The 55,931-nt window shown below is 70.7% G+C and carries 60 protein-coding genes and 2 pseudogenes (1 of these 62 cut by a window edge); 33 read left to right on the top strand and 29 right to left on the bottom strand.

Translation table 11 applies throughout. From position 1 onward, the window contains the following. From JMF97_RS23225 to JMF97_RS23195, 7 genes are all read right to left on the bottom strand, one after another. On the bottom strand, positions 1-461 hold the 5' end (the start) of the coding sequence (locus tag JMF97_RS23225; protein ID WP_203223435.1) for a low temperature requirement protein A. The gene continues 733 nt to the left of window position 1, outside the view; 461 of the gene's 1,194 nt are visible here — the first part of the coding sequence; its start codon is at positions 459-461; its stop codon lies off the left edge, out of view. 54 nt (positions 462-515) lie between these two features. Next, positions 516-815: an IS3 family transposase gene (locus JMF97_RS23220; protein WP_203223434.1), complete on the bottom strand. Its 300-nt coding sequence runs from the start codon at positions 813-815 to the stop codon at positions 516-518. A 19-nt stretch (positions 816-834) separates the two neighbouring features. Next, positions 835-2,003 (bottom strand): IS3 family transposase gene (locus JMF97_RS23215; protein ID WP_203223433.1). Its coding sequence is split into 2 segments (ribosomal slippage): positions 835-1,716 and positions 1,719-2,003, totalling 1,167 coding nucleotides; the frame shifts between segments, so codons are not numbered across the junction. 405 nt (positions 2,004-2,408) lie between these two features. Continuing rightward, a complete protein-coding gene (locus JMF97_RS23210; protein WP_203223432.1) occupies positions 2,409-2,912 on the bottom strand; it encodes a DUF892 family protein in 504 nt (167 codons plus the stop codon). A gap of 156 nt (positions 2,913-3,068) precedes the next feature. Further along, entirely contained in the window at positions 3,069-4,124 is a 1,056-nt protein-coding gene (locus JMF97_RS23205) for an IS110 family RNA-guided transposase (protein WP_203219664.1), read from the bottom strand. A gap of 54 nt (positions 4,125-4,178) precedes the next feature. Continuing rightward, positions 4,179-5,078 (bottom strand): IS3 family transposase, encoded by a 900-nt coding sequence (locus tag JMF97_RS23200; protein WP_203220148.1) that lies wholly within the window; start codon positions 5,076-5,078, stop codon positions 4,179-4,181. Further along, positions 5,075-5,377 carry a transposase gene (locus JMF97_RS23195; protein ID WP_158244936.1) on the bottom strand — a complete coding sequence of 101 codons (303 nt, stop codon included), beginning with the start codon at positions 5,375-5,377 and terminating at the stop codon, positions 5,075-5,077. The genes JMF97_RS23200 and JMF97_RS23195 overlap by 4 nt, the downstream gene beginning before the upstream one ends. A gap of 456 nt (positions 5,378-5,833) precedes the next feature. Here JMF97_RS23195 and JMF97_RS23190 point away from each other — a divergent pair, with 456 nt between their 5' ends. The 8 genes and pseudogenes from JMF97_RS23190 (at position 5,834) to JMF97_RS23160 (ending at position 13,274) form a co-directional block, all read left to right on the top strand. Continuing rightward, positions 5,834-6,133, top strand: coding sequence for a transposase (locus JMF97_RS23190; RefSeq protein ID WP_088981155.1), 300 nt, complete (start codon positions 5,834-5,836; stop codon positions 6,131-6,133). Further along, positions 6,106-6,720: pseudogene (locus JMF97_RS32065) on the top strand (IS3 family transposase); the annotation flags it as partial. The gene JMF97_RS23190 and the pseudogene JMF97_RS32065, both read left to right, overlap by 28 nt. Before the next feature lie 58 nt (positions 6,721-6,778). Then, positions 6,779-8,170 carry an IS30 family transposase gene (locus JMF97_RS23185; protein WP_203223431.1) on the top strand — a complete coding sequence of 464 codons (1,392 nt, stop codon included), beginning with the start codon at positions 6,779-6,781 and terminating at the stop codon, positions 8,168-8,170. After that, the gene (locus JMF97_RS23180; protein ID WP_203223430.1) at positions 8,151-8,507 is read left to right on the top strand and encodes an IS3 family transposase; all 357 of its coding nucleotides are present in this window, start codon (positions 8,151-8,153) and stop codon (positions 8,505-8,507) included. Before JMF97_RS23185 ends, JMF97_RS23180 begins: the two co-directional genes overlap by 20 nt. 363 nt (positions 8,508-8,870) lie before the next feature. Then, positions 8,871-9,926 carry an ETX/MTX2 family pore-forming toxin gene (locus tag JMF97_RS23175; protein ID WP_203223429.1) on the top strand — a complete coding sequence of 352 codons (1,056 nt, stop codon included), beginning with the start codon at positions 8,871-8,873 and terminating at the stop codon, positions 9,924-9,926. Between the two features lie 198 nt (positions 9,927-10,124). Further along, a complete protein-coding gene (locus JMF97_RS23170) occupies positions 10,125-10,592 on the top strand; it encodes a hypothetical protein (protein ID WP_203223428.1) in 468 nt (155 codons plus the stop codon). Between the two features lie 27 nt (positions 10,593-10,619). After that, positions 10,620-12,584 (top strand): sensor histidine kinase, encoded by a 1,965-nt coding sequence (locus tag JMF97_RS23165; RefSeq protein ID WP_307817061.1) that lies wholly within the window; start codon positions 10,620-10,622, stop codon positions 12,582-12,584. Positions 12,585-12,611: 27 nt separating this feature from the next. After that, positions 12,612-13,274 (top strand): response regulator, encoded by a 663-nt coding sequence (locus JMF97_RS23160; RefSeq protein WP_203223427.1) that lies wholly within the window; start codon positions 12,612-12,614, stop codon positions 13,272-13,274. 4 nt (positions 13,275-13,278) lie between these two features. Here the strand turns inward: JMF97_RS23160 and JMF97_RS23155 are convergent, their stop codons facing one another. Then, complete coding sequence (locus JMF97_RS23155; protein ID WP_203223480.1) at positions 13,279-15,945, bottom strand: HAD-IC family P-type ATPase; 2,667 nt, start codon at positions 15,943-15,945, stop codon at positions 13,279-13,281. A gap of 319 nt (positions 15,946-16,264) precedes the next feature. On the opposite strand from JMF97_RS23155, the gene JMF97_RS31490 reads away from it, so the two are divergent. Next, positions 16,265-17,137: a class I SAM-dependent methyltransferase gene (locus JMF97_RS31490; protein ID WP_307817059.1), complete on the top strand. Its 873-nt coding sequence runs from the start codon at positions 16,265-16,267 to the stop codon at positions 17,135-17,137. A gap of 286 nt (positions 17,138-17,423) precedes the next feature. Here the strand turns inward: JMF97_RS31490 and JMF97_RS23145 are convergent, their stop codons facing one another. Together JMF97_RS23145 and JMF97_RS31485 are read right to left on the bottom strand one after the other, a co-directional pair. After that, the gene (locus JMF97_RS23145) at positions 17,424-18,011 is read right to left on the bottom strand and encodes an ATP-dependent Clp protease proteolytic subunit (protein ID WP_203223426.1); all 588 of its coding nucleotides are present in this window, start codon (positions 18,009-18,011) and stop codon (positions 17,424-17,426) included. A 685-nt stretch (positions 18,012-18,696) separates the two neighbouring features. Next, positions 18,697-18,942 (bottom strand): annotated as a pseudogene (locus JMF97_RS31485) (helix-turn-helix domain-containing protein); the annotation flags it as partial. Between the two features lie 206 nt (positions 18,943-19,148). On the opposite strand from JMF97_RS31485, the gene JMF97_RS23135 reads away from it, so the two are divergent. Beyond that, positions 19,149-20,162 carry a potassium channel family protein gene (locus tag JMF97_RS23135; RefSeq protein WP_203223424.1) on the top strand — a complete coding sequence of 338 codons (1,014 nt, stop codon included), beginning with the start codon at positions 19,149-19,151 and terminating at the stop codon, positions 20,160-20,162. Between the two features lie 71 nt (positions 20,163-20,233). Here JMF97_RS23135 and JMF97_RS23130 read toward each other — a convergent pair whose 3' ends face one another. Continuing rightward, the gene (locus tag JMF97_RS23130) at positions 20,234-21,271 is read right to left on the bottom strand and encodes a 2-oxoacid:ferredoxin oxidoreductase subunit beta (protein ID WP_203223423.1); all 1,038 of its coding nucleotides are present in this window, start codon (positions 21,269-21,271) and stop codon (positions 20,234-20,236) included. Further along, on the bottom strand, positions 21,264-23,111 hold the full coding sequence (locus JMF97_RS23125) for a 2-oxoacid:acceptor oxidoreductase subunit alpha (RefSeq protein WP_203223422.1): 1,848 nt from the start codon (positions 23,109-23,111) through the stop codon (positions 21,264-21,266). The genes JMF97_RS23130 and JMF97_RS23125 overlap by 8 nt, the downstream gene beginning before the upstream one ends. 220 nt (positions 23,112-23,331) lie before the next feature. Between JMF97_RS23125 and ndhC the strand changes: the two genes are divergently transcribed. Next, positions 23,332-23,709: an NADH-quinone oxidoreductase subunit A gene (gene ndhC, locus JMF97_RS23120; protein WP_013731400.1), complete on the top strand. Its 378-nt coding sequence runs from the start codon at positions 23,332-23,334 to the stop codon at positions 23,707-23,709. A gap of 71 nt (positions 23,710-23,780) precedes the next feature. Here the strand turns inward: ndhC and folP are convergent, their stop codons facing one another. Further along, entirely contained in the window at positions 23,781-24,650 is an 870-nt protein-coding gene (gene folP / locus JMF97_RS23115) for a dihydropteroate synthase (RefSeq protein WP_203223421.1), read from the bottom strand. A gap of 141 nt (positions 24,651-24,791) precedes the next feature. On the opposite strand from folP, the gene JMF97_RS23110 reads away from it, so the two are divergent. The 4 genes from JMF97_RS23110 to JMF97_RS23095 all read left to right on the top strand — a co-directional run bounded on the left by JMF97_RS23110 (position 24,792) and on the right by JMF97_RS23095 (position 27,162). Continuing rightward, positions 24,792-25,373 (top strand): DivIVA domain-containing protein, encoded by a 582-nt coding sequence (locus JMF97_RS23110; protein ID WP_203223420.1) that lies wholly within the window; start codon positions 24,792-24,794, stop codon positions 25,371-25,373. Then, entirely contained in the window at positions 25,370-25,867 is a 498-nt protein-coding gene (locus tag JMF97_RS23105) for an SRPBCC family protein (protein WP_203223419.1), read from the top strand. The genes JMF97_RS23110 and JMF97_RS23105 overlap by 4 nt, the downstream gene beginning before the upstream one ends. Positions 25,868-25,943: 76 nt before the next feature. After that, a complete protein-coding gene (locus JMF97_RS23100; protein WP_203223418.1) occupies positions 25,944-26,531 on the top strand; it encodes a DNA-3-methyladenine glycosylase I in 588 nt (195 codons plus the stop codon). A gap of 4 nt (positions 26,532-26,535) precedes the next feature. After that, a complete protein-coding gene (locus JMF97_RS23095; protein ID WP_203223417.1) occupies positions 26,536-27,162 on the top strand; it encodes a hypothetical protein in 627 nt (208 codons plus the stop codon). 5 nt (positions 27,163-27,167) lie between these two features. Here JMF97_RS23095 and JMF97_RS23090 read toward each other — a convergent pair whose 3' ends face one another. Continuing rightward, complete coding sequence (locus JMF97_RS23090; RefSeq protein ID WP_203223416.1) at positions 27,168-27,956, bottom strand: enoyl-CoA hydratase-related protein; 789 nt, start codon at positions 27,954-27,956, stop codon at positions 27,168-27,170. Next, positions 27,953-28,777: a PaaX family transcriptional regulator gene (locus JMF97_RS23085; RefSeq protein ID WP_013731407.1), complete on the bottom strand. Its 825-nt coding sequence runs from the start codon at positions 28,775-28,777 to the stop codon at positions 27,953-27,955. The genes JMF97_RS23090 and JMF97_RS23085 overlap by 4 nt, the downstream gene beginning before the upstream one ends. A 190-nt stretch (positions 28,778-28,967) precedes the next feature. Between JMF97_RS23085 and JMF97_RS23080 the strand changes: the two genes are divergently transcribed. Together JMF97_RS23080 and JMF97_RS23075 are read left to right on the top strand one after the other, a co-directional pair. After that, on the top strand, positions 28,968-29,135 hold the full coding sequence (locus tag JMF97_RS23080; RefSeq protein WP_013283866.1) for a DUF3117 domain-containing protein: 168 nt from the start codon (positions 28,968-28,970) through the stop codon (positions 29,133-29,135). A gap of 172 nt (positions 29,136-29,307) precedes the next feature. Then, positions 29,308-30,774, top strand: coding sequence for a leucyl aminopeptidase family protein (locus tag JMF97_RS23075; RefSeq protein WP_203223479.1), 1,467 nt, complete (start codon positions 29,308-29,310; stop codon positions 30,772-30,774). Between the two features lie 38 nt (positions 30,775-30,812). Here the strand turns inward: JMF97_RS23075 and JMF97_RS23070 are convergent, their stop codons facing one another. Further along, positions 30,813-31,400, bottom strand: coding sequence for an O-methyltransferase (locus tag JMF97_RS23070; RefSeq protein ID WP_203223415.1), 588 nt, complete (start codon positions 31,398-31,400; stop codon positions 30,813-30,815). Between the two features lie 281 nt (positions 31,401-31,681). Here JMF97_RS23070 and JMF97_RS23065 point away from each other — a divergent pair, with 281 nt between their 5' ends. Together JMF97_RS23065 and JMF97_RS23060 are read left to right on the top strand one after the other, a co-directional pair. Next, the gene (locus JMF97_RS23065) at positions 31,682-33,004 is read left to right on the top strand and encodes a S1C family serine protease (RefSeq protein ID WP_203223414.1); all 1,323 of its coding nucleotides are present in this window, start codon (positions 31,682-31,684) and stop codon (positions 33,002-33,004) included. 72 nt (positions 33,005-33,076) lie between these two features. Further along, the gene (locus tag JMF97_RS23060; protein ID WP_203223413.1) at positions 33,077-33,499 is read left to right on the top strand and encodes a twin-arginine translocase TatA/TatE family subunit; all 423 of its coding nucleotides are present in this window, start codon (positions 33,077-33,079) and stop codon (positions 33,497-33,499) included. An 88-nt stretch (positions 33,500-33,587) separates the two neighbouring features. Here the strand turns inward: JMF97_RS23060 and JMF97_RS23055 are convergent, their stop codons facing one another. The 3 genes from JMF97_RS23055 to JMF97_RS23045 form a co-directional block, all read right to left on the bottom strand. After that, complete coding sequence (locus tag JMF97_RS23055; RefSeq protein WP_013731412.1) at positions 33,588-34,736, bottom strand: Mrp/NBP35 family ATP-binding protein; 1,149 nt, start codon at positions 34,734-34,736, stop codon at positions 33,588-33,590. Positions 34,737-34,802: 66 nt separating this feature from the next. Next, entirely contained in the window at positions 34,803-35,432 is a 630-nt protein-coding gene (locus JMF97_RS23050) for a DUF1003 domain-containing protein (protein WP_013731413.1), read from the bottom strand. Further along, positions 35,425-36,708: a magnesium transporter MgtE N-terminal domain-containing protein gene (locus JMF97_RS23045; RefSeq protein WP_043722887.1), complete on the bottom strand. Its 1,284-nt coding sequence runs from the start codon at positions 36,706-36,708 to the stop codon at positions 35,425-35,427. The genes JMF97_RS23050 and JMF97_RS23045 overlap by 8 nt, the downstream gene beginning before the upstream one ends. Before the next feature lie 33 nt (positions 36,709-36,741). Here JMF97_RS23045 and JMF97_RS23040 point away from each other — a divergent pair, with 33 nt between their 5' ends. Further along, positions 36,742-37,611, top strand: a complete 870-nt coding sequence (locus JMF97_RS23040) for a PhzF family phenazine biosynthesis protein (protein ID WP_203223412.1) — start codon at positions 36,742-36,744, stop codon at positions 37,609-37,611. Positions 37,612-37,694: 83 nt separating this feature from the next. Next, complete coding sequence (locus tag JMF97_RS23035) at positions 37,695-38,159, top strand: hypothetical protein (protein WP_203223478.1); 465 nt, start codon at positions 37,695-37,697, stop codon at positions 38,157-38,159. Between the two features lie 10 nt (positions 38,160-38,169). On the opposite strand, the gene JMF97_RS23030 is transcribed toward JMF97_RS23035, so the two are convergent. After that, positions 38,170-38,874: an HAD family hydrolase gene (locus tag JMF97_RS23030; RefSeq protein WP_203223411.1), complete on the bottom strand. Its 705-nt coding sequence runs from the start codon at positions 38,872-38,874 to the stop codon at positions 38,170-38,172. 107 nt (positions 38,875-38,981) lie between these two features. On the opposite strand from JMF97_RS23030, the gene JMF97_RS23025 reads away from it, so the two are divergent. After that, on the top strand, positions 38,982-39,944 hold the full coding sequence (locus tag JMF97_RS23025; RefSeq protein ID WP_013731418.1) for a DMT family transporter: 963 nt from the start codon (positions 38,982-38,984) through the stop codon (positions 39,942-39,944). Between the two features lie 4 nt (positions 39,945-39,948). On the opposite strand, the gene JMF97_RS23020 is transcribed toward JMF97_RS23025, so the two are convergent. The 3 genes from JMF97_RS23020 to JMF97_RS23010 form a co-directional block, all read right to left on the bottom strand. Beyond that, a complete protein-coding gene (locus tag JMF97_RS23020) occupies positions 39,949-40,650 on the bottom strand; it encodes a GNAT family N-acetyltransferase (protein ID WP_307817057.1) in 702 nt (233 codons plus the stop codon). Between the two features lie 98 nt (positions 40,651-40,748). Next, positions 40,749-41,591, bottom strand: a complete 843-nt coding sequence (locus JMF97_RS23015; RefSeq protein WP_438803775.1) for an SDR family NAD(P)-dependent oxidoreductase — start codon at positions 41,589-41,591, stop codon at positions 40,749-40,751. A 71-nt stretch (positions 41,592-41,662) separates the two neighbouring features. Beyond that, entirely contained in the window at positions 41,663-42,181 is a 519-nt protein-coding gene (locus JMF97_RS23010; RefSeq protein ID WP_203223409.1) for a DUF4190 domain-containing protein, read from the bottom strand. 119 nt (positions 42,182-42,300) lie between these two features. On the opposite strand from JMF97_RS23010, the gene JMF97_RS23005 reads away from it, so the two are divergent. After that, positions 42,301-43,206 carry an SDR family NAD(P)-dependent oxidoreductase gene (locus tag JMF97_RS23005; RefSeq protein ID WP_203223408.1) on the top strand — a complete coding sequence of 302 codons (906 nt, stop codon included), beginning with the start codon at positions 42,301-42,303 and terminating at the stop codon, positions 43,204-43,206. Between the two features lie 6 nt (positions 43,207-43,212). On the opposite strand, the gene JMF97_RS23000 is transcribed toward JMF97_RS23005, so the two are convergent. The 4 genes from JMF97_RS23000 to trxA form a co-directional block, all read right to left on the bottom strand. Beyond that, positions 43,213-43,722, bottom strand: coding sequence for a DUF4190 domain-containing protein (locus tag JMF97_RS23000; RefSeq protein WP_203223407.1), 510 nt, complete (start codon positions 43,720-43,722; stop codon positions 43,213-43,215). A 98-nt stretch (positions 43,723-43,820) separates the two neighbouring features. After that, positions 43,821-44,228, bottom strand: a complete 408-nt coding sequence (locus JMF97_RS22995) for a CoA-binding protein (RefSeq protein ID WP_126711802.1) — start codon at positions 44,226-44,228, stop codon at positions 43,821-43,823. Positions 44,229-44,347: 119 nt separating this feature from the next. Then, positions 44,348-45,391 (bottom strand): Rv2578c family radical SAM protein, encoded by a 1,044-nt coding sequence (locus JMF97_RS22990; protein ID WP_203223406.1) that lies wholly within the window; start codon positions 45,389-45,391, stop codon positions 44,348-44,350. A gap of 115 nt (positions 45,392-45,506) precedes the next feature. Then, positions 45,507-45,869, bottom strand: coding sequence for a thioredoxin (trxA, locus tag JMF97_RS22985; protein WP_013731426.1), 363 nt, complete (start codon positions 45,867-45,869; stop codon positions 45,507-45,509). 785 nt (positions 45,870-46,654) lie between these two features. Between trxA and JMF97_RS22980 the strand changes: the two genes are divergently transcribed. The 10 genes from JMF97_RS22980 (at position 46,655) to JMF97_RS22935 (ending at position 54,490) form a co-directional block, all read left to right on the top strand. Then, a complete protein-coding gene (locus JMF97_RS22980) occupies positions 46,655-47,167 on the top strand; it encodes a hypothetical protein (protein ID WP_203223405.1) in 513 nt (170 codons plus the stop codon). A 50-nt stretch (positions 47,168-47,217) separates the two neighbouring features. Next, positions 47,218-47,841, top strand: coding sequence for a TrmH family RNA methyltransferase (locus JMF97_RS22975; RefSeq protein WP_013731428.1), 624 nt, complete (start codon positions 47,218-47,220; stop codon positions 47,839-47,841). An 88-nt stretch (positions 47,842-47,929) separates the two neighbouring features. Then, positions 47,930-48,622 carry a DUF6758 family protein gene (locus tag JMF97_RS22970; RefSeq protein WP_307817055.1) on the top strand — a complete coding sequence of 231 codons (693 nt, stop codon included), beginning with the start codon at positions 47,930-47,932 and terminating at the stop codon, positions 48,620-48,622. Positions 48,623-48,738: 116 nt separating this feature from the next. Next, complete coding sequence (locus JMF97_RS22965; protein ID WP_007455302.1) at positions 48,739-48,897, top strand: hypothetical protein; 159 nt, start codon at positions 48,739-48,741, stop codon at positions 48,895-48,897. A gap of 6 nt (positions 48,898-48,903) precedes the next feature. Then, positions 48,904-49,791, top strand: coding sequence for a PH domain-containing protein (locus JMF97_RS22960; protein ID WP_013731430.1), 888 nt, complete (start codon positions 48,904-48,906; stop codon positions 49,789-49,791). A 103-nt stretch (positions 49,792-49,894) separates the two neighbouring features. Continuing rightward, positions 49,895-50,707 carry a SigE family RNA polymerase sigma factor gene (locus JMF97_RS31480; RefSeq protein ID WP_013731431.1) on the top strand — a complete coding sequence of 271 codons (813 nt, stop codon included), beginning with the start codon at positions 49,895-49,897 and terminating at the stop codon, positions 50,705-50,707. 50 nt (positions 50,708-50,757) lie between these two features. Further along, on the top strand, positions 50,758-51,972 hold the full coding sequence (locus JMF97_RS22950; protein ID WP_203223404.1) for a hypothetical protein: 1,215 nt from the start codon (positions 50,758-50,760) through the stop codon (positions 51,970-51,972). Positions 51,973-51,990: 18 nt separating this feature from the next. Further along, complete coding sequence (locus JMF97_RS22945; RefSeq protein WP_203223403.1) at positions 51,991-52,851, top strand: PHP domain-containing protein; 861 nt, start codon at positions 51,991-51,993, stop codon at positions 52,849-52,851. Positions 52,852-52,884: 33 nt separating this feature from the next. Beyond that, on the top strand, positions 52,885-53,499 hold the full coding sequence (locus JMF97_RS22940) for a MarC family protein (RefSeq protein ID WP_013731434.1): 615 nt from the start codon (positions 52,885-52,887) through the stop codon (positions 53,497-53,499). A gap of 148 nt (positions 53,500-53,647) precedes the next feature. Next, the gene (locus JMF97_RS22935) at positions 53,648-54,490 is read left to right on the top strand and encodes a RecB family exonuclease (protein ID WP_238359971.1); all 843 of its coding nucleotides are present in this window, start codon (positions 53,648-53,650) and stop codon (positions 54,488-54,490) included. A 34-nt stretch (positions 54,491-54,524) separates the two neighbouring features. Here the strand turns inward: JMF97_RS22935 and JMF97_RS22930 are convergent, their stop codons facing one another. Beyond that, complete coding sequence (locus JMF97_RS22930; RefSeq protein ID WP_013731436.1) at positions 54,525-55,388, bottom strand: oxygenase MpaB family protein; 864 nt, start codon at positions 55,386-55,388, stop codon at positions 54,525-54,527. A gap of 44 nt (positions 55,389-55,432) precedes the next feature. Then, a complete protein-coding gene (locus JMF97_RS22925) occupies positions 55,433-55,861 on the bottom strand; it encodes a Fur family transcriptional regulator (protein WP_013731437.1) in 429 nt (142 codons plus the stop codon). Between the last annotated feature and the right edge of the window lie 70 nt (positions 55,862-55,931).

Below are 55,931 nucleotides of genomic sequence, written 5' to 3'. Positions count from 1 at the left end.
CACGCCACGGCGGACACGCAGAACCAAACCAGGATTCCCCAATAGAGGCGCTGTAACCAATGTGACCGCAACGCCACAGCAACCACCAGCGCCCGGCCGGCCTGGAGCGCGACGTAGACGCCGGCGAACATCCACGCACTGCCGTCGAACACCTTCGGCGTGACGACGCCCAGGAGCAACACACCGAAGGCCGTCACCAGCACCATGACCTGCACCGCCAGGCGGCGGGGCTCGAAGCGCGCCGTGCTGTAAGCCGTCATTGACCAGACCCACATCAGCGGCAGGATCAGCAGCAGTGCCTGCAGTAGGCTCGCCCACCGCGCCGCACTAGAGGGGGAAGACGCCAGCTGCGACGTGCTGGTAGCCACCACCCGGTTGAGAGCAAAGACCAGCACAAGATCGAAAAAGAGTTCGACAAAACTCGCTTCCTGCTTGCTCCGCTCCCCCCGGAGGAGCCTCACCCCCAAACCCCTGGCCGCACCAGCTGAGGTTCCCCCGGTTTGCCGGAGGGTTGGTTACCTGGCGCCGGTGGGCTCAGGCTGAACGATAGCGGTCTGGTCTTGTCGGGCCTGGTGGGTGTGCCAGGCGGTTTCGTACTCGTCTGGGGATCGCCAGCCGAGGTCTTGCTGGATGCGGCGGGTGTTGTACCACCCGTCGATGTAGCCGAATATCGCGTTCTCGGCCTCGTCGCGGGTCCGCCACGAGTTTCGGTAGACGAGTTCGATCTTTAACGTCGACCAGAAGTTCTCCATCAGGGCGTTGTCGAACGAGTCGCCGACCGACCCCATCGAGGGCAGGATCCGGGTCTGCTGCACCGATAGGTGACAGTTTCAGTCACGCGGTCTGACTGGCCGGTGGGGTCATGATGGTCTCGTACTCGATGGGGGTCAACCGGGACAGGGATCGTTGGCGTCGGCGGCGGTGGTAGGTCCGTTCGATCCAGGTCACGATCGCGGTTCTGAGCTGTTGGCGGGTGGTCCAGGTTTGGCGGTCGAGGACGTTGTTCTGCAGCAGGCCGAAGAAGGATTCCATGGCGGCGTTGTCGCCGGCGGCGCCGACTCTGCCCATCGATCCGGTCAGGTGGTGTTGGTGCAGGGCGTGGACGAATTTTCGGCTTCGAAATTGGGAGCCGCGGTCGGTGTGCAGCACGCAGCCGACCACCCGGCCGCGTCGGGCTACGGCGTTGTGCAACGCGTTGACGGCCAGGCGGGACTTCATCCGTGAGTCGATGGAGTAGCCGACGATCCGGTTCGACCACACGTCCTTGATCGCGCACAGGTAGAGCTTGCCCTCGCCGGTGCGGTGTTCGGTGATGTCGGCCAGCCACAGGCGGTTCGGGCCGTCGGCGGTGAAGTCGCGTTTGACGAGGTCGTCGTGCACCGGTGGACCGGCCTTGCCACCCTTGCCGCGCTTCTTGCGCTTGCTGAAGGCGCTCCACCAGCCGTTGTCCGAGCAGATCTTCCATCCGGTGCGCTCCGCCATCGGCTGTCCGGCGGCGCGGGCCTCATCGATCAGGAACCGGTAGCCGAACTCCGGGTCATCGCGGTGGGCGTCGACCAGGGCGTTCGCGCGGTAAGCGGCGACGAGTTCGGCGTCGCAGACGGGCCGGGCGAGCCACCGGTAGTAGGGCTGACGAGCGATGTTCAATACCCGGCACGTCACCGCGACGGGGATCCCGTCGGCGGCCAGCTCGCTTACGAGCGGGTAGAGCCTTTTCCCGGCAGATGCGCCTGCGACAAGTACGCCGCAGCCCGCCGCAGAACCTCGTTCTCCTGTTCCAACAACCGGATCCGCTTGCGGGCTTCCCGCAACTCGGCTGACTCGCCACTGGGCATGCCGGGCTTCGCGCCGGCGTCGATGTCGGCCTGGCGCAGCCACTTGAACAACGTCATCGGGTGGACCCCGAAGTCCTTCGCGATCTGCTCGACCGTCACGCCCGGATCACGATCACGGGCCACCCGCACGACGTCATCACGGAACTCACGGGGGTAAGGCTTGGGCACAGCGACATCCTTCCAGCCCGCCCATAGGGCAAGCCATCTCAGATGTCACCTGCCGGTGCAGCAGACCCTACTTCTTCGGTGCTGCCACGGATGACTCCCTTCAGCTCCATCAGAGCATGATCGAAAGCCTCCGAGCTACCGGGGGAACCTCAAGCACCTTCCATGCGAGCCATTCAATGCCGAAATGCCGCCGCGCGTCGGACGATTGCGGGTATCTGAGGACTCATTCCTGAGCACGGCCCTCGGCTGGCCTAAAACTGGCTGGCCGGCGTCCCCGCCTAGCCGGCATGTGGACAGGATGATCACAGGCAAGAGCGAGAGGATGACCTCCTCATCGGACGGCTGCAGACCTTCCAGCCTCCCTGTCCCCGGAGGCTGGTAGCCCCTGTGGTGCCCGACGTAAGCTCACGCGGGCCGAGCGACGGGAGCTAGGAGTCGTACGCCCAATTCGTGGCCGTACCGTTCGATTTCGGCCACAGTCTCCTGCTTCTGGACGAGGTTGGTGTGTAGATGCTGGACACACTGGCCCTCACTCATAAGAACCGCCCAATCAAAAAGGGTCTTGTGTGCCGCAATGGTGAGGTATAGGAACTGAATCAGAGTATCGACTGCGAATTGATCAACCAGGTCGATTGAGGGGTTTGTGCGTACGAAGCTTTCAAATCGCCCATACATGCCTTCAACAGTGTCGGACCGGGTTGAAAGCGGGGAGGTGCCGAATGCCTTGGCGCAGGAGTTGATGTTGTGATTCCACTGCACACATTCCTGCTGCCTGCGCCGTACGATCTGCCCGAGATCGTCACTAACTCGATGGTCCAAGAAGTCGAGAACCCGCCGCCCGGATATCTCCATTTCACCTAGTATGCCTAGCTCATAGATGAACAGGTCACGCGTCGTCTCAATCGCCATGTGCTCCTCCTGACCTCGCTGGCGAGCCGCCACGGCCTACCCGTTCAGAAACCACCAAAACGCGGCAGGCAAGCCAGCAGGAAGGGTGTAAATTTGCGCATGTCGACACGAGAGGCCGAGAAGGATCAATGAGCCATCCCGATGCTCCTATGGAGGTCAAGGGGTGAGGGCGGCGAAGTCGGCCCGGAGGGCTGTGTAGACGTCGCGGACGATGTAGCGCTTGAGGCAGCGGAGGATCTCCTGCTTGCTGAGGCCTTGGGTGATGCGTCGTTGCTGGTAGGCGCGGGTGCGTGGGTCGTAGCGCAGGCGGCAGAGGGCGATGGTGTGTAGGGCGTGGTTGGCGCCGCGGTCGCCTCCTCGGTGGAGGCGGTGGCGGCGTACTCGTCCGGAGCTGGCGGGGATGGGTGCGGCTCCGCAGAGGTGGGCGAGTGCTGCTTCTGATCGGAGGCGGTCGGGGTTGTCGCCGGCGGTGGTGAGTAGTTGGGCGGCGACGTCGGTGCCGACGCCGAACAGGGCGCTGGTGTGGGGTGCGGCTTGGCGGACCAGTGGTGTCAGTTGCCGGTCGAGGGTGGTGATCTCATCGGCCAGGGCGGTGACCCGCCGGGCGAGTCCGGCGAGTGCGGCAGCGGTGGCCTGTTCAGGGTCGGCCAGCCGGGTCGGGTCGATGGTGAGCGCGGCGCATCGGTTGATCAGGACGGCGGTGCTGAGTTTGGTCAACTGTGCCCGCAGAGCTTCGGGGGCGGCGGCGACCAGGCCGCGCATCTGGTTGATCGCCGCCGTGCGGGCCTTGACTGCACCTTGGCGGGCCACTCGCAGGGCACGGATGGCCTCGACAGGTCCGGTGCGGGTCTTCGGCGTACCCATGGCGGTACCGGCGAGGGTCGCCCGGGCGGCGGCGACAGCGTCGATGGGGTCTGACTTGCCCTTGGATCGGCGGGTCCTGCGATCCGGGCGGTCGACCTCGACCACGGTGACCTTCTGGCCGGTCAGGTGGCGGGCCAGGCCAGCGCCGTAGCTGCCGGTTCCTTCGACGCCGATGGCCGTCAGGCGGCCGAACGAGCGCATCCAGGCCAGCAGGTCTGCATAGCCGGCGGCGGTTGCCGGGAATTCGGCGTCGTCCAGGAGGCCGCCGGTGTTGTCGATGATCGCTGCGTGGTGGGTGTCGCGGTGGGTGTCGACACCGCCGATGACCGATCTCTTCTTCGCTGCCATGCTGGTGAGGCTGGGCTTGACCCGTTTCGACGGACAGGGTCGATGAGTTGATCTTCAGGCTACCTTGAGCGCCGGCACCAAGCTGATGTCGGTGCCGTCTTCGTAGGCGGCGGGGCTGAGGTAGCCGAGGCTGGAGTGCCGGCGGCGGGTGTTGTACCAGCCTTCGATGTACTCAAATGTGGCCTGGTGGGCGGCTTTGCGGGTGGGCCAGGCCTGCCGGTGGATCAGTTCCGTTTTCAGGGTCGAGAAGAACGACTCGGCGACCGCGTTGTCCCAGCACTGCCCGCGCCGGCCCACGCTCAGCCGTACACCGTGGCGTTTCGCGAGGCGGGCGTGCTGAGCGCTCGTATATTGACAGCCGCGGTCGGAGTGGAAGACCAGGCCGTCGGCGGGACGGCGCCGGGCGAGGGCGTCGGACAGAGCGGCGTCGACCAGATCGGTCTTGAGATGGTCAGCCGTGGCCCAGCCCACGACCCGGCGCGAGGCCAGGTCGATGACGGTGGCCAGGTAGAGCCAACCTTCCCACGTGTTGATGTAGGTGATGTCGCCGCACCAGCGGGTGTCGACCGCCGCCGGGTCGGCGGTGAAGTCCCGCTCGACGAGGTCCGGCCGGTTCCCGGCGTTCGGGTCCGGGATCGTGGTCGCCTTCCAGCGGCGTGGGCTCTTGCCGCGCACGCCGGCCTCGCGCATCCGGGCGGCGATGCGTTTACGGCCGTGGCGCCGTCCGGCCGCAGCGAGTTCGGCGTGGATGCGCGGCGCCCCGTAGGTGCCGTTCGATGCCGCGTGCACGGCGATGATCTGCTCGGTGAGTTCGGCATCGACGCGGTCGCGGGCGGACTGCTCGCCGCGGGCGTGCTGGTAAAAGGCGGACCGGGAGACCTTCAGCAGCTCGCACGCACGCTTGACGTTGTGCTTGCCGGCCTGCTCCGCCTCGATGAACGGGTACACGTTCACCGGGTCTCCCTCGCGAAGAAAGCCGTGGCCCGTTTCAGGATGTCGACGTCCTGCTGCAACCGGCGGTTCTCCGCCCGCAGCCGGGCCAGTTCCGCCCGCTCGTCGGAGGCGAGCCCGTCCGTGCGGGCCCCGGCGTCGATCTCGGCCTGTTTGACCCAGGCTCGCACAGCCGTCTCGGTCAGGTCGAAGTCCCTGGCCACCTGCCCGACGGTGCGGTCACCACGCTGACACAGCTCGACGATCTCGGCCTTGAACTCGGGCGTGAACGCCCGCCTCGGCCGCGATCGCTTCTTTCCCACGCTCTCCATGATGCTGGACATCCTCCCGGAGACTCCAGGTCCCCTGATCTTGGATGTCCGTCAAAACGGGGTAGGCCCAGGTCCGCCCTTTCTCGGTCTGCGTCGAGAATCTCGTGGACACGTCACCGGTCAGGCGATGCGGACAACACAGTGGTGGGTGCCTCTCGCACAGGCTCCTATCAAGTCACGACGCCTGACCGGTGACATGCAGTTGGCGGGGCCACCGAGCCGGCCGACGGATCGGGATGAGGACAGCAAGCGTCGGTCTGCCGGTGAGTCAGACCAACCCGGCGACCCACCCCACCATCCTCACTGTCTGCCGTCGACCCGCCCCTCCCGGGGAGCGGGCCGCCGCCCGGCCCGCCACGTCAAGCGGGCCTTGACGCGCGTACGGACGCTGTCGGAACTGCCCTTCCCCTCGTAGCGTGGAGGCCAGAGCTTGAGGGATAGAGGTTCATGGCTGAGACGAGACGCCAGTTCGATCCGGAGTTCCGGGCGGGCGCGGTGCGCATCGTGCGGGAGACGGGTAAGTCGATCGCGCAGGTCGCTCGTGACCTGGGGATTAACAGCGGGACCCTGGCCAACTGGGTGAAGAGGGACCGCGAGACTCGCGGTGAGGCCGCTGCCGGGCAGTTGGCCGAGGACGAGCGGGCGGAGCTGGCGCGGTTGCGGCGGGAGAACGCCGAGCTGGCGATGGAGCGTGATGTCCTCAAGCGATCCGTGGTCCTGTGGGTCAAGGAAGCGACGGGCCGGTGAGCGTGGCCGGGTTCATCGCTTCCCAGAGGACCGAGCATTCCGTGCCGCACGCGATCGCCTGCCGAGCGTTGGGGGTGTCCGAGTCATGGTTCTACAAATGGCGTGACCGGCCGCCAACGCCCCGCGATGACCGGCGTGCCCGGCTGGCAGCCGCGGTCCAGAAGGTGTTCGACGACTCGGGCGGCACTTACGGCAGCCCGCGCATCGGCATCGAGCTGCGCGAGTCCGGCTGGCAGGTGTCGGACAACACGATCGCGCAGCTCATGGCCGAGCTGGGCTTGGCCGCCCGGGTCACGCGCCGCCGGCGCGGCCTGACCCGCCAAGGTAAGCGTCCGGCCGCACCGGACCTGGTCAAGCGGGTGTTCACCGCACCGGCACCGGATGTCGCCTGGTGCGGCGACATGACCGAGATCCGCACCGACGAGGGCAAGCTCTACCTCGCCACCGTCATCGACCTGTACTCCCGTCGCATCCTCGGCTACTCCATGGGCGCCCACCACGACGCCGGGCTGGTCGTCGCCGCGCTGAACATGGCCGCCGTCACCCGCGGCGGCAACGTCGAAGGGGTGATCTTCCACAGCGACAGGGGCAGCGAAGGCGGACTCAACTGGTCGTCGCAACACCTCGTGGTCATGGAGGTGTTCGATGGCACGTCGTCAGCAGCTGGCGGATCGGGCTCTGCGGCCGGCGATGCGTTCGCCGGGCCGGCCGATGCCGGCGCGGCATGTGGAGCGCGCGTTCTGGCGGCTGATCGCGCAGGGCAAGCGCACCGAAGCCGCGGCGCTCGAGCTGGGCGTGTCGACGCCCGTGGGGGTGCGGTGGTTTCGGCACGCTGGCGGGATGCCGCCGTTGAGTCTGGCCGAGCCGACCGGCCGCTACCTGTCGTTTTCTGAGCGGGAGGAGATCGCGCTGCTCAAGGCGCAAGGCCAGGGTGTGCGCGCGATCGCCCGGGAACTCAATCGTGACCCGGGCACGATCTCGCGCGAGCTGCGGCGCAATGCCGCGACCCGTGCCGGCAAGCGGGAGTACCGGGCGGGCGTCGCGCAGTGGAAGGCGCAGATCGCGGCGCGGCGTCCGAAGCCGGTGAAGTTGGCGGGCAACCCGCGGCTGCAGGATCACGTCCGAGCGCGGCTGAGTGGGCAGTTGCAGCGTCCTGACGGGACCGTTGCCGCCGGCCCGTCGACGACCTGGAAGGGGCTGAACAAGCCACACCGCGCAGACCGGCGCTGGGCCACGGCCTGGAGCCCGGAGCAGATCAGCCGGCGGCTGGTCGTCGACTTCCCCGACGATGACGACATGCGCATCAGCCACGAGGCGATCTACCAGGCGCTCTATATTCAAGGACGCGGCGCGCTCAAGCGTGAGCTGGTCGCCTGCCTGCGCACCGGCCGGGCACTGCGCAGGCCCCGGCAACGGTCCCGGAACAAGCCGCAGGGTCACGTCACCGCCGATGTCGTGCTCAGCGAACGCCCCGCCGAGGCCGCCGACCGCGCGGTCCCTGGGCACTGGGAGGGCGATCTGATCATCGGTTTGAACCGGTCAGCGATCGGCACCGTCGTGGAGCGCAGCAGCCGCTTCACGCTCCTGGTCCACCTGCCCCGCCTTGAGGGCTACGGAACCATCCCGCCCGTCAAGAACGGGCCCGCCCTGGGGGGCTACGGCGCCATCGCCATGAAGGACGCCCTTACCACGACGATGGCGACGATGCCGGCCGAGCTGCTGCGGTCGCTGACCTGGGACCGCGGCAAGGAGCTATCCGCACACGCCCAGTTCAAGGTCGAAACTGGTATAGCGGTTTACTTCGCCGACCCTCACTCGCCGTGGCAGCGCGGCACGAACGAGAACACCAACGGCCTGCTGCGCCAGTACTTCCCCAAGGGCACCGACCTGTCCCGCTGGAATCTCGAAGACCTCCTCGCCGTCCAGGCCGCCATCAACAGCAGACCCCGCAAGGTCCTCGGCTGGAAGACACCCGCCGAGGTCCTCGACGAGCAGCTACGGTTGCTCCAAGCAGTCGGTGTTGCAACGACCGGTTGAACCCAGGAACTACACGTCGTTCCGCTTCGCGCAACGCCTGGCCGACAACGGGATCCTGCCCTCGATGGGGTCGGTCGGCGACTCGTTCGACAACGCCCTGATGGAGAACTTCTGGTCGACGTTAAAGATCGAACTCGTCTACCGAAACTCGTGGCGGACCCGCGACGAGGCCGAGAACGCGATATTCGGCTACATCGACGGGTGGTACAACACCCGCCGCATCCAGCAAGACCTCGGCTGGCGATCCCCAGACGAGTACGAAACCGCCTGGCACACCCACCAGGCCCGACAAGACCAGACCGCTATCGTTCAGCCTGAGCCCACCGGCGCCAGGTAACCAACCCTCCGGCAAACCGGGGGAACCTCATCTACCAGGCCCTGCGCACCGACTGCATACACAGGGCTTGACAGAGGAGCTATTTACAGTCCCTCCCTTTCAGATCAGTTGGCGAGAGGCTATCGGCTGCCGCCAACATGACCACATCCTCCGGCCAGCCTCGCTTCTCATCCGCGAAATGGCGGTGTCCTAAAGCCGTGGCATCGCCTCTGGACGCTCGGGACAACCTCCCGGCAGCCCGGGACGGGCGTCCCTGGTGACCGGGTCTGTCGGACCAACAGACTTCCCAAGCGAAACGGCCGCTGCCGCCCTGTCGGCAGACAACCGGCCTTCTGCCGAAGCGTGACGAGGAGTCGAGGTTCGATGCGAGTACGAAAGAGTGCGGCGGTCCTGAGTACCGTCGTGACCGGATGGGCCATGGTCCTGTTGGCGGCGCAGCCGGCGTCGGCGGCACCCAACTGCAACGTCCCGATCCCGCCGCCGGCGTGTGGTTACGAGCCGCCGGAGGACCCGCCGCCGCCGTCGGGCTTCGTCCCGGTGCTCGCCTTCGACGGGGCACGGCAGACGGTGTCCCGCGACGGGGTGCACATCTGGGGCTGGACGGCGGACAACGACGCGCCGACCACGGCGCTGAACGTGAACATCAGCATCGACGGCGCTCTGGTCCGATCCATGGTCGCCAACCAGCACCGTCCCGATGTCGCTGCCGCCTACCCGAACTACGGTGCGGCGCACGGCTTCGAGGTGGTGCTGCCCGCCTCGGCCGCAGGACACAACGTCTGTGTGACGGCGATCAGCGTCGGCGGGGGAGCGAACAAGTCCGTCTGCCGTCAGATGGACGACATCGTCGAGTTCATGGCGTACGGCATCAACTACGACATCGCCCGGGCGCAGCTGGTCGGGACGTCACTTCAGCAGTTGGACAAGGTGACGAACCGCAACGACACGACGTTGCAGCAGTCCACCGAGATCAGCGGTTCGAAGACGGTGACGGAGACCGAGGGATGGTCGGACACCGCCGGGGTCAAGGTCTCGGTGTCGACCTCCATCAGGGCCGGCTTCCCGATCTTCGCCGACGGCAAGGTGACGGTCTCGGCCGAGGGGTCCTTCAGCTACACCCAGAACGGATCCACCTCGCGTAGCCGTACGGTCGCCTGGCGGCAGCCTGTGCTGGTGCCGGCGCGATCGATCGTGGAGGCCACCGTCACCGTCACCCACGCCAACATCCGGGTGCCGTACTCGCTGAGCGGCGAGTACATCTACCGCAGCGGTGCACGCGCCGCCGGCACCGTGGGTGGCATGTTCGCCGGCGGGAACAGCGAGAACGTCCAGGTCAACCTCAAGCAGTACAACCTGGACGGCTCACCCGCCGCGGCACCGGCGAAGCAGCCGCAGGCCACGATGCTCAAGATCAGCTAATCGGGCGAGCTGGTTGCACCGGCCACGCACGGCGCGACGGCAGCCAGCGGGCGTGTCCACAAGTACGAAGATCTCGCGGCCAACGATCGTAAGGACTGGCCGCCGGGGCGGGTCGGGGCGACCGGGGGGAGGTCCCGACCCGCCCCGACATCGTATTGACTGATTCCTTGCTTCCAGGTGTACACAAAGGAGAGTGAGATGAGCCTGGTCACGGGTGAGACGGACGGCGGCATCCTGCTGATCGCCAACGACGACACCTTCGCACACACCTACCCCGACCTGCGGCGACTGCTGGAAGAGCAGTCCGAGGGCGACCCGCTGCGCGGCGCGGTGGAGTTCTTCGACTTCACCGGTCGGCGGCTGGTCCCCGGTTTCGACCGGCAGTGGTGCCTGACCGACCTGCAGCCGAGCAGCGAACCCGCCGATCCGGCGGCGGTGCAGCGCCGCCTTCAGGCGGTGCTCGATCACCTCGAACGGTTCCTCAAGTCCGACTCGGAGTCGGGGGGCGGCTCCCGCGTCGACGGTGCCGCGACGGTGCGCGAACTGCCTGCGCTGGACGGCACGCTGGCCGACGCCATCGAGAAGATGCCCTGGCACGAGCCGGGGAAGGGAACTGCCGGCAACTTCCTGCACAACGCCATGCACGCCGCCGGTTGGGCGCACTGACCGGCATCGTCGACCAGGAGGCCGACCGTGACGCCCGCTGAGGGATCCACAACGACTCGACGCGGCCTGCTGGCCGGTGCGGCGGTGGCGGTGGCGCTGCTCGTCCTGGTCGGCCAACTTCTTCAGCGGGACCCGCTGCTGTTCGGCCCCAGCACGCTGACCGCGGTCTTCGCCGCCGCGTTCACCGCACTCGGCGCCCTGGTGCTCGCCGGGGTGCCGGGTCACCCGGTGGGCCGGCTGATGCTCGCCGCCGGCCTGGTCGCCACGGTCGCGGTGCTGGCGCTGAGCTGGTCGTCGTGGCTGCCGCTGGCCTGGCTGGGCCAGTGGCTCTGGTGGCCGCCGTACACCCTGGTCATCCTGGCCCTGCTGGTCTTCCCCGACGGCAAGCTTCCGGGCCCGCGCTGGCGCGTGGTGGCGGCCGGCCTCATCGGGGCCGGCGGCCTGACCACGGCCGCATTCGCCGTCGCGGCTCTCGACGACCCGCGCGGCCTGCTGCTCACCGGTGAGCTGGCGGCGACCGGGCGGGCGCAACTGTGGGTACGCGTCGCCCTGCTGGCGATCGCCGTACAGGTGCTGCTGGTGGTGGCGGTGCTGGTGTCGCTGGCCAGACGCTGGCACCGCGCGACCGGCCAGACCCGTCAGCAGCTGGCCTGCCTGCTGGTGGCGGGTGCCCTGTTCCTGCTGGGCGGCGTGCTCGACGCGCTCAACCTGGCCGGGGCCTGGGCGCTGATGGTGGTCGCGATCCCGGGCGCGATGACCCTCGCCGTGCTGCGCTACCGGCTCTACCAGCTGGAACGCGTGATCAACCGGACGTTGGTCTGGCTGGTGATGAGCCTGCTGGTGATCGCCGGCTTCGTGGCCATCGTCGCGCTGCTGCGGGACCTGGTCGTCGGCCCGGACACCTCGAACGCCTCCCTGGTCGCCACCGGCCTGATCGCGATCACCTTCGAGCCGCTGCGCGGTCGGGTGCAGCGAGGCGTCAACCGGCTGCTCTACGGGGACCGCGACGATCCGTACGCGATGCTGACCCGGCTCGGCAGCCTGCTGGAACGGACCGGTCAGCCGCACGCGGTCCCGGCGCTGCTGGCCGACACCATCGCCAGGTCACTGCGGGTGCCGTACGTGTCGGTCGAGGTGGACGACGCCGACGGAGGCGACCTGCCGGACGGCGGCGCGGCGCACGGCACACCGACCACCTCGGTGGAGCGCTTCGACATGCTCATCCACGGCGACCGGGTCGGTCAGCTGGTGGTGGCCCACCGCCGTGCCGGTGACCGGTTCACCCCGATGGAGCGTCGGATCCTCACCGACGTGGCCCGGCAGGCCACCGCGGCGGTGGCGACCGCCCGGCTGATCCGTCAGCTCCGCCAGGCGCGGGAGGGACTGGTGCTGGCGCGGGAGGAGGAACGCCGCCGGCTACGCCGAGACCTGCACGACGGGCTCGGTCCCACCTTCGCCGGCATGTCCATGCAGGTACGCGCGGCGAGCAAGCTCGCCACCGGGACGCCACGGCTGGAGCTGATCCTCGACCGGCTCGCCGACGACCTGCGTACCTGCACCGCCGAGGTACGCCGACTGGTGGACCAGCTGCGGCCGGCCGCGCTGGACCAGGGACTGGAGTCGGCGCTGCGGGCGGAGTGTCGGCGCTTCGACGGCCCGCAGCTCGGGATAGACCTCACGGTCGACGGTGACCTGCGGACCCTGCCCGCGGCGGTGGAGGTGGCGGCGTACCGGATAGTGGCCGAGGCGCTGTCCAACGTGGTACGCCATGCCCACGCCAGCCGATGCGAGGTCCGGGTCAGTCGCGGCGACGGCCTGCTGGTGGAGGTGGCCGACGACGGGGTCGGACTGGCCGGTCCGCGGCCCGGCGGGGTGGGTCTGGACTCGTTCCGCCACCGGGCGGCGGAACTCGGCGGCAGCTGCGAGATCACCGCCGGGGCGCAGGGTGGGACCCTGGTGCGGGTCCGGCTGCCCTGGGTCGAGGACGAATAGCCGCCGGAGCGCGGGAGAGGGGTAAGCATGTCGGAACAGGCCCGCGTGCTCATCGTCGACGACCATCCGGTGGTACGCCGTGGCTTGCGCACGATGCTGGAGGGCGAATCCTGGGTGGCGGAGGTGCTGGAAGCGGCCTCCTGCGCCGAGGCGATCGCCGCGGTCGCGCACGAACAGGTCACCGTCGTGGCGATGGACATCGCGCTGCCGGACGGCGACGGCGTGCAGGCGGTCGGTCAGATCCTGCGGCACCGACCGGAGACCGCAGTCGTGATGCTGACCATGGCCGACGAGGACGAGCTGGTAGCCCATGCCCTGCGGGTCGGTGCCCGGGGCTACCTGCTCAAGGACACCGACCCCGATCTGGTGGTCGATGCGCTGCGGACCGTGGCCGGTGGCGGTGTGGTGCTGGGGCCGGGGATCACCGCCGCCGCGTTGGGCCGGGCACAGCCGGCGGCGGTCAGCCTGCCGCCGCCGTTCGACCGGCTCACCCCGCGCGAACGGGACATCCTGGCGCACCTGGCCGCCGGCGAGGACAACGCCCAGATCGCCCGCCGTTTCGGGCTGAGCACGAAGACCATCCGGAACCAGGTCTCGGCGATCCTCGGCAAGCTTGGTGTCGCCGACCGCGTGCAGGCGGCGTTGCTCGCCCGGGACGTCGGCATCGGTGCCGACAACCGGCCGATGTGACGCCTCAGACGAGGTGCCTTCGGAGTCGTTTGTCGAGCGCGACCACGGCTGCGGCGGCGGCCCCGACCGCGAAGATGCGCAGCCAGACGTCACCGCCGATCGGCGCGGTGTCGAAGATGCTGTTCATCGCCGGCAGGTAGGTGATGGCGAGCTGGGCAAGGGCCTGGAGCAGTACGCCGCCCAGGACCCAGCGGTTGGTGAAGAAGCCGATGCGCCAGGCGGAATGCACGAGCGAACGGCAGCTGAACAGGTAGAGCATCTCCACCACGACGAAGAGGTTGAGCGCTGCCGTCCGTGCTTCGGCCACACCGGCGCCACGACGCTGCTCCCACTCGAACAACAGCCAGGCACCGGCCACGAGCAGCGCGGCCACCAGCGCGATCCGGGCCACGAGAGCGCCGGTCAACAGTGGTCGTCGGGGGTCGCGGGGCGGCCGTCGCATGATGCCGCTCTCCTTCGGCTCGAAGGCGAGCATCAGGCCGAGCAGGACGGCGGTGGTCATGTTGATCCACAGGATCTGGGTCGGTAGCAGCGGAAGGGTCGCGCCCAGGATGATGGCCACGAAGATGACCAACCCTTCACCGAGGTTCGTCGGCAGCGTCCAGACGATGAACTTGATGAGGTTGTCGAAGACTCCGCGGCCCTCCTCGACCGCGGCCTCGATGGTGGCGAAGTCGTCGTCGGTCAGCACCATGTCGGCGGCATCCTTGGCCACCTCGGTCCCGGTACGCGCCATGGCGATGCCGATGTTGGCCTGACGCAACGCCGGGGCGTCGTTCACCCCGTCGCCGGTCACCGCGACCACGTGTCCGCGCCGCTGGAGCGTCTCGACCAGCCGCAGCTTCTGCTCCGGGGACACGCGCGCGAACACCGTGGCGCGGTCCACCGTCTCCGCGAACCGCTCGGTTGGCAGTGTCTGCAGGTCTCTGCCGGTGAGCACCCTTCCCTGCTGGTCGTCGCCGAGAATGGCGAGGTGAGTGGCGATGGCAGTGGCCGTCGCCGCGTGATCCCCGGTGATCATCTTCACGCCGATCCCGGCGTTGTGACAGGCGCGCACTGCGGGCGCGGCGGCACTCCTGGGCGGATCCAGCATCGCCTGCAGGCCTGTCAGGGTCAGCGTGCCGGGCAGGTGATCTTCGTTGAAGTCGCCGGACTGCCCGTCCCGACGTACGGCCGTCGCGAGCACCCGGAGCCCCTGGCTGGACAACTCCTCTGCGCAGCGCAGGGCCGCCTCGGCGTCGAGCGGGCGGGTCGTCCCGTCGCCGCTCATCTCCGTACGGCACATCGACACGATCTGCTCCACGCTGCCCTTGGCCAGCACGACCTCGCGCCCGGAGTCGGGTTCGCGGTGCAGGGTGGCCATGTACTGCCGCTCAGAGCTGAACGGGATCGTGGCAGTACGCGGCAAGGTGTTGTCGAGCCGGTCGCGGTCGATCCCACCCTTCCCGGCGACCACCAGCATCGCCCCCTCGGTCGGATCACCGGTGATGACCCACTCGCCGTTCTCCTCGCGTACCCGGGCGTCGTTGCAGCCTGCGCCCGCCAGCAGAGTCCAGCGCAGGGACTCGCTCGTCGCCTCGTCGGCCACCGCACCGGAGGGGCCACAGATCTCTCCCTCGGGGCGGTAGCCCGAGCCGATCACGGAGAACTCGCCGTCCGGCGTCCAGAGCACCCGTACCGTCATCTGGTTCTCGGTCAGGGTGCCCGTCTTGTCGGAACAGATGACCGTGGTGCTTCCCAGCGTCTCGATCGCCGGCAGGCGGCGAATCACCGCCCGCCGCCGCGCCATCCGCGTCACACCGATGGCCAACGTGACGGTGACGGCCGCCGGCAGTCCTTCCGGAATCGCCCCCACCGCCAGCGCGATGGCCGCGGTGAAGGTTTCGGTCGCGTCCTGACCACGCAGCACACCGACACCGAAGGTCATCGCCGCCAGGACGAGGATGGCCACCGTCAGCACCTTGCTGAACCAGGCAAGCTTGCTGGTCAGCGGGGTCGCCAGGTTGTCGGCCGCGCCGACCAGCCGGTGGATCTGCCCCAACTCGGTCTCGGTGCCGGTGGCCACCGCGATGCCAGCACCACCGCCCGCCGTGACCAGCGTGCCCGAGTAGACCATGTTGCGCCGGTCCGACACGACCGTCACCTCGGGCAGTTCCGCCTCGTCCTTGGTGACCGGAACTGACTCGCCGGTCAGCGCCGACTCGTCCACTCGCAGTTCGGCCAGGCGGACCAGACGCAGGTCCGCCGGCACCTTGTCGCCCGCCTCCAGGACGATCAGATCCCCGGGAACCAGTTCCTCCGACGGGATCATCCGCTCCTGCCCCGCCCGCACCACCCGCGCCTCGGTGCGCACCATCGACCGCAAGCTGTCCAGCGCCGCCTCCGCCTTGGACTCCTGCACATACCCGACCACGGCGTTGACCAGCACGACGCCAAAAATGACGCTGGCGTCCACGTACTCGTGGAGGAACGCGGTGATCACCGCAGCCGCCATCAACACGTAGATCAGCGGATTGTGGAACTGCCGCAGCGCCCGGCGCAGGAAGCCGCCGCCCCCGGCGGCAGGCAGCAGGTTGCGCCCGTACCGTTCCAGGCGACGCGCGGCCTCGTCCGTGCTCAACCCACGGCGCGGGTCCGTTTCGAGCAGGAGCACCACCTCGTGGGAGGACATGGCGTGGTGCCCGTTCTGGCGCGGTGACTCGGCTGGCTCTTCAGAACCCACCGCCACCTCGCAATCCGACGTCGGCTCAGACGTACCCGGGCCGGGTCATCGTGGCCGGGAGCACCGCACTCCCGCCTGAGCAGTTGAGAAAATCCTCTGCCAATGCACCGCCAGGCGACCGACAAACAGCACAAAAAGGTTAGGCAGTCGGTGTCTCGTGAGCAGCGCGACTCGGGCAGCCTTTTTGCTGAACTGGCAAGAAAATTTGGCGAATGACGCCGTGGCTGCCACCATCGTCGAACCTGACAACAGGAGCGGGGGATTGGCTGTGGCGCACGACTTCGACAAGGCGTACTGGGAGCAGCACTGGCGGCAGGGCGCTGTCGACCGTCCCGGCTCCATGAGCGGCAAGCCGCCGAACCCCTATCTGGTGCGTGAGATCGGCACCCTGGCACCGGGTACGGCGTTGGACGCCGGATGCGGGGCCGGTGCCGAGGCGATCTGGCTCGCCTCGCAGGGCTGGCAGGTGACCGCCGCCGACATCTCCTCCGAGGCACTCGCCCGAGCAGCCGAACGCGCGGCGGCGAGTGGGGTTTCCGAACGCCTGACATGGATCGAGGCAGACCTGGGTCGCTGGGTACCGCAGACACGCTTCGATCTGGTCGCCACCCACTACGCCCATCCGGCGATGCCGCAACTGGAGTTCTACGACCGCCTCGCGGAATGGGTGGCACCGGCCGGCACCTTGCTGATCGTCGGCCACCTACACCCCTCCGCCGACCCCGACCCCGACCAGGGCCAAGGTCACGGTGGTCACGGCCAAGGTCACGGACACCACGGCCACGGCCAAGGTCGGGACCACAGCCAAGGTCACGACCACGATCACGATCACGGCCAAGGCCACGGTGACGAGCAAGCTCACGGCCACGGTCAAGGTCGCGGCCATGAGCGGGGCCCTGGCCATGAGCGGGGTGTCGGCCATGAGCAAGGTCATGGCCACGACCGGGGGCACGGGCATGGCCACCAGGTCGGGAAGCGTCCGCCGGCGGAGGCGTCGGCGACCGCCGCAGCCATCACGGCGCGTCTGGACGAGACGGACTGGGAGATCATCACCGCCGAGGAGGGGCAGCGCACCCTCACCGGCCCTCGCGGGAAGATCACCCTGCACGACGTCGTGGTACGAGCCGTCCGCCGCCCCTAGCCGCCAGCTCCCGCCGCCCCTCCCTGCCCTCCCTGCCCGCCCCGCCCACCCTGTTCACCCAGCCGCCCTGCCCTCGCCCAGCCCGCCCCGCCCAGACCCCTCCGCAGTCCACCCCACCCCACCCAGCGCTGACCGACCTCGCCGATCTTGCACTTACTGTCACAACAAAGGGTGTCAACTCGGGTATTTCGGCGACCAGAAGTGCAAGATCGACGAAGTGAAGCGTCGGGCGGGCGGCGCGGCACGGCGTCACGGAGGCGGGTGGGGAGGGGCGGGCAGGGTGGGGTTAGGGGGTGGGGAGTTGGGTGGTGGTGGTGAGGACGTGGTCGATCAGGCCGTAGGTGCGGGCCTGTTCGGCGGTGAACCAGCGGTCGCGGTCCCAGTCCTGCTGGATCTCGGTCAGGTCGCGCCCGCTGTGGTGGGCGATCAGTTCCTGCATGGTCCGCTTCACATGCAGCATGTTCTCTGCCTGGATGGTGATGTCGGAGGCCGTGCCACCCATGCCGCCCGAGGGCTGGTGCATCAGGATCCGGGTGTGTGGCAGGGCGTACCGCTTGCCGGCGGTACCGGCGCAGAGCAGGAACTGGCCCATCGAGCCAGCCAGCCCGAGTGCCAGGGTCGACACGTCGTTGGGTACGAAGCGCATGGTGTCGTAGACGGCCATGCCGGCGCTGACCGAGCCGCCGGGGGAGTTGATGTAGAGGCGGATGTCGCGGGTCGAGTCTTCGGCCGCGAGCAGCAGGATCTGCGCGGTGATCCGGTTGGCGGCCTCGTCGGTCACCTCGCTGCCGAGGAAGACGATTCGTTCCCGCAACAGCCGCTCGAACACCTGGTCGCCGAAGGTCCGCTGTCCGTCGTCCAGCATGGTGATCATCTTGTCCACCTCTCCCGTCGCCGGTGGGCGAGACGACCGCCCGGGAACCGGCACCTTCACAAGGCTGGACCGGCCCAGGACCCGGCTCCCAGTGGTTCTGCCCGGGGCAGATTCGCCCTCGGCAGAACGGCCCGGGGTGCCGCCTTCGGCAGAACGTCTAGTGGTGGGCGAGGTCGCGCGACGAGCGGAGCAGCGGGGTGAGTACGCCGGGAACGAGGTGACCTGCGGGCCGCCCCCCACGCCGGGAGATGTTCCGCGGTCGGCTGTCGGGGTGGGAGGGCGTACGCAGCAACCGGACCGTCAGCGCGGCGGACCGCATCCGTCGGGCTCGGCGCAGCGCGCTGCCGCTGGGCCTGGTGACCGTTGCCGGGCGACGCAGCGCACCACGGGCGACCACTCGACCGGGGTCGGTGAACACCGTGATCCGCAGGCCTCCGCTGACGCCGCCGACGGGCGTGAACCCGCCGAACGGCAGGCCGGCGAGTTCGTTCCCGACGGTGCCTGCCAGCCCACCGGTGGCGTTGAGCCAACCCGTCGAGGGTGCATGGGATCCGACCGCGCCGAGTCGGGCGACCGGGCTCGGGGTGCCGCCGGAGGCGGACCGGGCGGACGAGATCACCGAGCCGTCGGCGTGCCGGCTGGGAGGCGGTGGGCTGCCGAGCGGTGCCGTACCCAGCGGGGTGGAGGGCATCCGGCGTTCGACCCGGCGCAGTTCGTCGCGTACCGCTTCGAGAAGGTCGGAGAGGTAGAGGCCGAGCGCGCGGCAGACGGCCGCGAGCACCTCGGACGACGCCTCCTTGCGCCCCCGTTCCACCTCGGACAGGTAGGGCACGGAGACGCCGGCGGCCCGGGCGACCTCACGTAGCGTCAGGCCTTGGCGTTGGCGTTCCCGGCGCAGCACTACGCCGATCACCCGTCGCAGTAACGACATGCGGGCCTCACTCTCGCCGGTCCTGCGCTGACCCACCCATCATGCCCGGCCGGCGTCGCCGACGCCGTCCCGCTCGCCCGCCTGCACCGCCCACCCAACTGCACTGCGTACCCGCAGAGCAGGTGCTTGGGCACCTCGGCGTGCGGATTGCCGACCAAGGGCTATGTTGTGCTCGTGCAGGCGACGGAGGCGGGGCAGGTCCCGCGGTGATCCATTTTCCCGCGCAGCGGCGTGGCCCGCTGAGCGCGTTGAGTCTACGGTTGGCTGCCGCCGTCGGGCTGGTGTTGATCGTGGTCGCGGTGGTCTATCTCGAACGGGACCAGTACCGCGACATCAACGATGACGGCCTGACCCTGCTGGACTGCTTCTACTACGCGGTGGTCTCATTGTCGACCACCGGATACGGCGACATCGTGCCGGCCAGCCAGAGCGCTCGGCTGGTGAACGTCCTGCTGATCACCCCGGCCCGGGTGCTGTTCCTGATCATCCTGGTCGGCACCACCCTGGAGGTGCTGACCGAGCAGTACCGGACCGGACGTCGCCTGCACCGGTGGGAGAGGAAATTGAAGGACCACGTCATCATCTGCGGCTACGGCACGAAGGGCCGCAGCGCGATCTCGGCGCTTCAGGAGAACGGGCTCGACAAGTCCCGGATCGTGGTGGTGGAGCGTAACGGGTCGGCGTTGCGGCAGGCCACCTCGAACGGGTTGGTCGCGATCGAAGGCTCGGCGACCCGGTCCTCGGTGCTCAACCAGGCCCACGTACGGACCGCCAAGGCGGTGATCATCGCGACGGACAGCGATGACGCCTCGGTGTTGGTGGCGTTGACCGTACGCCAGCTCACCGCCGGTCAGGTGCGGATCATCGCCGCCGCCCGGGAGGCGGAGAACGCCCCGCTGCTCAAGCAGAGCGGTGCGCACCACGTGATCGTCTCCTCTGCCACCGCCGGTCGGCTGCTCGGGCTGTCCACCTCCGCCCCACCGCTGATCGACGTGGTGGAGGACCTGCTGACCCCCGGCCAGGGCATGGCGCTGGCCATGCGGTCGGCCGAGCGGCACGAGGTCGGCCGGAACCCCCGCGAGCTGGAATCGCTGGTGATCGCGCTGGTCCGGCGGGGCAAGGTGGTCACCCTGGCGGACCAGGCGGGCGCGGTCGTCGAGACCGGCGACATGCTGGTCCACGTACGCGACGACCGGCCCACCGCCAACACCCTGCCCTGACCCCGGCGGGGCCGCCGAACGCAGAAAGCGGGGCGTTCCGAGATGGAACGCCCCGCCCTTCGCTGCGGTCGTCAGCCGACGATGGTCCAGGTGTCGCCGCTGCCCAACAGGCCGGCGAGCTGCTGCTCGGGGGTCTCGGTGATGCTCGCCTTCGCCTCGGCGACCTGCGTCTGCACCACGCTGTCGTAGGACGGCCGGGCCACCGAGCGGAACACCCCGATCGGAGTGTTGCGCAGGTCGAAGCCGGGCAGCCGGGACAGCGCGAACGCGTACGCCGGGTCGGCGACGCCCGCGTCATGCACGACGATCTCCTCGGCCGGGGTGTTCGCGGTCTCGCGGACCTCCAGGCCGAAACCACCAGGCGGGTGTACGACGCAGAACTGCCCGTCCTTGCCGAAGGTGATCGGCTGGCCGTGCTCCAGGCGGATCAGGTGGTCGTCCCGGATGCCCGGGTCCTTGAGCTGGTCGAACGCCCCGTCGTTGAAGATGTTGCAGTTCTGGTAGATCTCCACGAACGCCGAGCCCTCGTGCTCGGCGGCGGCGCGCAGCACCGACTGGAGGTGCTTGCGGTCGGAGTCGATGGTGCGGCCGACGAAGGTGGCCTCCGCGCCCAGCGCCAGCGAGATCGGGTTGAACGGCGCGTCCGCCGAGCCGACCGGGGTCGACTTGGTGATCTTGCCGACCTCGGAGGTCGGGCTGTACTGCCCCTTGGTCAGGCCGTAGATCCGGTTGTTGAACAGCAGGATCTTGAGGTTGACGTTGCGGCGCAGCGCGTGGATCAGGTGGTTGCCGCCGATGGAGAGGGCGTCACCGTCACCGGTCACCACCCAGACCGACAGGTCCGGGCGGGAGACCGAAAGGCCGGTGGCGATCGCCGGCGCCCGGCCGTGGATCGAGTGCATGCCGTACGTGTTCATGTAGTACGGGAACCGCGACGAGCAGCCGATGCCCGAGACGAAGACGATGTTCTCCCGGGGGATGTTCAGCTCCGGCATGAACTGCTGGACGGCCGCGAGGATCGCGTAGTCACCGCAACCGGGGCACCAGCGCACCTCCTGGTCGGACTTGAAGTCCTTGGCGGTGAGCTTGAGGGCGACGGGCTCAGACATTCTTCAGGACCTCTTCCAGCATCGTCTCCAGCTCGGCGGCGGTGAACGGCAGGCCGCGGACCTGGTTGTAGCCGATCGCGTCGACCAGGTAGCGCGCCCGGATCACGTGGGCGAGCTGGCCGAGGTTCATCTCGGGGATGACCACCCGGTCGTAGGAGCGCAGCACCGCGCCCAGGTTCGCCGGCATCGGCGCGAGGTGTCGCAGGTGCGCCTGCGCGACCGGCAGTCCGCGCTGGCGCAGGGCCCGGCAGGCCGCACCGATCGGGCCGTACGTCGAGCCCCAGCCGAGCACCAGCACCCGGGCGTCGCCGTCGGGATCCTCCACCTCGACGTCCGGCACCGGGATGGTCTCGATCCGGGCGGCCCGGGTACGCACCATGAAGTCGTGGTTGGCCGGGTCGTACGAGATGTCGCCGGTCTTGTCGGCCTTCTCCAGACCGCCGATGCGGTGCTCGAGGCCGGGCGTGCCCGGGATGGCCCACGGCCGGGCCAGGGTCTGCGGGTCACGCAGGTACGGCAGGAAGGTGGTGCCGTCCTCGCCGTTGGGCGCGGTGGCGAACTCGACCCGCAGGTCGGGCAGCGACTCCACGTCCGGCAGCAGCCACGGCTCGGAGCCGTTGGCGACGTAGTTGTCCGACAGCAGGATCACCGGAGTGCGGTACGTCAGCGCGATCCGGGCTGCCTCCAGCGCGGCGTAGAAGCAGTCGGAGGGCGACTTCGGGGCGATCACCGCCACCGGGGCCTCACCGTGCCGGCCGAACAGCGCGATGTTCAGGTCGGCCTGCTCGGTCTTGGTCGGCATGCCGGTGGACGGGCCGGCCCGCTGCACGTCGACGATGAGCAGCGGCAACTCCAGGGCCACCGCCAGCGAGATCGTTTCGCTCTTGAGGGCCACCCCCGGACCGCTGGTCGTGGTCACACCGAGCGCACCGCCGTACGACGCTCCCAGCGCGGCACCGATCGCGGCGATCTCGTCCTCGGCCTGCATGGTGGTCACGCCGAGCCGCTTGTGCTTGCTCAACTCGTGCAGGATGTCCGAGGCCGGGGTGATCGGGTACGCCCCGAGGAAGACCGGCAGCCCGGAGCGGACCCCGGCGGCGACGATGCCCAGCGACAGTGCCGCGTTGCCGGTGATGTTGCGGTAGGTGCCCGCCGGCATCTTCGCGGGCTTGACCTCGTAGCGGACGGCGAAGTCCTCGGTGGTCTCGCCGAAGTTCCAGCCGGCCTTGAAGGCGGCCACGTTCGCCGCGACCAGTTCCGGGCGCTTGGCGAACTTGCGCTCCAGGAACCGCAGGGTCGATTCGTAGGGCCGGGAGTACATCCAGCTGAGCAGGCCGAGGGCGAACATGTTCTTGGCCCGTTCGGCGTCCTTCTTGGACACGTCGAGCTCGGCCAGCGCGCCGATGGTCATCGAGGTCAGTGCCACCGGGTGCACGGTGTACCCGTCGAGCGTGTCGTCGTCGAGCGGGCTGCTCGCGTACCCGACCTTGGCCAGGTTGCGCTTGGTGAACTCGTCGGTGTTGACGATGATGTCCGCGCCGCGCGGCAGGTCGGTGAGGTTCGCCTTGAGCGCCGCCGGGTTCATCGCCACCAGCACGTTCGGTGCGTCGCCGGGCGTCAGGATGTCGTAGTCGGCGAAGTGCACCTGGAAGCTCGACACGCCCGGCAGGGTGCCGGCGGGCGCCCGGATCTCGGCGGGGAAGTTGGGCAGCGTGGAGATGTCGTTGCCCAACTGGGCTGTCTCCGAGGTGAACCGGTCACCGGTGAGCTGCATGCCGTCGCCGGAGTCACCGGCGAATCGGATGACCACTCGGTCCAGTTGGCGGATCTGCTTGGTCACGCCCGCACCTCGCTTCGCTGCGCGCCGCGGTGCGGCGCGTCGTCCTCACCCGAGAGCCTACGTCGAATCGACCTCGCACCTTTGCCGGAGGTCCGTTCCCTGGGACCGAAATGTGGAGGTTTATGTGGCGTCTTGCGCTGTTTCGTGCCGTCCGGGTAATCCAGATCACCGCCGCGCTGCCGGTCGTGGCCCAGCCCACCGGACGGTAGGCTGACCTGCTGTGACCGGCTATCTGGGCTCGTACGCGACGCTCGGGCTGCTGCTGCTCGTCAGCGTCCTCTTCTTGGTAGTTGCGTTCTCGGCGAACCGGGTGCTGCGGCCCGCTCGACCAGCCGATCCACCCGGAAAACGGGCAAGTTACGAGTGCGGTGTCGACCCGGTCGGTGGCGACTGGGCGCAGATGCAGATCCGCTACTACGTCTACGCCTACCTGTACGTTCTCTTCGCCGTCGAGGCGGTCTTCCTCTTCCCGTGGGCGCTGATCTTCGACCGCCCGGACTTCGGGCTGGTCACCGTCGTGGAGATGGCGATCTTCGTGGCCGTGCTCGCCCTCGGGCTGCTCTACGCGTGGCGGCGCCGGATCCTGCACTGGACCTGACCCGTCGGGCTCAGGCGAGCCCTGTCGGCTCAGGCGAGCCCTGTCGGCTCGGGCAAAGCCCGCCCGCAGGCTCAGGCGAGTCCTCGTCGGCTGACCGTGGGTGGGCGGCTGCCCTGGATGCTGGCGACCATGTCCAGGACGCGCCGGGTCGGGCGTACCTGGTGGGCGCGGAAGACCCGGGCACCCAGCCAGGCGGAGACCGCGGTGGCGGCAAGCGTGCCTTCCAGCCGCTCGTCGACCGGCAGGTCCAACGTCTCGCCGACGAAGTCCTTGTTCGACAGGGCGACCAGCAGCGGCCAACCGGTGGCGGTCAGTTCGCCGAGCCGCCGGGTGATCTCCAGCGAGTGCCGGGTGTTCTTGCCGAAGTCGTGCGCCGGGTCGATGAGGATCCCGTCACGGCGTACGCCGAGTGACACCGCACGCTCGGCGAGCCCGGTGACCGTCGTCACCACGTCGCTCACCACGTCGGCGAAGGCGGCCCGGTGCGGGCGGGTACGCGGACTGAGCCCGCCGGCGTGCGAGCAGACCAGGCCGGCACCGGTGCGGGCGGCGACCTGGGCCAGCGCCGGATCCGCCCCCGACCAGGTGTCGTTGAGCAGGTCCGCGCCGGCCGCGACCGCCTCCACCGCGACCTCGGCCCGCCAGGTGTCGATCGAGATCACCACGTCGGGGAAGGCGGCCCGGACGGCGGCGATGGTGTCGACGGTACGGCGGATCTCCTCGGCCACGTCGACCTCGGCGCCGGGGCCGGCCTTCACCCCGCCGATGTCGATGATCTCCGCACCCTCGTCCACGGCACGTTCCACGGCCCGCAGGGCGCTGTCGGCGGCGAACGTCGCGCCCCGGTCGAAGAACGAGTCCGGTGTGCGGTTGACGATCGCCATCACCACCAGCTCGTCGGGGTCGAACGTGCGTCCACCGAGCCGCAGCACCCCGGACACCCCGCCTCCTTCACGCCGTACGCCGCCCGGCGACCCGCCGCCGGACACCGTGACGCTATCCGGTCGCAGGTGGCGGGGCCCGTCCGGTACGGCACGCCGGGAGGGGTCGCTCTGCACCGCTGGACATGCCACGATCAGTACATGGGTCAGCTTCTGCTCCTGGTGGTCGTGGCGGTCACCGTCGCGGCGGTGGTGTTCGGCGTGACGGTCCTGGTCAACGGCCAGGATCCCGGCCTGGTGCCGGCCGAGGCGGACGGCCGCGCGGTGCCGTTGCCCGGCGACCGGCCACTGCGCGAGTCGGACGTCGGCGAGGTGCGCTTCGACACCGCGTTGCGCGGGTACCGGATGGCCCAGGTCGACCAGGCGATGCGCCGGGCGGCATACGACATCGGGTACAAGACCGAGCTGATCGGCGTACTGGAGGCCGAGGTGACCGCGCTGCGGGAGGGACGGACGGCCGAGGCCGACGCCCTGCGCAGCGCCCGTGAGCAGTCGGCGAGCCTGGCCCGTGGCCCGGCGCCCGAGGCGACGAACGACGGCGCGGTCGTCATCGACCTCGACAAGCACGACGCCGAGCCGGACGACGAGACGGCGAAGCCGACGGACCCGGCGACCAAGACGGACGCGGCGATCAAGGCGGACGCAGCGATCAAGGCGGAGCCGGGCGACGAGGTCGCGGAGGAGGAGCCGCGCGCGTCGGCGGTGCGCGCGGAGTCGCCGTGACCGACCCCGACGCGGCGGACGAGCTTCGCGAGGCGGCCCAACGGGGTGCCGGTGAGGTCACCGCCACCGTGATCGTCAACGCCCCGGCGGAGCAGGTCTTCGCGGCTCTGCTCGCCTGGGAGCGACAGTCCGAGTGGATCCCGTTCACCACGGTGCGCGTGGTCGAGGGGGACGGCGGCGAGGGCAGCCTGGTCGAGGCGGTCACCACGCTCGGCCCGACCGTGCTGCGCGACCGGATGCGGGTGGTACGGGTGGACGCGCCGTACGAGATCGGCGTGGTGCACTGCGGCACGCTGCTGCGCGGGCCGGGGGTGCTGCGCTGCACCCCGTTGGCGAGCGGGCGTAGCCAGGTGGTCTGGCACGAGTGGTTCCATCTGCCCGGCGGGCCCGCCGGCCGGGTGGCCTGGCCGGTGCTCTGGCCCGGCTCGAAGTTCGGCCTGACCCAGGCGCTGCGACGCTTCGCCCGTCAGGTCGAGCGGGGCCGTCTGCCCTGAGTGCGGCCCACCGTCGCTCGGCCCGGCGTTCCGGCGCGCCGCCGGCCTGTCGGTGGGTGGTCCTAGCCTGGATGCCGTGACTGACCTGGTGATCGGGGACGACGGGCTGCCGCGCTGCCCCTGGGGCGCGGGCACTGCCGACTACGTGGTCTACCACGACGAGGAGTGGGGCCGCCCGGTGCGCGGAGACGACGCCCTCTACGAACGGATGACGTTGGAGGCGTTCCAGTCCGGGTTGTCCTGGCTGACGATCCTGCGCAAGCGGCAGGCGTTCCGGCGGGCCTTCGACGACTTCCGGATCAGCACGGTGGCCGGCTACGGCGAGGCCGACGTGGCAAGGCTGCTCGCCGACACCGGCATCGTCCGCAACCGCGCCAAGATCGAAGCAGCGATCGCGAACGCCCGGGCCGCTCTGGAGTTGCCCGAGGGCCTGTCCGAGCTGCTCTGGTCCTTCGCGCCGCCGAGTCGGCCCCGGCCGGCCAGCTTCGCCGAGGTGCCGGCTCTGACCGACGCCTCCACGGCGATGGCCAAGGCACTCAAGCGGCGTGGCTTCCGGTTCGTCGGCCCGACCACGGCGTACGCGCTGATGCAGGCCACCGGGATGGTCGACGATCACGTCGCGGGCTGTCACGTCGTGCCGCCCGGTGCGGCCGTGATGGGATAGAGGCATGACGACCGACACCGCACCCCGGGTGGACGGGGCGAGCCAGGCCGACGGTACGGGCACCTGGGCGGTGCTCCTGCCCGCCGGCCGGTACGACGCCGAGCGCCTCGTGCACCACGACACGCTGGAGTTGACCGGCCTGGCGGACGTCGCCGCCCTGCCGCGCGCCGGTGACCAGGTCGCGGTGCTGGCCGACGAGCCGTTGCGGCTGGTGGCGGTGGGCCGGGTGGCCGCGCCGACCGCCTGGCTTCCGGAGGATCCGGACGACCCGCAGTCCGACCGGGGGCCGCAGGCGCTGGTGGTGACGTACACCCGGCGGGCCTTCGACGAGCCGGTGCCGGCCGACACGCTCGCCCTCGGCGGCCCGGTGACCGCCCTCGACGCGGGGGCCTTCCGCGACCTGGTCGAGCGGCTCGGACCCCCGCCGCAGCGACAGTCCTGGCTGGTCAGCCTGGATCTGCCGATCGAGGCCGACTCGCCGGCGGAGGCGGTCCGCCTGTTCTGGGCGTACGTGCAGGAACTCGGCCCGCAGGAGCTTCCCGCCTTCGTCTCACCTTCCGGCGACGAGTTGGCCATGCAGGCGTTCGTGCTCGGCGCGGAGGCGAACCAGGACCCGGAAGAGGACGACTGACGTTCTCAGCGGCCCTCGAAGACCGGCCGCTGCTTGTTGACGAAGGCCATGGTGGCCGCCCGGTGGTCGTTGGTGCCGCCGCAGATCGCCTGCGCCTGCGCCTCGGCGGCCAGCGCGTCGGCAAGCGTGCCGGCGTCGGCGACGGAGAGCTGACGCTTGATCGCGCCGTACGCCACGGTCGGGCCGGCGGCGAGCCGGGCGGCGAGTTCCTGGGCGGCCGGCAGCACGCCCTCGTCGTCGTCCACCATCCGGTTGAGCAGGCCGAGCCGGCACGCCTCGTCCGCGCCCACCGGCTCGGCGAGCATCAGCAGCTCGATGGCCTTGGCGTGGCCGACCAGCCGGGGCAGCGTCCACGACGCGCCGGTGTCGGCGGCGAGACCGACCTTGGCGAACGCCATCAGGAACTTGGTCGACGGCCCACCGACGCGGATGTCGGCCAGGAACGCCAGCGAGGCGCCGGCCCCGGCGGCCATCCCACGGACGGCGGCCACCACCGGCTTGGGCAGGCTGGACAGCCGGGCGGCGATCGGGTTGTAGTGCGCCTGGACCGTGTCCAGGGTCTTCCCGGCACCCGATTCGAGGGTGGCCACGTGCTCGCGCAGATCCTGTCCCGCGCAGAACGAGCCGCCGGCGCCGGCCAGCACCACCGCCCGGCAACTGCGGTCGGCTTCCAGTTCGGCGAGGGTGTCCCGCAGGGCCTCCTTGAGCGCCACGTTCAGCGAGTTCATCGCCGACGGGCGGTTCAGGGTGAGGGTGACGACGGCGTCGGTGCGGTCGACGAGCAGTTCGGTCACGTCTGGCGTTCCTTCTGTCGGATCATCCGGTTACCACCGTCGAGGCACTGCTCGACGTACCGGTCCGCCGCCGGCCGGAGCCGGGCCGCGTGCCGGTCGAAGAAGCTGGCCGCGGCGGTGCCGGGCCAGCGCTCGGGCAGCAGCGCCGGGGGCAGCTGCGGGTCTCGGAAAAGGAAGGTACGCCACGCGTGCACCAACCGGAATCGGGCCGCGTACGCCTCCTCGTCGCCGCTGCGCGCGGTGATTCCGCTCAGCAGGGCGCGCTGCTCGGCGACGAACTGTTCGTAGGCCCGGCCGATCTCGGCCAGGTCCCAGGCCCGGCGGACCAGGCCCATCGCGCCGGGGGTGCCGGCGGCGTGCGCGGCGCTGAACCGCTCGAAGCGTACGCCCGCCTCGTCAAGCATCAGGTCGACGTCCTCGCCGGGCCGGGTGGCCACCCAGACCTGCTCGTCGAGGGTGCCGTAGCCGAGGTAGCGGAGGTTCGCGGCGAGGCGTTGCCGGTCCCGCCGGGCGGACGGGGCGTCGAGCACCAGCAGGTCGAACCGTCCGTCCCAGGTGACCCGGCCGGTGCGGTAGATCCGGGAGGCGGCGTCGTCGAGTCGGCGGCCCGCCTTGGGTGTGATCGAATATCCGGGGCCGGACATCAGTTTGACCGGTTCCAACCAGCCTTGTCGCACCATGCGGGACACCGCGGTACGAACGGCCGGCGGCGCGATCCCGAGCGGAGCCAGGAGTTTGACCAGGGCAGCAACCGGTGCCCGGCCACCCCGGGGCCGGAGGTGGTCGCCGTACAGGTCGAATAGTGCCGACCGTGCCTGCATGACCGCACATTGTGACAGGCCATCTCGGGATAAGCTAGATGCTGTTACATCAATGCTGCTTCGGTTTGGGTCCGGCGGTGTTCATCAGGGAAAATCGTTGGTCGACGCCCCCGTGCAAGTTGCGGGAGGTCATGGCGAAGTGGCTGTGGGGCAACCCACCGACCCTGGTGTAGGTCTGAGGGGAGACAACATGGCGGCGATGAAGCCGCGGACGGGCGACGGTCCGCTGGAAGTCACCAAGGAGGGCCGGGGCATCGTCATGCGGGTCCCGCTGGAGGGTGGTGGCCGGCTCGTCGTCGAGATGACTCCCGACGAGGCGACCGCGCTCGGTGACGCGCTGAAGGCGGCAGCCGGCTGATAAGAAGGTCGGTCTGGTCGGCGATGTTCGCCGCCGCGGACGGTTCGTTTCGGGTACGGCTCCCGCAGCCGTACCCAGGCCCTGAGGCACCGGCTCGACCGGTGGCTCAGGGCCTTCATACCATTTCGTGGGCAAATCGACCCGCGATCTTCTTCAGGAGGTACGGCTCCGCGTGCTCGCCATTCGTCTGATCGCCGAGCCGGACCAGCTCGACGCCGTAGCACTGCCCCTGCGGCCGGGTGGCGCCGACGACGCGTCGGCCGCACCGGTTCCCACCGCCGTGGCACTGCCCGCAGAGGTCGCCGACGAGGCTGCCGCGTTGGCTTCGATGATCGGGCTGACCGGCCGGGCCGGCGAAGCGCATCGGCAGCTTCGCCCGGGCGCTGCTCCGGCCCGACTGCTGCTGGTCGGCATCGGGGACGGCGACGAGCCGGGTTGGCGCTCCGCCGGGGCGGCACTGGCCCGAGCGGGCAAAGATGAGACCCATATCACAGTGGCGTTGCCGGTCGGTGTGTCGGCCGAGGCGGTCCGTGGTCTGGTCGAAGGGCTGCTGCTGGCCTCCTACCGCTACCGGTTGGGTGCCGACGGCGAGGCGCCCGCGCTGACCGGCGTGGACCTGGCGGTCGCCGAGCCGGAGGCCTACCAGCAGGCGCTGGAGGTGGCCCGCACCACCGCCACGATGACCCGGCTGGCCCGCGACCTCACCAACACGCCCTCCTCGGTGAAGAACCCGCAGTGGTTCGCCGACCAGATCGCTGCCGCCGCCACTGACCTGCCCGGACTGCGGCTGCGGGTGCGCGAGCCCGAGGAGTTGGCCGCCGAGGGCTTCGGCGGAATCCTCGCCGTCGGCGGTGGCTCGGCGAGCGGTCCCCGGCTGGTTGAGCTGGACTGGCACCCGGCCGAGGCGACTACCCATGTGGTGCTCGTCGGCAAGGGCATCACCTTCGACACCGGCGGAATCTCGATCAAGCCGGTGCCGGCGATGAAGCTGATGCGCAAGGACATGGCCGGTGCGGCTGCCGTCGTGGCGGCGACCCTCGGTGCGGCGGCGCTGCAACTGCCGGTGCGAATCACCACGCTGGCCCCGCTGGCCGAGAACATGGTCAGCGGCGCGGCGTTCCGGCCCGGCGACATCATCCGGCACTACGGCGGGCTGACCAGCGAGACGACGAACTCCGACGCGGAGGGGCGGCTGGTGCTCGCCGACGCCCTGGCGTACGCCGTCGCGGAGCTCAAGCCCGACCTGCTGATCGACCTGGCCACCCTGACCGGGGCGAACGCCATCGCGCTCGGCACCCGCACCGGCGCCCTCTACAGCGACAACGACCAGCTCGCCGACGACATGCTGACCGCGGTCGCGGAGGCCGGCGAGGCCGCCTGGCGGATGCCGTTGCCGACCGACTACGTCGAGCACCTCGGCAGCGAACTGGCCGACCTGCACAGCGCACCGACCCAGGGCGGGGGTTCCGTGCTGGCCGCGCTCTACCTGCGCGAGTTCACCGGCGAGCTGCGCGAGAAGTGGCTGCACATCGACATGTCGGCACCCTCCTGGTGCGAGCGGGACGACGCGGAGCTGACCCGGGGTGCGACCGGGTGGGGCGTACGCGGCCTGCTGCGGTGGCTGGCCACGCTCCGCTGAGACCGCCGTGCGGCCAGGTCAGCGCGGAACGCGGCAGGTCAGCAGCGGACCGCGGCCAGCAGGCCGTGCCCGACCGGCAGCAGCGCCGGGATCCAGTGCTCCGACTCCCGGATGGCCTTGACCGCCTCGCGCACCGTCACCGTCTCCGCGTCGCGGGCGGCCGGGTCACCGATCCGGCCGCCGGCCAGCGCGCCGTTGAGCACCAGCACACCGCCGGGCCGCAGCAGCCGCAGCGCGGCGTCCACGCAGGCGGTGAAGCCGGTCGCCTCGGCGTCGACGAAGACCAGGTCGTACGCGCCGTCCGCGAGCCGGGGCAGGACGTCCAGCGCCCGCCCGGTGATGATCCGGGTCCGGCCGGCGACGAAGCCCGCCTCGGTGAAGATGCGTCGGGCGATGCGCTGGTGCTCCACCTCCACGTCGATGGTGGTGAGCACACCGTCGGGGCGCATGCCACGCAACAGCCAGACCCCGCTGACCCCGGTGCCGGTGCCGATCTCGACCACCGCGCGGGCGTTACCGGCCGCGGCGAGCAGGCGCAACGCGGCGCCGGCCCCCGGGGTGACCGCGTCGAGGCCGATCTCGTTGGCCAGACTGCGCGCGGTGCGTAGCACGAGGTCCTCGGGCACGTACGACTCGGCGAAGTGCAACGCCGGGTTCGCCGAACTGCCGGAACCAGCGACCGTGGCGATGGGACACCTCCGGGCAGCGAGCGTGAAGCGGGGGGCGGGTGGGCACTGTGACTCTAGAGGCGGCCCGCCACGGGCGCAGCCGGGCACCCACCCGCGGTGACAACCGCTGACCCCATGCGGCACATCCGTGCAATCCTGGAAGCGGTATCCCGTCGACCGCACGTCCGGCGGCATCCATCGCGGATCGCGGATACCGGGGACGGACTGGGAGGCACCGAGTGACCGACGGCTGGGACTGGCGCCAGCCCGGGGCGAGCGGCGCACCGGCAGGCACGCCGGGGCCCGGACACCCGCCGGGAGGCTCACCGACGACACCGCCGTACGGCGGGCAGTCGGCTGCCTCGCCGTGGTGGTCCGATGCGCTCGCCGACCCGTGGCGTGACCCGTACGCCCCGGCGGCGGTGGTGATTCCGGCCGCACCGATGCCGGGAACCGAGCCGGAGCCGGTGACCGATCCGGATGCGCCCCGGCACCCGAAACTGCGCCAGATGCTGCTCATTCCCCTGATCACGGCGTTGCTCGCGGGCACCCTGGGCGGTGCGCTCGGCTACGCGTTCGCCGTACGCGGAGGTGCCGCCGGGCCGGTGCTCGGTGCCGCGCCGGGTCCGGCGCCCGCGCTCGCCCAGCGTCCACCGGAGTCACTGGCGGGGGTCGCCGAACGGGTCCTGCCCAGCGTCGTCACCGTCCGGATGGCGGGGGTGGCCGGCATCAGCGAGGGCTCCGGGTTCATCGTCAGCGCCGACGGGCACGTGATCACGAACGATCACGTGGTCGCCGGTGGCACCGGCAAGGCGTCCGTGGTCTTCAACGACGGCAGTACGGCCCCGGCGACCGTGGTGGGGCAGGACGAGGAGTCCGACATTGCGGTGATCAAAGTCACTCGTAGCGGGCTGCGCCCGGTCGAGTTCGGTGACTCCGACGCGCTCGCGGTCGGCGACCCGGTGCTGGCCATCGGTTCGCCGCTGTCCCTGGCCAACACGGTGACGGCGGGCATCGTCAGCGCCCTGGACCGGACGATGCAGGCCGGCGAGCCGGGCGGCCCGACGCGCTACTACGCCGCGATCCAGACCGACGCCGCCGTCAACCACGGCAACTCGGGCGGGCCGCTGGTCGACGCGGCCGGGCGGGTGATCGGCGTCAACTCCACGATCAAGTCGCTGGTGTCGGAGGGGCAGGAGGCCGGCAACATCGGGCTCGCCTTCGCCATTCCGATCAACCAGGCGAAGCGGATCACCCAGGAGATCATCGGCACCGGCAAGGCCCGCCGTACGGTGATCGGCGCCCAGGTGGGTGGACCCGGGTCGAACACCAACGGCTCCGGCGTACGCCTGGCGGCCGTGGAGCCGTCCGGCCCGGCGGCCGGTGCGGGTCTGCGGGCCGGTGACGTGATCCTGCGCCTCAACGGCCGGCCGATGACCGAGCCGACCGACCTGATCGCCCTGGTCCGCAAGTACGCGCCCGGCTCGGTGGTGACGGTCGAGTACCGCCGAGGCGCCACCCGGCAAAACACCTCGGTGACCCTCGCGGCCGACGCGAAGTGAGCTCGTCCCCCCTTCTGACCGGCCCGTGACGTGCGTAGTCTTGCTGCGTAGCCCGGTGAGGAGGCCCCAGGGGTGTTCGAGAACCTGAACGTGTGGGAGGTCGGCGCGCTGCTGTTGCTGGCGCTGCTGATCTTCGGTGACCGGCTGCCGGCGGTGATCGGCGACGGGCTGCGCATGGTGCGGAACCTGCGCAACATGGCCCGTAACGCGACCACCGACCTGAGCAAGGAACTCGGCACCGACATCCAGTTGGAGGACCTGCACCCGAAGGCGTTCATCCGCAAGCACCTGCTCAGCGAGGAGGACGAGCAGGCGATCCGTAAGCCCCTCCAGGGCATGTACGACGATCTGCGGTCGGATGTCACAAAGGTGCAGAAGGACATCAAGGACGTGGCTGCCGCAGCGGACCCCCGTACCCCCGGCTCCTCCGCGACGGCCTCGCCACCCGCGACCGCGCCGGCACCGCGCAGCGCCAGCTACGACGAGGTCACCTGAGCCCGCGCCTGCGGATGCCTCCTCACGCCGAACCGCCGGTCACCCTCTCGGATGGCCGGCGGTCGTGGTTTGCTGCGAGCGGAGCGGGTCAGCGACCGGACGGCTTGAGGCCGAGCGGCTTGCCGAGCAGCGACTCGCGGCGCACCGCGAGCCGGTCGGCGACCTTGTTCAACGCCTGCGCCGCCGGGGAGTCCGGTGCGGCGAGCACGATCGGGTTGCCCTCGTCGCCGGCCTCGCGTACCCGGGTGTCCAGCGGCACCTGGCCCAGCAGCGGCACCTGCGCGCCGATGGTCTGGGTCAGCGAGTCGGCCACGGTCTGGCCGCCACCGGCGCCGAAGACCTCCATCCGGGAGCCGTCCGGCAGCTCCAGCCAGGACATGTTCTCGATCACACCGACCACCCGCTGGTGGGTCTGCAGCGCGATCGCGCCGGCCCGCTCGGCCACCTCGGCGGCGGCGGCCTGGGGCGTGGTGACCACCAGGATCTCCGCGTTGGGCAGCAACTGGGCCAGGGAGATGGCCACGTCACCGGTGCCCGGCGGCAGGTCGAGCAGGAGCACGTCGAGGTCGCCCCAGTAGACGTCGGCGAGGAACTGCTGCAACGCCCGGTGCAGCATCGGCCCGCGCCAGACCACGGCGGCGTTGCCGGAGGTGAACATGCCGATCGAGATGACCTTCACGCCGTGCGACTGCGGCGGCATGATCATGTCTTCGACCCGGGTGGGACGGCCGTCCGCGCCGAGCATCCGCGGCACGGAGTGTCCGTAGATGTCCGCATCGACCACGCCGACCGACAGGCCCCGGGCGGCCAGCGCGGCAGCCAGGTTCACCGTCACGCTGGACTTCCCCACGCCGCCCTTGCCGCTGGCCACCGCGTACACCCGGGTGCGGGAGCCGGGCTGGGCGAAGGGGATGACCGGTTCCTCGCCGGCGCTGCCGCCCCGCAGCTTGGCCTGAAGACCCTGGCGCTGCTCCGGGCTCATCACGCCGAATTCGATCTCGACACCGGTGACCCCGCTCACCGCGCTCACCGCGGCGGTGATGTCCGAGCGCAGCTTGTCCTTCAGCGGGCAGCCGGCCACGGTGAGCAGCAGCTCGACCCGGACCACACCGTCCTGGTCGACCTCGGCGGAGCGGACCATGCCGAGTTCGGTGATCGGCCGGCGGATCTCCGGGTCGTTGACGGTGGCCAGAGCGGCCTGAACAGCGTCGTTGACGGTGCTGACGGGAGCTGACATGGCGGCAATGTTACGTCGGTGGCTCAGCGTCACCGGTGCCAGCGGCGGTGGTTGTGAGCGATTCGATCAGGTTTTCGGGCGGTGCGGGGTGTCGGTGTCCCGCCGGCCGTCCTTCGGATGATCACCGTCCAGGTCGTCACGCGGCTCGTCGAGACCGTCCCCGCCGGCCCGTCCGGTCGTACCCTCCCGCTGCCGGCGCTCCAACCGTTGCCGGCGCTGCGCGGCCTCGTCCAACTCCTCGGCCAACCGGGACAGCTCCGAGCGGACGAAGTCCCGGGTCGCCACCTCACCCAGCGCGATCCGCAGCGCGGCGATCTCCCGGGCCAGGTACTCCGTGTCGGCCTTCTGCAACGTGGCCCGGCGGCGGTCCTCGTCGAACGCCACCCGGTCGCGGTCGGCCTGCCGGTTCTGGGCGAGCAGGATCAGCGGTGCGGCGTACGAGGCCTGGATGGACAGCACCAGGGTCAGGAAGGTGAAGGTGTACGGGTCGAAGCGCAGGCCCGCCGGGGCGAGCGTGTTCCAGGCGAACCAGGCGCAGATGACAAGCGTCATGTAGACGATGAAGTTCGCCGTACCCATGCCGCGGGCGATGCCCTCGGCCCAGCGGCCGAAGGTCTCCTGGTCGACCCGGGGCAGCTTCAGCCCACGGGGCTCCCGGGGCAGGTCGAGCCGTTCCGCCCGGCGCTGTTCAGACATCCGTGTCCTCCGTCGCCGGGTCGCCGTTGGTACTCATGACCGCGTCCCGGTCCCGCCAGTCCCGAGGCAGCGAATGGTCCAGCACGTCGTCCACGGTGACCGCGCCCACCAGTCGATTGTTCCGATCGATCACCGGCATGGCCACCAGATCGTAGGTGGCCATCCGGCGGGTGATCTCCGGCAGGGGCGTGGTCGGACGCAACGGGTCGATGTCGTTGACCACCACCCCGCCGAGGATGTCGGCGGGCGGCTCACGCAGCAACCGCTGGAAATGCACCATCCCCAGGTAGCGGCCGGTCGGCGTGGTCATCGGCGCGCGGGTCACGAAGACCTGGGCGGCCACCGCCGGGGAGAGCTGCGGCTCCCGGATCCGGGCGAGGGCCTCCGCGACCGTGGCGTCCGGGGGCAGGATGACCGGTTCGGAGGTCATCACGCTGCCGGCGGTGCCCGGCGTGTACTTCAACAGCTGCCGCACCGAATCGGCCTCGTCCGGCTCCATCAGGTCCAGCAGCACGTCCTGATCCGGCGGCGACAGCTCGCCGAGCAGGTCGGCGGCGTCGTCCGGGTCCATCTCCTCCAGGACGTCGGCCGCCCGTTCGCGGTCCAGCGCGGCGAGGATCTCGACCTGGTCGTGCTCCGGCAGCTCGCTGAGCACGTCGGCGAGCAGTTGGTCGTCCAGGGCTGCCGCGACCTCGTTGCGCCGGCGGTCGGGCAGATCCTGCAACGCGTTGGCCAGGTCGGCCGGGCGCATGTCCTCCAGCACGGCCAGCAGGTTGGCGGTGCCACGGGTGTCGGCGACGCCACTGAGCCCGCGTACGTTGTCCCACTCGACCTGGTGCAGGTTGCCCCGGCGGGCGAGGCGGCCGGTCTGCTCCCGTACGGCCACCCGGGCCAGCGACCATTCGCCGCTTCGGCTGCACTCCATCGCCACGTCGACCACCGTCGCCGCCCGGCCCTCCGGCTGGACCTGCACCCGGCGATCCAGCAGTTCCTGAAGCACCAGCAGCTCGTTGGGGCGCTTCTCGAACCGGCGCAGGTTGAGCGTCCCGCTGCCCAGCACGACGGCTTCGGCGTCGATGGAGGTGATCCGGTTGATGGACAGGAAGATGCGCCGCCGCATCGGCATCTCGGCGACCAGGCCCACCACCTCGGGTGGGCGCTGGCCCGCCCGCAGCCGTGCCACCGCGTCACGAACCCGTCCCACCTGGTCACCGTTGGGGTCGAAGACGGCGACTCCGGCGAGGCGGGCGATGTACACCCGGGTCGGCGTGCTCACGGGCACCAGCCTAAGCGCCTAGGGTTTATCAACATGTCGACCTTGGCTTACGAGATCGTGGACGTGTTCACCGCTCGTCCGTACGCGGGAAACCCGCTCGCGGTGGTGTTCGGTGCCGAAGGGCTGGCCACCGAGCAGATGCAGGCGTTGGCCCGGGAGTTCAACCTTTCGGAGACCGTCTTCGTGCTGCCCGCCACGCAGGTCGGCGTCACGTACCGGGCCCGGATCTTCACGCCGGTCGAGGAGTTGCCGTTCGCCGGGCACCCCAGTGTGGGCGCGGCGGTCACCGCGAGCCGACGCGGTCTGTTCGAGCCGGGCCAGGTCACCCAGGAGTGCGGTGCCGGTGTGTTGCCGATCGAGGTGACCGAGAGCGGCGCGACGCTTACCGGTGGCATGCCCACCCTCGGCCCGGAACTGGATCCCGAGCCGCTGCTGGAGATGGCGGGCCTGGCGGCCGGCGACCACGTCGGTCCGGCACCCCGGGTGGCCGGCTGTGGCCTGGAGTTCCCCTTCCTGCCCGTACGCCCCGAGGCGTTGGCCCGGGCACAGGTGGACCCGCTCGCGGCGCGACGGTACGGAATCGAGCATGTCAGCGTCTTCTCCTGGGACGCGGCGACGCAAACCGCGTACGCCCGGGTCTTCGTGCCCGGCCTCGGCGTGCCGGAGGATCCGGCGACCGGCTCGGCGGCGCTCGGGCTCGGGGTGTGGTTGGTCGCCAGTGGCCTGTTGCCGGGTGACGAACGGTCGTCGTACACCGTCCGGCAGGGCGTCGAGATGGGACGGCCGTCGTCGTTGGCCTGCACGGTCACCGCGGCCGGGGGTACGGTGCTGGGCGCGACCGTCTCCGGCCAGGTGATGGCGGTGGCCAAGGGCGAGATCCTGGTTCCGCCCTTCGTCGGCTGACCGGGCGGCGCGGGACGGGCCGGGTGCGAGAGGATGCCGTGGTGACCGACGAGCACAACAGCACTCCGCTGGTCGACGAGGCGATGAAGAAGGCCTCGGTGGCCTGGGTGACGGTGGCCGACGGCCCGGCCCTCGCGTTGTGGTGCGTCCCGCTGGAGGGTGCGCTCTGCGTGGTAAGTGGTCCCGGCGAGCAGGCCGCACCGGGGCTGGCCGAGGCCGACGAGGCGCAGGTGACGCTCCGCGGTGACCACGGCGGCCGGATCGTGACCTGGCGGGCGCGGGTGTCCCGGGTGCTGCCCGGGACCGACGAGTGGGACACGCTGGCCCCGCTGGTGGGGGCGAAGCGACTCAACGCGCCCGGCTCGACGGCCGACCTGGTGGCCCGCTGGGCGGCCGACGGCTGTGCGCTGGTGCGGCTGAGGCCCGCCGGCGACGTGGTGCACGGCGGGCAGTTGCCGGCCGACTCGCTCGCCGAGCCACCCCGGCCGACATCGGCGGTCCGGGCCGCGCGGAAGCCGTTCCGGTTGCACCGGGTGCGCCGCCGTTGACCTCACCCGGTCAGGACGGCACCGCCACCGGTGTGCCGTCGACCAGGTGGACCACCTCACCGAGCGTGCCCAAGGCCGGGCCGCCCCAGTCGTTGTCGACGTTGAAGGCCAGGTGGTCGACCAGATCGGGAGCGGCCAGCCGGACGGCGCTCAGTCCGGCCTGCTGCGCGCCGGTCAACTCCTGGCTGCCCCCGTCGCCGACATAGAGGCAGTCCGCCGGCGGCAGGTCGAGCCAGGTGCACGCGGCCAGGTAGAGCGCCGGGTCCGGCTTGCAGCGTTTCGCCTGGATGGAGAAGATCCGCACGTCGAGCAGGGGTGCGACGGCCAGCTCGGGCAGGATCGCCGGTAGTTCGTGGGTGCAGTCGCTGATCACCCCGGTGCGCATGCCTCGTTCGCGTAGCGCCCGCAGGGTCGGCACGGCGTCCGCCCGCAGTCGGGTGTCGGCGCGTACCGCCTGCCGTCGGCAGGCCACCGCCGCGCGCAGCGCCTCCGGCGACGGGCGTACGCCGACCTGGTCGCAGACCCAACGCAGGGTCGCCTCGGCGTCGCCGAAGCGTCCGCTGGCGCGTTCGTAGAAGGTGCGGTCGAGCACGTCGATGTAGGCGTCCGGTGGGCAACCGAGCAACTCGGCAGTGGCACGGTGGCCGCTGCCGCGTCGGATCGGACCGGTCAGCGTGCCGAAGAAATCGAATAGCACTGCCTGGAATCTGGGCATGGGAAGGGGCGCCTCCGGCGCGAGAAGAGGGTCCCGACGGGACGCGCATGATCGTAACCGAATGATGACGGTCCGTGGTGATCGTCGGCGTGTGAGGATTACCCCTCGTGCCCCTCGAACCGCATCGTCCACCGCGTGAGCTGCTCACCACCGGCGCGCTGGCGCTCGCCGTCGTCGCCGTGTCGTCGTCCGCCCCGCTGATCGCCTTCGCCGCCGCGCCGGCACTGGCTGTCGCGTTCTGGCGCAACATGATCGCGGTGGGCGTGCTGAGCCCGTTCGCGGTGCTGCGGCGGCGGGCCGAGTTCCGCTCGTTGGTCACCGGCGCGGGACGGCGCGAGGGCATGTTCTGCGTGCTGTCCGGGGTGGCGCTGGCGGCGCACTTCGCCACCTGGATGCCGAGCGCGAAACTCACCTCGGTGGCTGCGGCGACGGCGCTGGTCGCCACCCAACCGGTCTGGCAGGGGCTGATCGCCCGTGCCCAGGGCCGCCGGCTCCCGGCCGGGGTGTGGGCCGGGATCGGCGTGGCGGTCGTCGGTGCCGTGCTGGCCACCGGCGCCGACTTCACGGTGTCCGCGCAGGCCTTCACCGGTGATCTGCTGGCGGTGGTCGGCGGACTGTTCGCGGCGATCTACACGGCGCTGGGGGAGCGGGCCCGGGTCACCGTCAGCACCGCCACCTACACCACCATCTGTTACGGGGTCTGCGCGCTGATCCTGCTGGTGATCTGCCTGGTCGCCGGGGTGCCGCTCGGCGGCTTCGACACCGGGACCTGGCTGGCGGTGCTGGCCCTGGTGGCCGGCGCCCAACTGCTCGGCCACTCGATGTTCAGTTATGCGCTGCGGCGGGTCTCGGCCACCACGGTCAGCGTGTTGATCCTGCTGGAGGCGCCCGGCGCGGCCCTGCTCGGCTGGGCCTGGCTGGGGCAGCTGCCCGACCCGGTGACCCTGCCCGGCCTGGCGCTGCTGCTGGTCGGGGTCGCGGTGGTGGTGCTGAGCAGCGCCCGTACCGCCCGCCGGGCGACCCGGGTGAGCACCGCCGTACCGGCGGACGCGGCACCGATACGCGACTGACGGTTCAGACCTCGTCGACCTCCAGCACCCGGGTCTGCGGCGCGGCGTCGCCCAACTCGGCCCTCAGCGCGAGCCGCTGCGGGTCGGCCAGGAACGCCGTGTAACCGGCCCGGGTATCGAACCGGATCAGGTGCACCTCGGTGCGCCCGTCGCCGGTGCGCAGCCGCCGTTCCACCCGGCCACCGTGTCGATTCAGCAGGGCGAGCACGTGATCCTCGTACCGTTGCCCGGCCTCGACCGCTGTGCCGGCCAGTTCCACAAGCGCGACCAGGCGTACGGCGTCGGCGGGCTCGGTGGCCAGCGACTTCCAGAACTGGTGGTCGACGTGGCCGCCCGGGATGCCCTCCCGTCGCCCGGTGTCGAGGTAACCGTGCCGTCGGTAGAAATCCGGGGCCTGGAACGAGAACGAGGCGACCGAGAGCTGGGTGCAACCGCGCCGTCGGGCCTCCTGCTCGGCTGCCGCCAGCAGCCGCGCACCCAGGCCCTCGCCCCGGCGGTCCTCGCGGACCCACACCATGTCGATCCCGGCGCAGCCGCCCCAGGTCCACCCGGTCAGCCCGGCCACCAGTTCGCCGTCGGACCCGGTGACCCGGACGGAGAGCCCCGCCTCGTCGTCGGCACCGGTCGCCCGCCGGTTGTACGCGGTCAACTCCGCGTCCAGCCGCTCGGTCAGCTTCTCGTCGTTGTCGAGTACTTCGATACTCACGTCCCCCGTGGTCACCACGGGCGGAGTATTCCAACGTCCCGCCATTCCCGCGACCCCGTCGGCGGCAACCCGGCTGTCCCCGCCCGGCGCGGCAGTGCTCAGGCGGGCAGGCCGACCGCGGCGGCGCTGGCCGTCCAGAGCCGGGCGGCGAGCTGCGGGTCGGCCGCCTTGCGCAGCGGTCGGCGGGGCCGGCAGTCGAAGTAGTAGCCGCCGTCGCGCAGGCGGGACCGGTCCTGGTTGGCCAGCCACACCAGGGTCTGCGCGCCCTTGCCCGGGCTGCGCAGCGGAAGCAGGCGCATGCCCACGGCGACCAACCGGCTCTCGTTGCCGAACCTGGTCCGCACCACGCCGGGATGGAAGCAGTACGAGCCGATTTGCGGCCACCGCCGGGCCGCCTCCGCGGTGAACAGGATGTTCGCCTGCTTGCTGGTGCCGTACGCGGTCAGCGGGCGGTATCGGCGCAGCGGGGCGTTGAGATCGTCCGGATCGAGTACGCCACTGCGATGGGCACCGGAGGCGGTCACCACCATCCGGCGGACCCGGTCGGCCAGCAGGTTGGTGAGCAGGAACGGGGCCAGATGGTTGGCCTGGACGGACAGTTCGAAGCCGTCGACGGTGGTGACCGGAGCGAGCACGATCGCGCCGGCGTTGTTGGCCAGCACGTCGATCCGGTCGTACGCGGCACGCAACTGCTCGGCCAACTGTCGGACGTCGTCGAGCACGGCGAAGTCCGCGCGGAACACCGCAGGGCGTTCGCCGGAGGACTCGCGTACCTCGTCGGCGGCGGTGCGCAGCCGAGACGGGTCGCGGCCGACCAGCACCACCTGGTCGCCGCGGCGCGCCAGCTCGACGGCGGCGGCCAGCCCGATGCCGGCACTGGCGCCGGTGACCACCACCAGCCGACGGTCGGTGTCCCGCACAGGTCCATTCACGCCGGTCACCGGATGAGGTTACCGTGACGCCCGCCGGTCGGGGCCCGCCTCGACCTTGCCGCCCGGCGGGCCCGCGCCGTCTAGACCGTGGACGAACTGGAGATCGCGAAGGCGATCAGGACCACGTAGACGGCGATCGCCAGCACGAGGAGACCGGTGAGGATCCAGCCGACGATGATGGCGGCCTTCGCCATGCCCTCACCGCCCTCGCCCCGCTCACGGATCTGGCGCATGGCGACGTGCCCCATGATCGCGCCGATCGGCGCGGTGATGCACGAGCCGATGCCGATCAGGGAGAGCACCAGGGCGACGATGGCCAACGAGTTCGTCGGCTGCGGCGGTGGATAGCCGTACCCCGGCTGCGAGTACCCGTATCCGGGCTGCGGCGGGTAACCGGCCGGCGGGTACGGCGCGGGCGCCGGCGGCGTGCCGAGGTCGGACTTCATGCCACCGTATGGGTCGGCGGGCTGGTAGGGGTCGTACCCGGCGGGCTGGGACGGTACGGGCGGCGGACTCGTCGGCAGAGTGGGGTCGACCGGCGGACTGGAGGGCTGGCCGGCCGAGGGGTCGGGCCAGCCGCCGGACGCGGGCTGTGTCATCGGCTCACTTCCATCGCAGTATCGGGCAGTCAGCGTAGCCAGCCCCGGCGAGGACTCGCCGGACAGTGTCCCCCGGGTGCCGCGTTGCCCGAGGCGGTGCCGCAGGGCAGGATCTCGGCATGGGGATTGACGCGCGAGCGGCGGACCGGTCCGGCAGCAGGCCGCGGCGGGACAACAGCCGACCAGGTGTGGTCCGACGGACCCGCGCCGCCGTGACGGCCGGCATGGAGGGAACCGACGCACCCGCCGTGCTGCCCGAGCCGGTGACCATGCGGTTGGACGGCAAGGTGGCCCTGGTCACCGGTGCCGGCAGCCCCGACGGCATCGGGTACGCCACCGCCCGGCGGCTGACCGACCTGGGTGCCCGGGTGGCGATCGTCTCCACCACCCGACGCATCCACGACCGGGCCGGTGAACTCGGGGTGACCGGATTCGTCGCCGACCTCACCGACGAGTCGGAGGTCGGTGCGTTGGCCGACGCCGTGGCCGAGCAGCTCGGTGACGTGGAGGTCCTGGTCAACAACGCGGGGTTGGCCAGCCGCGCCTCCCCCGAGGTGCTGCGCCCGGTCTCCCAGCTCAGCTACGAGGAGTGGCAGGGCGAGATCGACCGCAATCTCACCACCGCCTTCCTGTGCAGCCGGGCCTTCATCGGGGGGATGGCCGAGCGGGGCTGGGGCCGGATCGTGAATCTTGCCGCGACCGCCGGGCCGGTCAACGCGCTGCCCACCGAGGCGGCGTACGCGGCCGCCAAGGCGGGGGTGGTGGGGCTGACCCGGGCCCTGGCGATGGAGATGATCGCCGACGGGGTGACGGTGAACGCGGTGGCACCGGGCACCATCCACACCGCAGCGTCGACGATGGCCGAGATCAAGCAGGGTCTGGGCACACCGGTGGGACGACCCGGTACGCCGGACGAGGTGGCCGCCGCGATCACCTTCCTCTGCTCGCCGGCGGCGTCGTACATCACCGGGGAGATGCTGGTGGTCGACGGCGGCAACAGTGTGCGGGAGGCCGAGTTCCGCTGAGCCCGGTCAGGTGTACTGGCTGTCCGAGCCGGCCCAGAGCACCAGCGCCAGCCAGCCGCAGCAGGCCAGCAGGTAGAGGCCGGTGAAGACGTAGCTGAGGATCAGTCCCCAGTTGGCGAGTTGCTCGCCCTGCTCACCGCTGGTGCGTAGCTGCCGCTTGGCCAGATGGCCGAGGACGATGCCGGCGGGCGAGAAGACGAACGCGAAGACCAGCGACAGGATGGCGAGCACGTTGGTGCCCCCACCGCCCGGCGGGGGCGACGGTGGGCCGTACTGCCCGTACGGCACCTGCGGGGTGTACGGGGGCTGCTGTCCCCACTGCTGGCCGTGCGGCGGCTGGCCCGGCTGCTCGTACGACGGCTGCCCGTACGCCGGTTGACCCGGGTACGGCTCGCCGGGCTGCTCGTGCTGCGGCTGCCCGGTCTCGCCGGGTGGCCCGTGCTGCGGCTGCCCGTACGGTGACGGCGGCGGCTCGTACGGCGATGGCGGCTGATCCGGCTCTGGCGGTTGACTCACGCTGATCTCCTCCGTCCGCCACTCGCTGCCGGTAGCCGTCGGATGACGCTCCCAGTCGGGACGCTACCTGCACCGGAGGTGTTTCACAGCGGTTCGGTTCAGCCCAGCCGGGTCAGGCCCGCCACCGCCCGCTCGACGGCGATGCAGCGGTTCTCGACGTAGTCGATCCCGGCCTGCTCCGCGATCTGGCGGGCCTGCGGGGAGACGATGTCCAGCTGCAACCAGACTGCCGGGGCACCGATCGCCACCGCCTGCCGGACCACCTCCACGGCGTCCTCCGCCGGCCGGAACACGTTCACCAGGTCGACCGGGTGCGGAATGTCGGCGAGCGTGCGGTACGCCGGCTCGCCGAACAGTTCGTCGGCGAACGGGTTGACCGGAATGATCCGCCAGCCCTGCCGTTGCATCGCCGCCGGCACGCTGTGGGCCGTCTTGTCCGGGTCACGGGAGGCACCGACGACGGCGATCACGGCGGATTCGGCGAGGATCTGGCTGGGGGAGCGCACATGCCGACTGTAGTCGCACCGGCGGATGCGGTCGGCCGCCTGGCGGTGTGACGTCTGCGCGGTGTGACGTCTGCGCGGTGGGGTGCCTGGGCTGGTCGAACGTCTGGGCGGACGCCTCGCTAGAGCAGGCTGAGCTGTTCGGGTGCCGGGGCCGGGGCGGCCGGGACCTGGCGGTGCTCGCTCCGGTCGGGCCGGTACAGGCCGTGTCGCCGGGCGGCGACGCGTACCCGGGCGGTCAACTCCCGCTGGTAGGGCTGCGGCGCGTAGGCGCCGGACCGGTACAGCTCCCGGTAGCGGGGGACCAGGTGGGGATGTTCCCGAGCGAGCCACTGCGCGTACCACTCGCGGGCGCCCGGTCGCAGGTGCAGCGGCAGCGGCGTCACGCTGGCCGCCCCGGCGGCGGCGATCGCCGCGACGGTGGACTCGATGGACTCGTCGTCGTCGCTGAGGCCGGGCAGGATCGGCGCCATCAGCACCCCGACCTCGAAGCCGGCGTCGGTGAACTGGCGTATGGCGTCGAGCCGTCGCTGGGGACTCGGGGTGCCCGGCTCGACCGAGCGCCACAGTCGCTCGTCGACGAAGCCCACCGAGAACGACACCCCGACCCGGGTCGCCTGCGCCGCCTGCCGGAGCAGCGGCAGGTCACGCACGATCAGAGTGCCCTTGGTCAGGATCGAGAACGGGTTGGCGAAGTCGCGCAGCGCCTCGATGATCGACGGCATCAGCCGGTATCGCCCCTCGGCCCGCTGGTAGCAGTCGACGTTGGTGCCCATCGCCACGTGCGCGCCACGCCATCGCGGTGCGGCCAACTCGCGGCGCAGCAGCTCACCCGCGTTGACCTTGACGATCACCTGCCGATCGAAGTCCGCTCCCGCGTCGAAATCCAGATATGTGTGGGTCTTCCTGGCGAAGCAGTACAAACACGCGTGGCTGCAACCCCGGTACGGATTGACAGTCCACTCGAACGGAACGCGGGAGGTGCCCGGGACCTTGTTCAGGATCGATCTGGCGTGCACCTCGTAGAAGGTCATGCCGGCGAAACCCGGGGTGTCGAAGGTGCGGACGACGGCGCCGGGCAGCGCCAGCGGCAGGGGTGGAGTCGCTGGCGCTGCCCGTCCGGGGACTCCCTCGACCGGGGGAGCGGTGAGGTTCTCCCAGCGCATGGCCATCATTCGAACACACGTACGACCGTGCTGCAAGTGGCGCGCCGGTCGGCGGCCGGAGATGGCGGTGGCCGGGGCTGTTGAGCCCCGGCCACCGCTCATGCGGCCTGCGCGGTCAGTGGTTGTGCTCGGCGAGCTTCTTGCGGACGTCGTCCATGTCCAGCGCCCGGACCTGATCGATGAGGTTCTCCAGCGCCGACTCGGGCAGCGCGCCCGGCTGGGCGAAGACGATCACGCCGTCGCGGATCGCCATGATCGTGGGGATGGAGCGGATGTCGAACTTGGCCGCGATCTCCTGCTGCGCCTCGGTGTCGACCTTGCCGAAGGTGATGTCGGAGTGCTTTTCGGACGAGCGCTCGAACACCGGAGCGAACCGCTTGCAGGGGCCACACCAGTCGGCCCAGAAGTCGACCAGGACGATGCCATCGCTCTCGGTTACCTGGTCGAAGTTAGCGGTGGTCAGCTCGACGGTTGCCATCTGAATCTCTCCGATCACGCGGAACAGCTACGTCTGGTGGAACTTCGCGCCACCCTGTCGCATTCCCGTCGGAGCATCCCCGAAACCGGGCCGCGGGCGGCAGGGCTGCGGCTTTAGCACACATCGATCATCTTCGGTTTGCGTCGGCGCTACCGGCGCGCAAATGCATGTCGCATTTGCGTGACGGCCGGTGATGGGAGCGTTTCCAATTAGGACCGGCTTCAATCGTGCTACGGAACAGTAACTTGGGCGTTGACGGGCACCTATGCGACCTGCAGAGATCGCCTGGAAGGGGAGGTTTGGTGACGCAGAGTAATGTAACAAAAATATAAATGTGACCTCGGTCTCTGTGCAGTCGGATGGGCGTACGGCAGAATCTTGAGCCATCAGAGCGTGGGCGGCGGGTGCCGGGGAGGGCCCCGCCGCTCATTGCGTCCGGCCCCGGTTGATGGCCTTCTTCGCCGCGGCGGACCAGTTGCCGCAAGCCTGTTGGCGGCCACCGGGCCCGGATGCCTTCTCCTCCGATTCACCTGCCGCGCTTGGTCTCGTCCAGCGGCACCGGGCGGTTTCGCCACCCGCGCAGATTCCCGGTTGACCGCCCCTGGCCAGCGACGCGCCGCATATGCTGACGCCGGAGGTCGCGCCATGAGCGAGCGCAGCGAGCGGATCAGCAGACGCGGCGCCGGGGTGCCTCGGATCGGCGGCAGACGCGGCGGAGAGCCGGCGGATCGTGGGTCCAGCGCGGCGCTGCCGCCGGGCGGCACGACGCAATGCGGAGTACGGGCATGAGCCGACCGGCCCCAGGCGGGCCGCCGCAGGCCGACCACCCGAACGTGTCCCCCGCCGCGACGGGCTACTCCGCCACCGAGTGGGATCTGATCACCGGTCTACCCGGCCGGGTGATCGCGGTCGCCACCCAACCTGGGCCCGGGCGGCCGTACCCGGGCGTGGCGGCCGGGCTCGCCGGCCTGGAGGCGGTGGCGGCTGGACGCGCCTTCGACAGCGACCTGGTCCGTGCCGTGGTGGCCGCGATCTACACCCGCCACGAAGAGGCGACCGCACCGCAACCGCAACCGCGACCCACCGACCTGGTGGACGTGCTCGCGGCCTGCCGGGCGGTCGTCCGGATCCTCGACCGTCGGGCCGACCGCGCCGACTCGGCGGCCTACCGGCAGTGGGTGCAGTCGGTGGCGGCCCGGGTGTGCCGCGCCGGGTCCGCCGTACCGCCGGACGGCACGCTGGCTCCGGTCGATCGTCGACTCCTGGACCGGATCGGTGGCGCCCTCGCACTTCGCTGACCTCGTGTGCCCGTCGGTGCCGGTCGGCACGGGGCGTACCCTGCCTGACCGTGACCGATGAGCAGTACGAGGTCGGCGTGGGTCCCTGGCCGGGGGATCCGCCGGACGACCCCCGCTACGACCCGCAGCTGCTCGCCGAGGGCGACCGGCGCAACGTGGTCGACCGCTACCGCTACTGGCGGCGCGAGGCGGTGGTCGCCGATCTCGATCTGCGTCGGCACGACTTCCACGTGGCGATCGAGAACTGGCAGCACGACATGAACATCGGCACGGTGGTGCGCAACGCCAACGCCTTCCTCGCCGCCGAGGTGCACATCGTGGGCCGGCGGCGGTGGAACCGGCGAGGCGCCATGGTGACCGATCGCTATCAACATGTACGCCATCACGAGTCGATCGACGACTTCGTCGCCTGGGCGGGCCAGCACGACCTGCCGCTGGTCGGGATCGACAACCTGCCCGGCTCTCGTCCGCTGGAGAGCAGCACGTTGCCGCGCCGGTGCGTCCTGCTGTTCGGTCAGGAGGGACCGGGCCTGTCGGACGCGGCCCGTGCCGCCTGCGACCAACTCTTCTCCATCGCCCAGTACGGCTCCACCCGCTCCATCAACGCCGGCGTGGCGAGCGGGATCGCCATGCACGCGTGGATCCGAGCCCACGCCGGCCCGCCACCGGACTGACCGGCGCGCCGCGCCGGGTGGCGACATCGCAACCGGCAATGGCGCCGCTCCGCTTGACGGCGGGCGGCAGGCGGGTGACGGTGGAGACGTGACTGTTGCGGTGAGTTGCCCGAGATGCGGTGGGTCGGTGCGGCCGCCGGACCTGATGCACGCGGAGTCGCGTTGCCCCGACTGCGGCCCGGTCGCTCCGCTGCACGTACCCGAGAACATCGGTGCCGAGATCGTGGCGAGCGTGGTCGACCGGATCCAGGCCGCGCAGCCAGGGCAACCGGCGGTGCCGCTCTGGTGCCCGTGGCCGTTGCCGCCGGGCTGGACCACCACCGGCGTGGCATGGGCCGGTGACGACCGGCTCGGCGTACGGGCCACCGCAGTCGCCTGCGCCGGGCCGGAACCGCTCGGCGGTGGGCCCGCCGACCTGGTGTTCGTGGCCGAGGAGCCGGGGGTGGGGTTGGGTGCCCGCTACGCCGGTGTGCCGGGTCCCGATGCGGGCCCGGAACTCGCCGAGGCGTTGACCGAGCCCGGTCCCGGGCATCCGGGCCATGTCGGACGCGCCGGCATCAAGGTGGCCGGTCACCCTACTCCACTGTGGTTGATCAATTCCCTGACGGATCGAAGCGCGTACGCCGGCGAGGCTCGGGGATTGTGGCTGTATGCGATAGCCTGGCCCGCGAGCGCGGGACATCTGCTTGCCGAGGACGTGGTGTTGCACGACCTGGTGGAGTGGATGCCAACCGAGCTCGTGTACGGCGCACCGTCTCCTTACCTGCACGGGAAGGCTTGACAAGCCCCCCGGAATGTCGGAGAACGGACGCAGATATTCACGGTAAGACACCACGCTGATACTCTGGGTGCCGCTGCGGTAATGGGACCCGGCGCCGCGCGAGAGGATGGCCCGCCATGGTCAAGAAGGTCCTCACCTGGGCCGGAATCGCATTCTTGATCTTCTTTGTCGCCTACCGGCCAAATTCTGCTGCGGACGTGTTCAAGTCGCTCGGTGGCGGCATCATGGACATCGCACAGGGCTTCGGCGACTTCTTCACCAGCCTGGTCGCCTAGCCGCCGATGGGAAGCCCCTCCGGCCCGCCCTTCGACCCCGACGATCCCGATCGGGCTCGTCGGGAACAGGACACCGAGCCGATTCCCCGGATCGACCCCGATGACGGTCCGGGTCGCGGCCCCGGTTCACGCCCCGACCCCTACTCCTCCGACGGTCCGTTCTTCTCGGACGACGCCGGCTACGGCCCAGGCCCCGACTACGTCGACGACGACCGGTCGGGGCGGGCCTGGGTAAGGGACCCGGAGGCGGGCTACCAGCCGCCTCAGATCTCCGAGGACGAACTGGCAGGGCTGCGCGCCGACGCCAGTGGCATGACCCCACGCCGGGTCCTGCCACTGGAAGACGAGCCCAGCTCGCTGGTCGCCCGCTACCTCTTCCCTACCGAGCGCTACCGGGGCGAGTGGAAGCGGCACTGGGTCCACCTCGCCACGCCGATCGTCGTCGGTGTCGCCGCGACCTTCGTGCTCGGCTACCTCTCCGGCTTCCTCGCCGGGCAGGACGTCGGGGCGCTCACCACGGTCGCCGTGCTGCTCTGGTTCGCGGTGATGGGTTGGGTGGCCTGGAAGGTCGCCGACTGGTGGTACGACCGGTTCATCCTGACCAACAAACGGGTCATGGTGGTCAACGGCATCATCACCCGCAAAGTGGCCATGATGCCGCTGACCCGCGTCACCGATATGAAGTACGAGCAGTCGCCGGCCGGTCGCGCGCTCAACTACGGCACGTTCGTGCTGGAGTCGGCCGGTCAGGAGCAGGCGCTGCGCGAGGTCAAGAACCTGCCCAACCCCAATGAGCTCTATCTCCGCGTGGTCGAGGAGATGTACGAGCCGCAGGCGGTCGAGGCGCGGTTGGGCAAGGAGCAGGACGAGGCCAAGGCTGACGATGGTGCCTGACGGTTCCTGACCGAAAATCGGAGCCAATGCGCATCTTCCGCCCTCGACCTGCCGGTCCGGCCGTGGCAGGCTGCCCGCAGAGCCCGGTACGGGGAGGTGGCGCGTGGCCAGCAGTGATCCGCTGGAGGACGAGTTCCGTGACTTCGTCACCGCCCGTTCCAGCGCCCTGCTGCGGACCGCGTACCTGCTGACCGGAGACTGGGGCACCGCGGAGGACCTGTTACAGACCGCGCTGACCAAGACGTACCTGGCCTGGAAGCGCCTCGGCGGCATCGAGGCGATCGAGCCGTACGCCCGGCGTGTGATGGTCAACACGTCGACGAGTTGGTGGCGGCGTCGCTGGCACGGCGAGCGACCCACCGAGGTGCTGCCTGAACGGCCCGGCGTCGACGAGATCGAGCAGCAACTGGACCGGGACGTGCTCTGGCGGCACCTGCGGGCGCTGCCCGCCCGCCAGCGTGCCGTCCTGGTGCTGCGCTTCTACGAGGACCTGTCGGAGTCGCAGACCGCCGCCCTGCTCAACATCTCGACGGGCACGGTCAAGAGCCAGACCTCCCGTGCGCTGGCCACCCTGCGCCGCCGGATCGGCGCGGACGAAGCCTTCGCGCTGCCCGGCGCGGCCTCGTCGAGCGTGGACCCGCCTCGGCGGGCCGGCACCGCGACGCGGACCGGCCAGCCGCTTCCGACCCGGCAGACCCGTCCCGACACCTCGGTGCCCGCGACCCCGGCACCGGCGACTCCGACCGGTGTCCCGGAAGCGGCCGGTCAGCCCGACCCGGCGATGGCCGCGCACCGGCAGGACCGGTCCGAGGTCGCGCCGGACATGGCAGCGCAGCGGACGGCCGTCGAAGGGTCCGCGCAGGCCCCGGCCGCCGTCGCGAAGCCGGACAGTGCCCTGGCGGGGGAACGGCGGTGAACGCCGTTCCCCGAGATCGTGACAACCCGAGCGGGGCTCCGGATCGTCAAATGAACGTGGAGCAGGACGGGCTGGAACGGGCCGTCCGGGAGGAGTTGTCCCGGCGGGCCGCGATGCCGCACGCGACCGTCCCCGATCCGGCGGACGCCGTGATCCGGCGAGCGAAGCGGATCCAGCGTCGCCGCGCCGTGACCGGAATGAGCTTCGCCGCAGTGGCGATGGTCATGGTCAGTGCCGGCGCGACGCAGCTCGGTCAGGAGCCCCCACCGAACGGCACCAGGGTGGTGATCGGCGAGCGTGAGCAGCCGCCCGAGGTGACCTGGACGCCGACCGCCCCGGCACCCAGCCCGGCCAATGGCACCCCGCTCGCCGAGGTCGACCTCGTGCTGGGCGAGGCGATCGCCACCGCGCAGGGCCGCCGAGTGAGTATTGCCGGTGTCGGCCGGATCGAGCGGGCCCACCGCCTCGCCGACGGTCGCGGCTGGCTGGTCGTCAGCGCGCCGGGACTGGCCGGCCGTTTCCTCTGGGCGGTGTCGCCCACCGGTGCGGTGCAGGTGCTGCTCGCCGGTGCCGACGAGATCGTCGTGGACGCGGAAGGCCACCAGGTCGCCTGGAAGCAGGGTTCGGTGCTGGCCAGCGCGCGGATCATCAACGGCGAGTTGTCCCCCGCCGCCCGCGCCGAGGTGCCGGCCGAGGCGATGCCGCTGCGGATCGTCGAGGGTGCCGTGCTGGTACGGCTGGCACCCGACCGCCCGGGGCATGCGCTGTGGCGCCTGCATCCCGGGGTGTTCGAACCGGGCACCGACCGGTCGACCAGTCGCATCTTCGGTGCCCTGCCCGACGGCCGGCTGGTCGGCGAGGTCGTCACCGGCACGGCGACCTGCCTGACATTGCTCGACCCGGCTGGCGGCCTCGCCCCGACCGGCCCGGAATGTGGGCCGAGACTGGACGGGGACGGGCTGGGTTCGGTGTCGCCGGACGGGCGTTGGCTGCTGGCCAACGGACGCTCCGACGACGGGGACAAGGCGCTGTTGGTGGACCTGGCCCGGCTGGACCGGCCCGTCAAGCCCGTGGTCGCCGGCCCGGCGATCAGCGGCGCCGTGGCGTGGAGTACCCCGAGCACCGCCTACTACCACGCCGACACCGTCGACCGCCTGGCCCGGGTGGACGTCGATCGGGCGACCAAGGGTGCCTCCCCGACCCTGATCGCCCTCACCGGCTGGCCCCCCGACCAGCCGCCCGTGGTGGTCAGCCACGGCGGCTGAAGCCGGTAGCCTCGGGCGATGCTGCCCCGGATCGACCTGCACACCCACTCCACCGCCAGCGACGGCACGCTCAGCCCGCCGCAGTTGGTTCGTGCCGCCGCCGAGGCGGGGCTCGATGTCGTGGCCATCACCGACCACGACACCACCGCCGGATGGGAGCCGGCGCTGCAGGCTCTGCCGGGCGGGCTGCGCCTGGTCCGAGGCGCCGAGCTGTCCTGCCGCTGGAACGGTGTCGAGCCGTCGCTGCCGCTGCACCTGTTGGCGTACCTCTTCGATCCGGACGCGCCGGAACTGGTCGCGGAACTGGCCCTGGTGCGTGCGGCCCGGCTGCAGCGAGGGGAGCGCATCGTGGCCCTGCTGCGGGCCGACGGCATCGACGTCAGCTGGCCGGAGATCCTGGCCGGGGCGGGTGGCGGGACGGTCGGCCGGCCGCACATCGCGCAGGCGCTGATCCGGGCCGGCCTGGTCGCCACCACCACCGAGGCGTTCGGCCCCGACTGGTTGGGGGAGCGGTACCGGCTGCCCAAGGAGGACATCGATGTCTTCCAGGCCGTCCGGCTGATCCGGGCGGCCGGCGGCGTGCCGGTCTTCGCCCACCCGAGGGCCACCCGGCGTGGCCGGATCGTGCCGGACGAGCTGATCGCCGAGCTGGCGGCGGCGGGTCTGGCCGGCCTGGAAGCCGATCACGAGGACCATTCGCCCGCCGAGCGGGCGCACGTGCGTGGCCTCGCCGCCGACCTGGGTCTGCTGGTGACGGGCTCGTCGGACTTCCACGGCACGCACAAGACGGTTCAGCTGGGGGCGTTCACCACCGCCCCCGAGGCGTACGAACGGATTGTCGCCGAGTCGTCCGGTGTGGTCGAGGTCGCGTCCGGCTGATCTCGGTTCCGGCCGCACCGCTACGGTGACCAGGTGGATCTCAAGCTCTTCGGCGAGGTCTTCGTGACCCTGCTGGTCATCGTCGACCCGCCGGGCATGATGCCGATCTTCCTCGCCCTGACCAGCCCGCTGGCGGCGCGGGAGCGCAACCGGGCCGCCTGGCAGGCGGTCGCGCTCGCCCTCGGCGTGATCGTGGTCTTCGCGGTCGCGGGGCAGACCCTGCTCGCGTACCTGCACGTCGACCTGCCGGCGTTGCAGGCGGCGGGCGGACTGCTGCTGGTGCTGGTCGCGCTGGAGCTGCTGACCGGCAAGACCGACGATCCGACCAAGCAGGCCACCTCCAACATCGCCCTGGTGCCACTGGGTACGCCGCTGCTGGCCGGCCCCGGCGCGATCGTGGCCACCATGCTCTTCGTCCAGCAGGCCGACGTGGCGGCGGACTACGTGGCCATCGCCACCGCCATCGTCGCGGTGATGCTTACCGTCTGGATCGTGCTGCGCTTCTCCGGCGGCATCGTCAAGGTGCTGCGGCCCGGCGGCATCGAGGTGCTCACCCGCATCGCCGGCCTGTTGCTGGCGGCGATCGCCGTGCAGCTCATCGCGGACGCGATCTTCGCGTTCGTGGCGGACTTCACCGCCACGCGCTGACCGGTCGGGCGCAGTGTCGGGGGTGGATGGCAGGATCGCAGACGTGCGACGACCCTCCCCGACCGGACGACCCGCCGGACGACCCGCCGCCGGTGGGCGTGCGCCCCGGCCGCGCGACGCGCAGCCGGAGCAGCTCGGCTTCGACGGCATGCCGGAGCGGCTGTTCGTCTGTACCCCGAGCAAGCTCGGCGCGTACGCGGACTGCCCCCGTCGTTACCGCTACACGTACGTCGACCGGCCCGCCCCGCCGAAGGGCCCGCCGTGGGCGCACAACTCCCTCGGCGCCAGCGTGCACACCGCCCTGAAGAACTGGTACGCGCTGCCCACCGACCGTCGCCGCCCCGAGGTGCTGCCCACCCTGCTCAAGGGCACCTGGGTGCGCGACGGCTACCGTGACGACGAGCAGGAACGCGAGGTCTACCGCCGGGCCCTGGGCTGGCTGGAGGCGTACGTCGACGGGCTCGACCCGGCCGACGAGCCGGTAGGCGTGGAGCGGGTGGTGGCGGTCAAGACCGGGGTGCTGGCCTTCAACGGCCGCGCCGACCGGATCGACGGGCGGGCCGGCAGCGACGGTCCCGAACTGGTCATCGTCGACTACAAGACCGGCCGCACCGGGCTGGACTCCGACGACGCGCGGGGCTCGCAGGCGTTGGCCCTCTACGCGTACGCGGCCGAGCGGGTCTTCCGCCGGCCGTGCCGACGGGTCGAGCTGCACCATCTGCCCAGCGGCACCGTCGCCGCGCACGACCACACCGTCGAGTCGCTGGCCCGGCAGGTGTCCCGGGCGGAGGAGACCGCCCGCGACATCATGGCCGCCGAGCGGACCGTCGCCGACGGCGGCGACCCGGACGAGGCCTTCCCCACCACACCGGGCCCGCGCTGCGCCTGGTGCGACTACCGCCGCACCTGCCCCGCGGGCGCGACGGTGCAGGGCAAGGAACCGTGGGCCGCGGTCGACCGCCCCGCCGCACCCCCCACCGAGCAGGACTGAGCCGTCCGGAGGCTGCTCAACCGGTGCCGGCGGGTCAGGCGGTGGGGGCGGTGCTGGCCAGGTTGGCGTACCGCTCCTCGGCGGCGCGGCGCATCGGGCCTTCCCGCCAGTCGCGGGGCAGCGCGGTGAGGGCGAGCCGCAGCGTGCGTACCGTCACGTCGGCCGAGAGCGCGGTGGTCGGCAGGCCCAGCCCGCCGTAGAGCCGCCGGGCCCAGGCGGGCAGCAGGGCCAGCGCGGTGCCGGCGATCCCCAGGTACGCCCACCGTGCCGGGCTCAGGTTGAGCCCGATCCGGGCGGGCAGACTGAGCTTCCACGGCAGCGGCGGAGCGGTCAGGAACAGCGCGGTCTCGGCGGCCTCCCGGGTCATCCGCAGCTCGGGTCGGACCTGCCGGTAGTACTCGGCAACCTCGGCGGCGGTGCCGGGCACCGTCTGCGGGTCCAGCCCCACCAGGGCGGCGACCCGACGCTGCTCGGTGTAGTAGGCGTCCACCTCGGCGGCGTCCAGCGGCACACCGGCACGGCGTCCGGTGTCGAGGAACGACTCCACCTCGGTGACGTGCACCCAGCGGAGCAGGTCCGGCTCGTCGATGCGGAACCGCTCACCGGTGGCCGGGTCGACCGCGGTCATCCGGGCGTGCAGCCGGCGCAGCCGCCGACCGGCCTCCTCCGCCTCGGCGGTGGTGCCGTAGAGGGCGGTCCCGACGTAGTTGGCGGTGCGGATCAGGCGTCCCCAGGCGTCCTGGCGGTAGTTGCTGTTCTGCGCCACCCCGGCCATCGCCCGAGGGTGCAGCGCCTGAAGGTAGAGCGAACGCAGACCGGCGACGAACAGAATCGGCTCGGCGTGCAGCTTCCACGACACGGATCCAGGGCCGAACAGGCCGGCGTCGGCAGACTCCATCATCCAAGCCTGCCACGGCCCCCGGTCACCGCTTCAGCGCACGGTCAGTGATCAATGGCACGGCGGGTCTGGCAGGCCGGGCAGAGACCCCAGAAGGTGACCTCCGCCTCGTCGACCTGGAAGCCGTGGGCGGTCCCGGAGTCGAGGCAGGGGGCGTCGCCGACCGCACAGTCGATGTCGGCGATCTCGCCACAGCCACGGCACACCACGTGATGGTGGTTGTCGCCGACCCGGGCCTCGTACCGGGCCGGGCTGCCGGCCGGCTCGATCCGGCGGGACAGGCCGGCGCGGGAGAGCGCCCCCAGCACGTCGTAGATCGCCTGGGTGGAGACCGAGTCGAGGCGTTCCCGCACCTGGCGGGTGATCTCGTCCACTTCGAGGTGGCCACCGCCGGCCAGGACGTCGAGCACGGCGAGGCGGGGCCGGGTGACCCGCAGGCCCTTCGACCGGAGCAGCTCCTCGCCGGTTGGCATGCGTCAATGACAACACGCCGAACTCTTGGCGACAACCAGACGCGGGCCCCGGCGCCGGCGGTTTGATCAG

This window comes from Micromonospora fiedleri (assembly GCF_016774385.1).
GTDB classification, from domain to species: Bacteria; Actinomycetota; Actinomycetes; order Mycobacteriales; family Micromonosporaceae; genus Micromonospora; species Micromonospora gifhornensis.
The sequence above is the reverse complement of the archived record's forward strand: the minus strand, read 5'-3'. Positions and strand labels throughout refer to the sequence as shown.

Bases quoted from the DNA above. Each gene is read 5' to 3' on its own strand.
- JMF97_RS23210 (WP_203223432.1), bottom strand. From the start codon at position 2,912: ATGGCGATTGAGACGACGCGTGACCTGTTCATCTATGAGCTAGGCATA.
- JMF97_RS22925 (WP_013731437.1), bottom strand. From the start codon at position 55,861: ATGCCAACCGGCGAGGAGCTGCTCCGGTCGAAGGGCCTGCGGGTCACC.
- JMF97_RS23110 (WP_203223420.1), top strand. From the start codon at position 24,792: ATGGGTCAGCTTCTGCTCCTGGTGGTCGTGGCGGTCACCGTCGCGGCG.
- JMF97_RS23050 (WP_013731413.1), bottom strand. From the start codon at position 35,432: ATGTCTGAACAGCGCCGGGCGGAACGGCTCGACCTGCCCCGGGAGCCC.
- JMF97_RS23080 (WP_013283866.1), top strand. From the start codon at position 28,968: ATGGCGGCGATGAAGCCGCGGACGGGCGACGGTCCGCTGGAAGTCACC.
- JMF97_RS23170 (WP_203223428.1), top strand. From the start codon at position 10,125: ATGAGCCTGGTCACGGGTGAGACGGACGGCGGCATCCTGCTGATCGCC.
- JMF97_RS22945 (WP_203223403.1), top strand. From the start codon at position 51,991: ATGCTGCCCCGGATCGACCTGCACACCCACTCCACCGCCAGCGACGGC.
- JMF97_RS23030 (WP_203223411.1), bottom strand. From the start codon at position 38,874: ATGCCCAGATTCCAGGCAGTGCTATTCGATTTCTTCGGCACGCTGACC.
- JMF97_RS23040 (WP_203223412.1), top strand. From the start codon at position 36,742: ATGTCGACCTTGGCTTACGAGATCGTGGACGTGTTCACCGCTCGTCCG.
- JMF97_RS23185 (WP_203223431.1), top strand. From the start codon at position 6,779: ATGGCACGTCGTCAGCAGCTGGCGGATCGGGCTCTGCGGCCGGCGATG.
- JMF97_RS23035 (WP_203223478.1), top strand. From the start codon at position 37,695: ATGAAGAAGGCCTCGGTGGCCTGGGTGACGGTGGCCGACGGCCCGGCC.
- JMF97_RS23095 (WP_203223417.1), top strand. From the start codon at position 26,536: ATGACGACCGACACCGCACCCCGGGTGGACGGGGCGAGCCAGGCCGAC.
- JMF97_RS23145 (WP_203223426.1), bottom strand. From the start codon at position 18,011: ATGATCACCATGCTGGACGACGGACAGCGGACCTTCGGCGACCAGGTG.
- JMF97_RS22930 (WP_013731436.1), bottom strand. From the start codon at position 55,388: ATGGAGTCTGCCGACGCCGGCCTGTTCGGCCCTGGATCCGTGTCGTGG.
- JMF97_RS23085 (WP_013731407.1), bottom strand. From the start codon at position 28,777: ATGCAGGCACGGTCGGCACTATTCGACCTGTACGGCGACCACCTCCGG.
- JMF97_RS22950 (WP_203223404.1), top strand. From the start codon at position 50,758: ATGAACGTGGAGCAGGACGGGCTGGAACGGGCCGTCCGGGAGGAGTTG.
- JMF97_RS23175 (WP_203223429.1), top strand. From the start codon at position 8,871: ATGCGAGTACGAAAGAGTGCGGCGGTCCTGAGTACCGTCGTGACCGGA.
- JMF97_RS23160 (WP_203223427.1), top strand. From the start codon at position 12,612: ATGTCGGAACAGGCCCGCGTGCTCATCGTCGACGACCATCCGGTGGTA.
- JMF97_RS23005 (WP_203223408.1), top strand. From the start codon at position 42,301: ATGGGGATTGACGCGCGAGCGGCGGACCGGTCCGGCAGCAGGCCGCGG.
- JMF97_RS23205 (WP_203219664.1), bottom strand. From the start codon at position 4,124: ATGGCAGCGAAGAAGAGATCGGTCATCGGCGGTGTCGACACCCACCGC.
- JMF97_RS23155 (WP_203223480.1), bottom strand. From the start codon at position 15,945: ATGTCCTCCCACGAGGTGGTGCTCCTGCTCGAAACGGACCCGCGCCGT.
- JMF97_RS22935 (WP_238359971.1), top strand. From the start codon at position 53,648: ATGCCGGAGCGGCTGTTCGTCTGTACCCCGAGCAAGCTCGGCGCGTAC.
- JMF97_RS22980 (WP_203223405.1), top strand. From the start codon at position 46,655: ATGAGCCGACCGGCCCCAGGCGGGCCGCCGCAGGCCGACCACCCGAAC.
- JMF97_RS23130 (WP_203223423.1), bottom strand. From the start codon at position 21,271: ATGTCTGAGCCCGTCGCCCTCAAGCTCACCGCCAAGGACTTCAAGTCC.
- trxA (WP_013731426.1), bottom strand. From the start codon at position 45,869: ATGGCAACCGTCGAGCTGACCACCGCTAACTTCGACCAGGTAACCGAG.
- JMF97_RS23055 (WP_013731412.1), bottom strand. From the start codon at position 34,736: ATGTCAGCTCCCGTCAGCACCGTCAACGACGCTGTTCAGGCCGCTCTG.
- JMF97_RS22960 (WP_013731430.1), top strand. From the start codon at position 48,904: ATGGGAAGCCCCTCCGGCCCGCCCTTCGACCCCGACGATCCCGATCGG.
- JMF97_RS22990 (WP_203223406.1), bottom strand. From the start codon at position 45,391: ATGCGCTGGGAGAACCTCACCGCTCCCCCGGTCGAGGGAGTCCCCGGA.
- JMF97_RS23010 (WP_203223409.1), bottom strand. From the start codon at position 42,181: ATGACACAGCCCGCGTCCGGCGGCTGGCCCGACCCCTCGGCCGGCCAG.
- JMF97_RS23190 (WP_088981155.1), top strand. From the start codon at position 5,834: ATGGCTGAGACGAGACGCCAGTTCGATCCGGAGTTCCGGGCGGGCGCG.
- JMF97_RS22965 (WP_007455302.1), top strand. From the start codon at position 48,739: ATGGTCAAGAAGGTCCTCACCTGGGCCGGAATCGCATTCTTGATCTTC.